At 60.4% G+C, this 41,165-nt stretch carries 33 protein-coding genes; 23 read left to right on the top strand and 10 right to left on the bottom strand.

Annotation, left to right across the window (positions count from 1 at the left end):
* Positions 1–64 precede the first annotated feature (64 nt).
* Both tnpB and tnpA read right to left on the bottom strand, forming a co-directional pair.
* Positions 65–421 (bottom strand): IS66 family insertion sequence element accessory protein TnpB, encoded by a 357-nt coding sequence (gene tnpB / locus NKG60_RS23800; RefSeq protein WP_023709031.1) that lies wholly within the window; start codon positions 419–421, stop codon positions 65–67.
* Complete coding sequence (gene tnpA / locus NKG60_RS23795) at positions 418–798, bottom strand: IS66-like element accessory protein TnpA (RefSeq protein ID WP_292644753.1); 381 nt, start codon at positions 796–798, stop codon at positions 418–420. Before tnpA ends, tnpB begins: the two co-directional genes overlap by 4 nt.
* 1,527 nt (positions 799–2,325) lie before the next feature.
* On the opposite strand from tnpA, the gene NKG60_RS23790 reads away from it, so the two are divergent.
* Together NKG60_RS23790 and NKG60_RS23785 are read left to right on the top strand one after the other, a co-directional pair.
* Positions 2,326–2,850, top strand: coding sequence for a helix-turn-helix transcriptional regulator (locus NKG60_RS23790; protein ID WP_352492790.1), 525 nt, complete (start codon positions 2,326–2,328; stop codon positions 2,848–2,850).
* Positions 2,851–3,294: 444 nt separating this feature from the next.
* Positions 3,295–3,507, top strand: a complete 213-nt coding sequence (locus tag NKG60_RS23785; RefSeq protein WP_352492789.1) for a hypothetical protein — start codon at positions 3,295–3,297, stop codon at positions 3,505–3,507.
* Between the two features lie 303 nt (positions 3,508–3,810).
* On the opposite strand, the gene NKG60_RS23780 is transcribed toward NKG60_RS23785, so the two are convergent.
* The 4 genes from NKG60_RS23780 to NKG60_RS23765 all read right to left on the bottom strand — a co-directional run bounded on the left by NKG60_RS23780 (position 3,811) and on the right by NKG60_RS23765 (position 6,204).
* Complete coding sequence (locus NKG60_RS23780; protein ID WP_352492788.1) at positions 3,811–4,068, bottom strand: hypothetical protein; 258 nt, start codon at positions 4,066–4,068, stop codon at positions 3,811–3,813.
* A gap of 158 nt (positions 4,069–4,226) precedes the next feature.
* Positions 4,227–4,679 carry an ATP-dependent DNA ligase gene (locus NKG60_RS23775; protein WP_352492787.1) on the bottom strand — a complete coding sequence of 151 codons (453 nt, stop codon included), beginning with the start codon at positions 4,677–4,679 and terminating at the stop codon, positions 4,227–4,229.
* 32 nt (positions 4,680–4,711) lie between these two features.
* A complete protein-coding gene (locus NKG60_RS23770) occupies positions 4,712–5,050 on the bottom strand; it encodes a hypothetical protein (protein ID WP_352492786.1) in 339 nt (112 codons plus the stop codon).
* A gap of 827 nt (positions 5,051–5,877) precedes the next feature.
* Complete coding sequence (locus NKG60_RS23765) at positions 5,878–6,204, bottom strand: hypothetical protein (RefSeq protein WP_352492785.1); 327 nt, start codon at positions 6,202–6,204, stop codon at positions 5,878–5,880.
* A gap of 1,040 nt (positions 6,205–7,244) precedes the next feature.
* On the opposite strand from NKG60_RS23765, the gene NKG60_RS23760 reads away from it, so the two are divergent.
* The 13 genes from NKG60_RS23760 (at position 7,245) to NKG60_RS23700 (ending at position 34,207) form a co-directional block, all read left to right on the top strand.
* Positions 7,245–7,670: a YidB family protein gene (locus NKG60_RS23760; RefSeq protein WP_352492784.1), complete on the top strand. Its 426-nt coding sequence runs from the start codon at positions 7,245–7,247 to the stop codon at positions 7,668–7,670.
* A gap of 1,898 nt (positions 7,671–9,568) precedes the next feature.
* A complete protein-coding gene (locus NKG60_RS23755; RefSeq protein ID WP_352566616.1) occupies positions 9,569–9,862 on the top strand; it encodes a DUF3606 domain-containing protein in 294 nt (97 codons plus the stop codon).
* Positions 9,863–10,385: 523 nt separating this feature from the next.
* Entirely contained in the window at positions 10,386–11,099 is a 714-nt protein-coding gene (locus NKG60_RS23750; protein WP_352975732.1) for an SOS response-associated peptidase, read from the top strand.
* A gap of 319 nt (positions 11,100–11,418) precedes the next feature.
* Positions 11,419–11,994, top strand: coding sequence for an Lcl C-terminal domain-containing protein (locus tag NKG60_RS23745; RefSeq protein WP_352975731.1), 576 nt, complete (start codon positions 11,419–11,421; stop codon positions 11,992–11,994).
* A 538-nt stretch (positions 11,995–12,532) separates the two neighbouring features.
* A complete protein-coding gene (locus NKG60_RS23740; RefSeq protein WP_352668138.1) occupies positions 12,533–13,606 on the top strand; it encodes a hypothetical protein in 1,074 nt (357 codons plus the stop codon).
* Positions 13,603–14,931: a hypothetical protein gene (locus NKG60_RS23735; protein ID WP_352975729.1), complete on the top strand. Its 1,329-nt coding sequence runs from the start codon at positions 13,603–13,605 to the stop codon at positions 14,929–14,931. Before NKG60_RS23740 ends, NKG60_RS23735 begins: the two co-directional genes overlap by 4 nt.
* Complete coding sequence (locus tag NKG60_RS23730; RefSeq protein ID WP_352975728.1) at positions 14,928–18,776, top strand: coiled-coil domain-containing protein; 3,849 nt, start codon at positions 14,928–14,930, stop codon at positions 18,774–18,776. The genes NKG60_RS23735 and NKG60_RS23730 overlap by 4 nt, the downstream gene beginning before the upstream one ends.
* Positions 18,773–20,113, top strand: coding sequence for a hypothetical protein (locus NKG60_RS23725; RefSeq protein WP_352975727.1), 1,341 nt, complete (start codon positions 18,773–18,775; stop codon positions 20,111–20,113). Before NKG60_RS23730 ends, NKG60_RS23725 begins: the two co-directional genes overlap by 4 nt.
* Positions 20,110–22,155, top strand: a complete 2,046-nt coding sequence (locus NKG60_RS23720) for a hypothetical protein (protein ID WP_352668131.1) — start codon at positions 20,110–20,112, stop codon at positions 22,153–22,155. The genes NKG60_RS23725 and NKG60_RS23720 overlap by 4 nt, the downstream gene beginning before the upstream one ends.
* 19 nt (positions 22,156–22,174) lie before the next feature.
* Positions 22,175–24,154, top strand: coding sequence for an RICIN domain-containing protein (locus tag NKG60_RS23715; RefSeq protein ID WP_352975725.1), 1,980 nt, complete (start codon positions 22,175–22,177; stop codon positions 24,152–24,154).
* A 52-nt stretch (positions 24,155–24,206) separates the two neighbouring features.
* Positions 24,207–27,044 (top strand): leucine-rich repeat domain-containing protein, encoded by a 2,838-nt coding sequence (locus NKG60_RS23710; RefSeq protein WP_352668129.1) that lies wholly within the window; start codon positions 24,207–24,209, stop codon positions 27,042–27,044.
* Between the two features lie 25 nt (positions 27,045–27,069).
* Positions 27,070–33,528, top strand: coding sequence for an RHS repeat-associated core domain-containing protein (locus tag NKG60_RS23705; protein WP_352975723.1), 6,459 nt, complete (start codon positions 27,070–27,072; stop codon positions 33,526–33,528).
* Between the two features lie 31 nt (positions 33,529–33,559).
* Positions 33,560–34,207 carry a hypothetical protein gene (locus tag NKG60_RS23700; RefSeq protein WP_352975720.1) on the top strand — a complete coding sequence of 216 codons (648 nt, stop codon included), beginning with the start codon at positions 33,560–33,562 and terminating at the stop codon, positions 34,205–34,207.
* 263 nt (positions 34,208–34,470) lie between these two features.
* Here NKG60_RS23700 and NKG60_RS23695 read toward each other — a convergent pair whose 3' ends face one another.
* Positions 34,471–34,731: a hypothetical protein gene (locus NKG60_RS23695; RefSeq protein WP_352493293.1), complete on the bottom strand. Its 261-nt coding sequence runs from the start codon at positions 34,729–34,731 to the stop codon at positions 34,471–34,473.
* Positions 34,732–34,852: 121 nt separating this feature from the next.
* On the opposite strand from NKG60_RS23695, the gene NKG60_RS23690 reads away from it, so the two are divergent.
* Complete coding sequence (locus tag NKG60_RS23690) at positions 34,853–35,800, top strand: IS1595 family transposase (RefSeq protein WP_352975718.1); 948 nt, start codon at positions 34,853–34,855, stop codon at positions 35,798–35,800.
* A gap of 153 nt (positions 35,801–35,953) precedes the next feature.
* On the opposite strand, the gene NKG60_RS23685 is transcribed toward NKG60_RS23690, so the two are convergent.
* On the bottom strand, positions 35,954–36,796 hold the full coding sequence (locus tag NKG60_RS23685; protein ID WP_352975716.1) for a DUF3800 domain-containing protein: 843 nt from the start codon (positions 36,794–36,796) through the stop codon (positions 35,954–35,956).
* A 128-nt stretch (positions 36,797–36,924) separates the two neighbouring features.
* On the opposite strand from NKG60_RS23685, the gene NKG60_RS23680 reads away from it, so the two are divergent.
* From NKG60_RS23680 to NKG60_RS23650, 7 genes are all read left to right on the top strand, one after another.
* Entirely contained in the window at positions 36,925–37,140 is a 216-nt protein-coding gene (locus NKG60_RS23680; protein ID WP_352493294.1) for a hypothetical protein, read from the top strand.
* Positions 37,115–37,324 carry a hypothetical protein gene (locus NKG60_RS23675; protein ID WP_352566596.1) on the top strand — a complete coding sequence of 70 codons (210 nt, stop codon included), beginning with the start codon at positions 37,115–37,117 and terminating at the stop codon, positions 37,322–37,324. Before NKG60_RS23680 ends, NKG60_RS23675 begins: the two co-directional genes overlap by 26 nt.
* 161 nt (positions 37,325–37,485) lie before the next feature.
* Positions 37,486–37,812 (top strand): hypothetical protein, encoded by a 327-nt coding sequence (locus NKG60_RS23670; protein ID WP_352566594.1) that lies wholly within the window; start codon positions 37,486–37,488, stop codon positions 37,810–37,812.
* Between the two features lie 151 nt (positions 37,813–37,963).
* Entirely contained in the window at positions 37,964–38,254 is a 291-nt protein-coding gene (locus NKG60_RS23665) for a hypothetical protein (protein WP_352566592.1), read from the top strand.
* 669 nt (positions 38,255–38,923) lie between these two features.
* Positions 38,924–39,112 carry a type II toxin-antitoxin system HicA family toxin gene (locus NKG60_RS23660; protein WP_352566590.1) on the top strand — a complete coding sequence of 63 codons (189 nt, stop codon included), beginning with the start codon at positions 38,924–38,926 and terminating at the stop codon, positions 39,110–39,112.
* 4 nt (positions 39,113–39,116) lie between these two features.
* The gene (locus NKG60_RS23655) at positions 39,117–39,518 is read left to right on the top strand and encodes a type II toxin-antitoxin system HicB family antitoxin (RefSeq protein WP_352493300.1); all 402 of its coding nucleotides are present in this window, start codon (positions 39,117–39,119) and stop codon (positions 39,516–39,518) included.
* 194 nt (positions 39,519–39,712) lie between these two features.
* Entirely contained in the window at positions 39,713–40,030 is a 318-nt protein-coding gene (locus tag NKG60_RS23650) for a YMGG-like glycine zipper-containing protein (protein ID WP_352566588.1), read from the top strand.
* A gap of 3 nt (positions 40,031–40,033) precedes the next feature.
* Here NKG60_RS23650 and NKG60_RS23645 read toward each other — a convergent pair whose 3' ends face one another.
* Complete coding sequence (locus NKG60_RS23645) at positions 40,034–40,222, bottom strand: hypothetical protein (RefSeq protein WP_352566586.1); 189 nt, start codon at positions 40,220–40,222, stop codon at positions 40,034–40,036.
* A 288-nt stretch (positions 40,223–40,510) separates the two neighbouring features.
* On the bottom strand, positions 40,511–41,017 hold the full coding sequence (locus NKG60_RS23640) for a hypothetical protein (RefSeq protein WP_352492871.1): 507 nt from the start codon (positions 41,015–41,017) through the stop codon (positions 40,511–40,513).
* Between the last annotated feature and the right edge of the window lie 148 nt (positions 41,018–41,165).

Below are 41,165 nucleotides of genomic sequence, written 5' to 3'. Positions count from 1 at the left end.
GATCAGACCATATTCGCCGACAGCCCGCGACAGCGGAATCCAGGCTGATTCACTTCGTCGCGGGTCAGCCCGCCTGGGCTGGAACACGGGTCCGGCGCGCCTCGTGGACTCGCCGCCAGTCGAGACCTTCGAGTAGCGCCGAGAGCTGCGCGGCCGTCAGCCGCATCATGCCGTCATGCACTTTCGGCCAGCGGAACTCCCCATCCTCCAAACGCTTGGCATAGAGGCAAACCCCGGTGCCATCCCAGAAGATCAGCTTGATCCGGTCAGTCCGCTTCGCCCGGAAGACGTAGACGGCCCCGCTGAACGGATCGGCCCCCATTGTCTCTCGCACCAGCGCCGCCAATCCCTCAGCACCCTTGCGGAAGTCGACGGGCTTCGTCGCCACCATGACCTTGACCGCACCCGTCGGCCCGATCACGACGTCGCCTTCAGCGCGCGGATCACTGCGGCCACCGTCTTGGTATCGGCGCCCCGGCCGACGCGCATCGCGATGCCGTCGATCTCAAGCTCGATCATGCCGGCATCTCGGGTGGCTTGCCGCTTCCGCTGCTTCGGTGAACGGCTGGCTACAGGTTCCGCCGCCGCCAAAACCGCCGGCACAAAGGCAGGAGAATCTTGCTGCACCGAAGCGGCCTGTTTGCGCGCTTCGCGGCGCCAGGCGAAGACCTGCTGCGGCCTAAGGCCATACCGACGGGCGACCTCGGAAATGATTGCGTTCGGCTCCAGCGTCTCCGCGATGATCCGCGCCTTGTCATCCACCGACCAGTGACGCCGACCGCCGGCACCGTTGATCACCTCGAAACGTCGAAGCTGCCGCTCCGGGTCAAGCGTAAGGTCAAGTCCAGACACAAGCCGATCTCCGATCCCAATACAGGATCGGCAACCTCACAGATCGCGACCACTCCCGAAAGGTGGTCCGGAAACACCGCTTACGATACATTCGCTCGATTTGGCGAATGTTTTTGTCGTCAAACTCACCGGGAAACCGGGGAGGTGGTCATGAGAATTATTACCACTCTAACATGTGTCGCGTTGCTTGCAGGTTGCGCAACGGCGGGCCCCCCAGGGCCCCAAGGGCCTGTCGGTCCACAAGGTCTGCCCGGCAAGCAGGGACCTAAAGGTGCAATGGGGGCTGAGGGTCCAGCGGGGAAGGACGGCGTCAGCGGTTGGGAAATCGCCCACTATGCAAGTGCGAGTGATACAAGCCCAGACAAATCCGCACAGGCTTGGTGTCCCAAGCCAAAAGTCGTGATAGGTGGCGGTGCCAGCGCGTCAAATTCAAATGCTCTAATTTCTAGGAGCTTGCCGGTTACTTCCCCAGCTCCGGGGTGGGTAGCACAAGCGCATGTAGCCACTACGCTCCCAACAGCTTGGACGCTGACAGCATATGCCATTTGCGCGCTTGTCAAATAGTCGGCGCTTGGCCGGGCCGGTGAACTTTGCGTTGTCGCGCCTCCGAAGGTGAAAACCTAGCGAGTTGCGTACCCGTGAGCGCGACAGGCGCGTCCCGGTGCTTAAGATCGGATCAATCTACCTGATCTGGTGGTCGAGCAAGCAACACCCCCACGACAATTAGCTGGCTTTCTAGCTGGCAGCGATGTCTACCCCCTGAGGGAGAAGCGCTTTCTAGGGAGGAAGCATGCGAGGCAAGCGTCGCACCGCTATGGTGGCGGGGGTTCTTGGGTCGTTCTTTGGGTTTTTTCTGTTGATGCTAGTCCTGCAGACCGTAGGCAGATTGCCCCCTGAGGTTGAGCTTTTCGGGAAATTGACATCCGCCGTCCGCGATAGGGCTTGGCTGACTCGGTGGTGCTCGTAACGCTCGTTGAGCGGGGCGTGGTGGCGGTGGTGGTCATGGGGATCTCCCATATTTATGGTCAGTTTTGAGATAAAAGAGCTGTACGAAGTTCCTAATCTTGCCCTTTCGTGGGAGGGCTGGGTGGTGTCGGAAACAGGGGAGCAGGAATACTATCGGCAGCTTGGCGGCATGAATAAATCTTAAGAAATGCATTCCGAGATAAGTTTCTGGATGCGAAGCTAACGACAATCTTCAATTTGGTTCGTATAGAAACACGTATTGTGGAAGCGTGGTTGAGAAATCCATTTGCTTCGGGCTGGTGAAACTTTGGGCAGGGGTAGAAAATGACTCTGATCGATAGACACCCTGAAGCTGCAGCTGGCAACCGATACATTGTGATGAGGACCAAGTATGACCGTGAGGCGCGTACGAAGGGGCCCTCTTATTCCTATTCAGATCGTCCATCAGATCGACTGGGCGCAGGGGTCGGGGAGCCAAGAGCACGCAGCCTGGAATCCATAACCGGCATGCTTGATCGCATCGGCTGCGGCTATCTCGTGCTGAACCGCGAGAGGAAGGTGGTCGAATGGAACGCTGCCGCTCAAACCACGCTGGAGCGCCAGGGCGAAGTGGCAGATACGGCCAGCGGGCTTTCCGTGGCCTTGAGGCGGCTGATCGCGAATGTTCCGGCCCATTTCCTGCCGGGCTCGTTATCTTGGGTGGTGATCCGCAGCGGCGGCGACAGGCCGGTGATATTGGACGAGAACGGGTTTATCGCTCCTGACGGAACGAGCATTGTGGCGTTGCTGGACCGCGAGAACAGGTCGGGGCCAAATCCTCAGACACTGCAAAAGATGTTTGGCTTGACGAGCGCGGAAACGCACCTCGCGTTGCGTTTGGCTCGGGGCGATGCACCTTTGGAAATTGCCCGCAGTTGGCGCCTCAGCCGCACCACGATCCGCTCCCAGCTTGCCTCGCTGTTCGCCAAGACCGAAACGAAACGTCAGGCGGAACTGGTGGCTCTTCTTGGGCGCATTTCAGTCTTGCCATAAGGGCGTCGTTTGGATCCATCTCAGCAACCAGCCAGTCCCGAAACGCTTTTGACTTCATGGGGCGTTCGCGGTGTCCCCTAACAAGCGAGAAGTTCGCAAACCCCGGATCCCAGTTGGCTCCCGGAGGGTACAGCCTATCTCCCGTTCGGGGCACCTTGGGAACTGGACCCGCATCCTTGGCCAGACCGAATTTGGTGTCCCCCATGTTTATCCATAGGCCCGCACCTAAGTCGATGGCGCATATTCGCCAAAGCGAAACAACGTGGTTTAAGGCCTCAAGGGGTACTTCTGGGAGGGAGGCCATGCGTCGAAAAGAACGCACCATTTTTTTGGCGGGAGGTTTGGGTCAGCCTTTGGATTTATCCTGCTGACGCTGATCCTGCAAATGGTCAGTTCCCTTGACTAGGTGCTTGACGGCCGCCGGAGTCGCACCAGAATCCGGGGATGGATGAAAACTACAAATATGGCGAGCGCAGCTGCCTGCAGCTCGTGCGCAGGGCGATCGAGCTGACCTGCCCGGCCGGCGTGTTGCCGAGCGAGGATGCCGTGTGGCTGCTTTACGGGCCTGAGCCGGTGCATGAGGGCGAGGCGCTTGCAAAGGCGATCATCGAAACGGTCGAGAGATTAACCGCGTGGCGAATTGACCGGGCGCGCTGATCAAGGCCGAATTACCACTCCCGTGCCGTACAGTTGCACACCAAGGCGATCGTTCTTCCGCCACCGGACCACCGCCTGATAGGTGGCTCCCTCCTCAGGGATGAACAGCACAAAACGATCCGGGACTGAGGCATCAGCAGCGACCCGCAGTTCGGCGCCTCTCTCATGCTGGTTGCAGATCGAGCAGCTTATATCCATGTCCCGACGCCCAGTGCTTATGGTCGCGTCCTTCAGCACAGGCGTTCTCTCCATAGATGCAGTCCTTGTCGTGGCGGATTAGCCATGTGGTTCACCGCCGAAACCTTACAGCGAAGCGCTGCGTATATATTTGTGCTCGCCGCGGAGGTGCTTGGGGCGCCGCTTGACCTCCTCCGGCTTTACCCACTGCGTCGCCGGTCGCTTCTTGATGCCCTGCGGAGGCGGGCCGGCATGGTCCTGGACCCGCTTCCACAGCCGTTCCTTCATGTCGCGACCCAGGCTGATGAAGGCTGACCCGACATATTTTCGGGTGCCCGGTTGCGCCAGCAAGGCAAATGCAGCCTTGCCAGGCTCGCTCGACACCCATCAGTTCATATTCCTGGACCGTGAAGCTCTTCGTCTTCAACCAGTTCGATGTCGGGCCGCTCCGATATGGGCTGTCCGCGAGCTTGGAAACGATCCCCTCGATCCCCGCCTGGTCGACGAGATAGAAGATCGCCTTCGGATCGCCGGGTATCGACTCACTGAACTGGATGCGGATGTTCGGCTTGATGATGCCGAACAGGATCTCGCGGCGGGCTTTGCAGCCGATATCCGTAGCCGTCGAGATGCATGATGTCGCAGGCGCCGAGGATCATGGCGTAGGGATCGCTGTGGACCGCCTTCTGCAGCGCGTCGAAGTCGGGCAGGCCGGCTGCGTTGGTGACCACCGCCTCGCCCTCGAAGATCGCGTTCTTGACGTCGAGCTCGCGTGCCGCTTCGACAAGGCCGGTGTATTTGCTCGTCCAGTCCGCGCCGCTTTTGGTGAAGGCACGAATATCGTCGGGGCTGTTGATGACGATCTGCGTGCGGTAGCCGTCGAGCTTGATCTCGTGAATCCAGTGCTCGCCCTCGGGTGGCTTTGGGACCAGCTTGGGCTCCATCGGCGGGATGAACTCGAGACGGCCGCCGCCGGTACTTACAATTTTACGCACCCAGTGAATACTAGGTACAAAGCTTATATTAGCTAGAGTGAACGGAACGTGATTCCGCGCGGCCTGCTTGCACATTGGTGCGGGTTGTATGGATTGATGAGAACGGTAATTTGCGATCCCGCCTTGGCCGTGCACACAGGCACTAACCAGGGGCTGGTTTCGACACGGTAGACGGTGCCATCAAACTCGTATTTGAGCAGGTAGCGATCGGGGCCGTCACCGCCTTCAATACGATCCAAAACTTCAGCGGCGCACCGCACCCAGTCTTTTGTATGCTCACGCAGCCATCTGCTGTGAATGAACACAAACGCAAAGAATATTCCGCCGCAAATCAGGCACGCTAGCAAAAAGCTTGGATCGAAGTTGCTCACTTTGGCTTGTGCCGCGTTTTCAAATCAAAGGGGTATGCGGAAAGGCGAGCACCGCTGAAAGACCGATTCCTGCAACAACAATCAGCGCGACGAGGCCGGACCACCGGGACCGGGGCTGTTTTGGGTTATCGGATGGCCCGCACCGCTGAGAGGATCAATTCGTCGTGATCGAACACTGAACTACTTGACCCGTTGCCTTGTCACGAACCTTTTTCGAAAACACGCGATGAAGGCCGATTGCGCGTGATTTAGCTTCACTGCTCGCAACGTAATCGGGAGTGCCGACATGCATTTGCCAGCGAATGTCTCTGGGGGGGGACAGGTTTCCACGTGACTTTTGATCCATAGGCCGCTTCGCCCGGACCTGTGCTATCGAACCGGCAGTCGATGGCTGCGGGCATCATGCCTTTCTTCCCCATTGCGGTGTTAATCGCGTCAAAATTTGACTTCGTAAGCCATCGATCCGCACCGCTAGTTGAAACTGTAGTGCACCCTGCCAGAGATATGCTCGATATCAAAAGCCAATGGCCAATTGTTTCATACCCGTCCCCCACAACTGAAAGTAGTCGGTTAGATAGGACGCCGGCGCGAAACAGGGCAAGGCCCTTCCTTCCTATTCTTCCCGAAATGTGTAGCGAAGGGGAGGTGGAACCATGGTCGCGGCGAGTGTTCCGCCGGACAACAAAAAAGTCCCGCCGCTCTTGCCCGGACGGCGGGACCCGATCAAGCGACTTGCACCAAGCTTAGGGAGTTCGGGGTTGCTCTGGTGCGCGCGATCATCTCAATTTTAGGCGCATGAGCTGTAACGCGTCCACCAACTGGCGGTTTTAGTTCAGCGCCGGCGTCCGTCCCGGCCTGAAACCCTTCAGCGCCGCGGCGATGCCCATCATCACTGATTGCTCCGGGTGATCGAGAACGCGCAGGGTGCCCGGCTCGTCGCCACCAACGCCGCAGATCGGCAGGGCCTGATAATCGCCCTCGAAAGGCTCCGTGTCACCATTCGCGAAGAAGTCGTATTCGGGGAAACACCTTTTCAGGAAGGCCTCGACTTCGCGCAAGACCGGTTCGGACCGATGTCCCAACGGTGGCAGGATGATGAAGCTGTCGACCTCATCGCCTGCCAGCACGCCCGAAACATCGATGCCAGAACGCATCCCAGATTCCCCGAATGATGGTCCATTTTCGTAGATTATCAGATGGCCAAGTCAAGCCAGGGCGAAGGCAAAATCGCCGCACCTTTCGGTGCGTCAATACCCCCTTCTTGCGATGGAATTCCCCAGGCGGTCTGGCAAGCTCGGTCCGAAAAGGAGTTCGCCATGACGTGTCTCACCTGCAGTCTTGCCGCCGATACTAATGGAACGTGGCGGGTCGTCTTCTTGCCTGAAGAGTTGCATCTCTATGTCGAATTCGGCCCCAAGTCAGTTCAGATCCGGTCGACTGGATGAGTGTGGACGACTTCCTTGTGAGACGCCCGAAAGGCGCGCTTCACGAAAGGCCGCTCGACCAGTTAGTCTCGATCCTTTGCCACGCAATGAGGGATCAATAAACGCAGAAAGAGGCCGGCCTTTTCAGCTGCAGCGCGCCCAGCCCGACGGCGGAGAAGCCTATTGCAGAGCCGGGGGAATGGCTACCCACAGAAGCAGTGCAACCCCGATCCCATAGGGCACCAGCACGACCGCCAGCGCTACCCAAAAGCCGAGGTCCCCCAGGACTGCCATTTCACTGCGAAGCTGTTCCATCGCGTGTTTCCAAGGAGGGTTTGTCTTCAGCGCTCAGCCGCTGCTCCCGGAGCCGAGCGGTCTTTGCGTCTCGGGCCGCGCGTTCAACATCGATTAATGACCGTGCAGCATCTGACGTGCGCTGCTGTCTCTCATCTCTCTGGGTCCAAGTGGCCAAGCGGCGTTCTCCTATGCGTGGCCTGATCTAGGTGGATACTGCTGATCGAACCATCGTCACAGGCGAGTGTTCCACCCCAGACAACAAAAAGCCCGCCGACCGAAGCCGACGGGCCAGTGTGACCCGACAGCTGAACACAATTGCTGTCTGGCCGGAGTACAAGGTTCCAACACCCGAAAGGGCCGAAAGTTCCGAGATGCTAATATACTGGTTCGCGGCTAGCCCGGAATTCCGGACCCAAACCGTGGAACCTTTCAAACGCGCATGACTTTTGCCTTCTTGTGGAAGGAGATACGAAATGAGCCTTGACATAGGAAAGGTCGCCATAGCCTTGCTTGGCCTGCTTGCCTACAAGAACAGGGACAAAATCGGCGAGTTGATCGCTGGCAGGAAATCGACAGACCCCAACGCTAGCGCGGGCTCCCCCGGCGGCTTCGGCGACATCCTGGACCGTCTCAGAAATGTGGGTGCGGGCGATCAGGTGGATTCTTGGATAGGAAAGGGATCCAACCGACCCGTTCAGCGCGAACAGGTTGAGAAAGCAATCGATCCGCAAACGTTGGACGATCTGGCCGAGCAAACCGGATTGTCTCATGACGAGCTTCTCGACCGGCTCACACGAGAACTCCCCGATGCAGTGGACAAGCTCACTCCCGACGGCCAGTTGCCAGCGAGCAAAGGTCCAAATCTCCTGGACGAAGTCCCAACGACTGCTCGTACTTAGCGCCACCTCGCCACGAGAGGTCAGGTCATCCCGCGTCGCTATCGCTCGCAACCAGGCGGTACGGGAAATGATTGCGAATGTGGTCGCTAAGTAGACTGCTCAGAACACTGGCGCGCTCGCCCTTAAGTCGGGTCGCTCCAGGCGCTCCACGACTGGGCGCGAGACGATATTGGAGCCGATATCGGCAATCGCCTCCTCGAGCGTACGCGCAGCTTCAGCTCAAATCGAGTGTCATGTGAGCTGGCCCGAGCACCCTGTTGGGCAAGCCTAACGTCCCGACCGATAGTTTCGGTCCTTGGCGGGCGCCCAGCTCGCCGCGTTGTGAGGCGGCTATTTCCCGATTTGGCACAATCGGATTGGCATCAGAGTTGCCTAGCAAGACTCGCTGGCGTTTAGCCGCAGCAACGCAGGAGATGAAAAATGGGTTTGGCCCAGGATTTGTCTGACGTTACGCTCACGTTCGAATGTCCGAATTGCTCGCATCCGATGGTAAGGAAGGGCTCTGCGATAAGAACGATCGCGCACTTTATATGCGACGGGTGCAAAGCCAAGGTGCGGCTCACCTATCCGCAGAAGCTAGCAATTTTCGAACGGCACAACGGATTGGCCAGGCAGCCGCGAAAGCGCGCGCGCAGAGACCGTACGCTACCCACCGGGGCTCGATTGCTGCAGACAAAATGACTCAGAAACGGGCAAAGTTAAGCTACAGACCTCACTCGCGCCACGATTTACGCCGATCCGGTGGGCGATATTTATACGACCTGTTCCGATGCGTTGTGGTCAGCTCAGGACGAATCCAGCCAATAGGACCGTAAGGACGGCCAGGAGACAGCACAGTTCAAAAGTGTTGTCTTGGCGCCCGTCCATCGTGCTGATCCCGCTTTTGTGCTTTGTCATGTGACAGCAACGGGCAGTGGCAGCCGGCGGTTCCATACCTGTCGGTTCATGAATCGCTTGCCCCGCTTATATTAGCAATACCTTGACTACTACCAAGGCCGCTCCACCCTCATTCCATGGCGCGGATCAGCATAGGAGATGAGGTGGCACTAACCGCTACAGTTCGGCGTCGGGTTTTGAAGGATCGCATAAGCGTCTCTATCCCGGGCTACAAATTCCCTCATTCCATCAAGGACAGCACCTCGAAGCTAAAGCGAGGCCAGCAAATCGAGCTTAAAGGAGAAAGTTACCCGGATTGATGAGGAGAAAGTGACGATCGATCTGGGACCGCTGGTGACAGTTGATCTGGACAATGTCCGCCTGGTGGAGAAATACCGTCCACAGCAGCGCAGAACGCACCTACACGACAAGACAGGCTAGGCCTGTTCGTCATCGACTGGCCCTTGCGTCCTTCATTCGCATGCTTCGCTTCAATTAGCGTGAGCTAATATTTCGATAGCCGGCGCTGCCCCTCTAACCCCGCCGGTCAGGCCCGGCATCTTGCTGACAGCCCCGCCGGGTGGGTGCCGGGCCGCACCGTTCCTCTAGCACGCAGCGTTTTGTCGAGCGTGGAGGCCGTGTTTGGGCCCCTATGTGCCTCGCCCATCCACGAGCTGCCAAAAGCCACCATTGCCGCAGGACAGCGCTCATGCGCTGACCAGGGCCGCAGGCCATTGCTGGATCTGGCACGCGGACCCTTGTTTGTGCACGCTTCAGATCGAAAGCGGGTAAGCTCAGGATCACTCGTCCGGCCAGAAATCCTGAACCGAGCTATGGGCGAATGTGGCTGCGATGGCCACGAAAGATACTTGACGCGCAGCCTTCTCACGCCAGGTTTGAACCAATGGATCACCGGCTGCATCTTTAGGGCGTCTAGCCGTGGCACAGAAGGCGATTCCGCGGCTCCCCGACGAAAGTAGTTGCCAGCGTTGCCGTTGATCCAAGGCTGAAGGGGGACCAGGATGGCTGACGGCTACAGCAAGCCGGATTTCCGAGATCGCACCCACGTATCGGCGCACGAAATCCATGAGGTGAAATATTTCGCCGAGCAGAATGGCCTGACGCCAGACCAGGTTCGGCAGCTCATCAGGACCCACGGCAATGACCCGAGCCCGCTGAGGGAAGCTGCCAAGGCGCAGATGGCGCGTGGGCTTCGGAGGGCAAGCTTGCGCGCCGCGTCCAGCTTTTCCACTGCAAATTTCGCCAGTTCTCAAAATTTTTCCTCCATTTTGCGCGACTCAATTAGCATCTACTGATGGAACGTCGTCACGCCCTGCGAAGAGTCACGAATGGGTTTTGGGAAGTCTATGATATAGACGACGACGAGGTTGTCTTCATAGACGGGGTAGCTCTGACAAATTTGCAGGGAGAAGAGGCACTCGACGCCCTGGAGCTGCTAAAGGGCGGATTCCTGATCCCGAGCAAGCGAAAGTATTCCCGATTCTGACCTGGCGGTGAACTGCTGTCCGACAAGGTGCGGCATGGAATTATCGCCCATTGCAGATGCGCGACAATTCCTGCCGGCGCTCAAGTGCCAAGGCGCACCTTAGATACGCGATATTCTTGCGCAGAGATCAGGCCGGGCGGAGCCGGCCCTCGTCGGAGGTCGCGACACCCAACACCGCTCGAATGCATTCTAACGCTGCTAGGAGGGGCACGCCTGAGCTTCACCGAGCCAAGTCTTGCTAAAGTTCTGCTAGTCATTTCAGGGGACTTGGAAGCCATGCTATTGCCCTGTGGACGTTGCGACACAGCAGCGATTGGGGCACATTCCAGGCCATGTGCAATCTCTACAACATCACGACCAGCCAGGAGGCCATTCGCCAGTGGACCCGCGCCTTGCGCGATATCCTCGGCAATCTCGAACCCTCCATAGACATCTATCCCAACCAGCCAGGCCCTGTGGTGCGCAACACGCCGGACGGCGAACGCGAATTGGCCAATCTGCTGTGGGGCATGCCGACGCCACTGGAGCGGGTGAAGGGCAAGGCCGACTATGGCACCACCAATATCCGCAATCCGCAATACGGCCACTGGCAGCAATATCTCGGCATCGAGAACCGCTGCGTTGTGCCCGTCACCAGCTTCGCCGAGCCCAGCCCGACGCCCGGTGACAAGGACCCCGAGACCGGCATTCAGCGCAACTACTGGTTTGCACTCGGCGAGGACCGCCCGCTGTTCTTCTTTGCCGGTCTGTGGACGCATTGGCATGGCACTCGCAAGGTCAAGGACGGCCCCGCCGATCATCAGGTCTATGGCTTCATGACGACCAGGCCCAACGCGCTGATCGCGCCGATCCACGACAAGGCAATGCCGGTGATCCTGACCACGCCGGAAGAAACCGAGACCTGGCTCACCGCGCCGTGGTCGGAGGCAAGGCACCTGCAGCGCACGACGCCCGATGACGCGCTGGTGATCGTCGAAAAACCGGCGACACAGATCAAGTTCGCGGCAGCGCCTGAACAGGCGCCGGCGCAACGTTCGCTGTTTTAGGTATAGATCAACACTCGCTCCGCACTTAAGCGAACGGGCCTTGTCGCGCCGTCGCGCTCGCGCTTTGGCGCCCCCGGTGTGGTCTAGTGAGTTAGCTGTGGTCGGCTGTTCGCCAATATGCTTCCAGGCTGTTGGCATACGCCACGCAACCAGTTCCCCGTGTATGGAAAACTCTTGCAGCAGATTTTCGGCCGAGCACCAACTGGGATGTCCGTCATGGTGGCAGTAGATTCAAGGAAGTTCCTGTCATCTTCGAAGTGCAGGAACTTTTAATTGTTCGCCGGTTCAAGTACGCTTGTTCGGATGGCACGCGGAACGCGTGTGCAGGGAGGAGGAAGGCATGCTTCGGATTGCTACCCTTGCGACTTTCAGCATTGGCTTTGCCGTTTTCGCAACCATGTCGGCGCCGCAGTCCCAAGCCGCACCTTGCGGTATTGTGCATAAGCAGGCCCGCCAGCCGCTGAATGACCAAAATTTCTGGCTGCTCGCTGAACATGGCGGCAGGGCCTTCGTTGACCAACGCACTTGCCTCGTTGCCAGGATAGACAGGCTTGATCAGCCCGCCACGCTGAGCGAAGCGATGGGCTATTGCGCTACGCTCGGACAAGGCGGGCCGTATGGCGATATGGGCTGGCAACTTCCGACGATGGCGGAATTGACGAGCCTCGATTCGGCGGACTGGCCAAGGCAGCGCGAGGCGTTCGCGCAATACAAGCTGCCACCGCTCGCGCGTAGCGAAACCGAATACTGGACGCGCACTGAATGGCCAGGGCTGGCAGGGTCCTTCGCGGTCGTCACATTCAGTGCACCCACGACGCTGGTGCGTCCGCTTGAAGCGACCAAGAAGGCAAGCGCATGGTGCGTCTTTGGGGTGACCGCCACGGGCGTTGACTAGCTGCTGGCGTCACCTATTGAGCACCATATCGCTCTTATGCGAGCTAATGTTTCGGCGATCGTGGAAGGCATCATAGAGTCGTTATGAAGTTGCCAAATTGGCGACCGCCAGGCGATTGCTGGACGTCTGCTCTTCCTCAGCGCAGTTTCTCAGGCCAGATCGTGACCTTCCGCACTCGAACGGTGGCGGAGCGACGCTTGGACGAGGCCAAGCCAGCGGAAAAGACAATTCTTTACGATGTGTTAACTGCCTCGACACTTAGGCCGGGTTTTCCGGGATGGAACGCAAAAAGCCAGGTGTGTTGACAGAGAAACTGTTTTAACTTACTTTATTGAGGCGTTTTATAGCGAATGTGAGGTTGAATTGGCCACGCCTTTGGCTGCCAATTTTCGCTGTAACGAGCAAATACCAAAAGTAGCCTGCTAGATATTGCCAGTAAAAAAGCAATGGGGCCGCCGCTTCGGCGGAAGGGGAGGCTTTTGTGCATTTTCCTTTGGTCGTTATGTTGAAGAGATGCGTCTTCAATACAGCGATCATCTTGGCCGCGGTTCTTGTGCTCGGCGGAGGGGTTGACCTCGCGGCAGCCCAGCAAATGTGCGGCTCCGCGCTATCGCAGTGCGACCTGCAGACCGACTCCGCATGTCTTGAACGCACCTATGCGTGCGGCGAATATGATACCGTTATCCAGTCGCTCTTCGTCGAGCGGTTCGAACCGACGCCCGACCAGAAATACTTTGTCGGTGCGTCGTTCTACGGACGCCATATTCGTGAACGCGCCGCCGGCGTGCAGTGCGAGATGGTGAAGTTCGCGCGCGAATACCTGACCGACTATCTGTCCGGCGTCGAGGCTGCGTTCACCACCAGCGGCTCCTTCGGCACCATGCGACAGATGGATCAAATCTATCATGCCGCGCAGATGCTGAATGACCTTGGCGGCGTCACCGGCTGTCCCGAATCGGCGCTGACACGCGCTACCGTCGAGGACATTGCCCGCAGCGAAGCCGTGCGCTATGCGCGCTCGGTGTTCCTGCAGCCGCCGGCGGAAGCCCGTTCCTCGTTCGACACGCTGCAACTGGCGCTGAGGAGCTTCGTCAGTCGAGCGTCCGATCTCGAGACAGGCATCGCTCTGCGCCGCGTCGAGATCAAATCGGCCGATACGCACTTGAAGGCGATCCGCGCCATTTTTGCAGAGATATTCGGACCGGTGAGCGGTGCGGGCGCTACGCTGGTCGCCAACACCTCGATCCTCGACGGGCTGGCGGCCAAGACAACGCAGATGCTGCGCTCCGTCGAAGTCTCGGAGGGGGAGTTCAAGCGCGCGCTCGGCGACGTCACACCTGAGCAATACGCCAATCTCAATCGCAACACTGTCGCAAGCGCAGAGGACTTTCTCAAAATCTCTGCGTTCCACATCAACATGATCGGGGTGCTGCTGCCGACCGATCCGGCAAAACCCTTCTGGCGACTGGACGCCGAGGTTCATGCCGACAATGCGGCACAGGGCGCATTCAACGATCTCGCCAAAATAAAGGCTGACTGGAAAGCGCATGGCGCCGCGACCGGAATTTGCGCCCAGGCTGGCGCGGCCGACAGGGTGTGGTACTGCCGATGACAAGCATCCGAGCCCTTGAGCTGTTCCTGATCGTCAGTTGCGTCCTGGCCGGCGAAGCCGGCGCCGCATCGATCCTGGAGCGCGCTTACACGTCGGAGAAGCTCGACAGTTTCTGGAACGCGACGCTCTCTGGCGCGACGCCCGAGACGACCCGGTTCAGCCTGCTCGCCCCTGGTCCCGCCGCCGTCGAACCAAGTCACGAGGCCACACAGCCCGATTTCGGCCTGCCCTTCGCCGGCGAGGTAATCGGCGAGGCATCGGCCCCTTCGGGCGGCAGCCGCGGCGTCGGTTTTCCGGTCATCCCGCTTTCGGCCGACGATGCTTCGGTACTGATGCGCCGCCTCGCATGGGCGGAGATTTATCTCAGCCGCTACCGCTTCTTCGCCCCAGTTTCGTCCGATAGTGCCGAAGAGCTCGCCGCCCTCGTCGGCCGACAATACGCAGCCGCCGTCGAGGCTTATCTGATCACCGGGCGACTCTACTTCTCGGGGGCCGACTTGCCGGAGAAATGCCGGCATCTGACGAGAATGAACGAGATCGATGTCGGGCCTTTGTCGGGCGCAAGCGCGGATGCGCTGCCTGCCGCCTGGCGTCCGCTATTCCCGATCGTCGAGGCCGTGCGGGCACGACTCGGCTCGGACGCCTTGGCGAAGCTGGTCTGTTCGGCCAAGCCAGTGCGCGGGCGCGCTGAGACGACCGCGCTGATCGAGACGCGGGTGCGCGGCCAGATCGTCAAGGCGGTCAGGACGAAGGTCGACGATACGCTCAACCTGATGAACACCGCTTCGACCGAATACCAGTCGCTGGTCAACGAGATGGACGTGTCGATCAAGTCGGCCGAGGTGATGGAGCTTGAGCGTGTGCTCGGCAACGCGCAGGCCAATATGGTGCTAGTCAAGGCGGATCAGCTGAAGGCAGCCGAGACGATCGCGACGCTGCAAGCCGTCGATCTCTCCAGCCTCAACCAGCCGGATTCGCTGAAGGAGTTCGAAGAGGGGAAGGCAAGGATGGCGCAGATCGTCGGGCAGATCGAAGGGGTGATGACGGCCCTGTCCGATCTCACGCATGTTGTCGACGATCCGGCGATCACAGCTGAGCTTTCTTCCTGCGCAGGACTGGGCGGAGCGTATTCAGCGCTCGACCTCACGCTCGACACTGGCGCGCTGACCGCGAAAATCAGCAGCCCCTACGAGGACTGTATCAACCATGCCCGCGCAGTGGTGGCACGGTTCCAGAATCCGTCGCTTTCCAAGGCCCAGATGGCCGAACTTGCCCGGCATGTGCGCCAGATTTCCGAGATCTTTCTGACGACGGGGCAGCCATGAGACAGTTCTTGCTGCTTTGCGGACTGGTTGCCGGCATCGTCTTCGGCACTGCGGGAATGGCGCGCGCGCAAGATTGCATGGCGCTCGACATCGACGCGGCCGCCGGCCATGCCGGCGAGCTGACGACGCTGCTCAAGATCGCCAATTTCCGAGCCGACGTAAAATATATGGGTGAAGTCGCAAGCGAACTTGAACAGTTCCTGACGACCTGCGGCGACGAGACGACCGGACGGCTGGCGATCGTGTGCGATTTCGACTGCCACCTGCAACTCGGACGCTATCGCCTGTTCCTCGCCGCCGACATGCCCTTCCTGTCGTCGGCGAGCGGCGTCAGCCGCAACGATACGCCGGTTTCGCCGCAGGCCGCGCAGGAATTCGGCCGGCAAGGCATCGAGATCGTCGACCGGGGCCTTCGCATTCTCGCCCGACAACAAGGCGGTGATCAGGGCACGGCGGCGGGAGAAGATGCGAGCTACCGCACCTTCGTGCGGCAGCTCACGGCGCTGTCTTCGCTGAAGATCCAACTGCTGATGAACACCGGCGACGTGTGGTATCAGACCGTCTCGGAGGCTCGCGTCAAGGCGCTCGACTTCCTGGTCAGCGATACACTGGGCGCCGTCGGAGGCGCTGGTCTCGACAGCCAACCCAACCTCTCCAAGGCCTACACCAACTACGAAGCCGCCATGTGGGTGCTGGTCGAGACGCAAATGGATATTCCGGGCGAGTCCACCTACGACGACCTTCGCGCCGACCTGCTGCTGCAGCAGAGCGACCTCGATGCGCGCATGGACAGCGTACGCAAGGGCTTCCTCTTCCTCAATATCGACCCGATGCAGTTCACGACGATCCCGTTCGAGGACCTGCAGCAGGCCCTAACCGAGAGCGAGCAGCGGTTGACCGAGGTCGAGCGCAATGTCGAGGCGCTGGTTGAACGGTGGTACGCCAACAAGGAAGGGGAAGCCACGCGCGCGCTCGACGAGGAGCGGACGATCCGTAGTCAGGAAGTCAACCTGATCGCCCACAAGATCGGCAAGCTGGAACACGAGGCGCAGACTTTCGCCACCACTGTCCAGCAGGAGATCAACGCGGTCGACGCCGAGAAGGACACGTTCGGCTATCGCCAGCAGATCAGGTCGCTGGAGATCGAGCTCGGCACGAAGATCGCCGAGTTCGAAAACCAGCGCCGTCAGATCAATGACAGGCAGGAACTCGACCTGATCGTCCTCTCCAAGGAGGCCGAAGTCGAGCGGCGCAACGAACTGCGCTGGCTGCTGAACTGGGAAATGACGCAGATGAACCTCGATCTGCAGATTTCCTCGCTCGAGAGCCAGATCACCGAATATGCCCGCCAGACCGAGCGCAACGCCAACCAGCTCGAACAGGCAGTTCGCCAGCGGCAGATCCTTCAAACCCAGATCGCCAACAACCAAGGCGCGATCGCCCGCGCCAACGACGCAATTACCGAACTGCAACTGCGCCAGACCGATCTCTATCAACGCCGCCGGGCCGTCGACCGCGAGCAGCTTTGCGGCATCGAGAATCAGCTCGCCCTGATCGGAGATACGGCCGACCATCCGTTCACGCCGTTGCTCGCGGGCGAACAGGCATGCCAGACCGTGACGCCAGCCTTCACGCGCAACCAATACGTTGCCCAGATGTGCGGCCCGGATGGTCAGTCGGGTCTCAGGGCCCAGCTCCTGAACTCGCAGACACAAGCGAAAGCATTCCTGATGAAGTGCGTTATCGGCAGCGCCGACTTCGCCGATGTCGAGCCGCTGATCGCCGACCAGCAGATGATCACATCGAACATCTCGCTGCCGCAGGAACTTGCGAACGTCGATTGCGGGTCTTTTTCCCAGACGGAAACGGACTTCGCCAAGAAACTCTACGAAGCTGAGCGGGACCTCTATGCGAGGAGAAAGGCGGACCTTGAGGAGGCGCGTGACCAGGTCGACGGCCAGTTGTCGGAAGTGATCGCTTGGTTCGTCGCGTTCAACGGCACCACACAGGCCGCGCAGGTCATCCTGACTTCGGTGCAAGGTGCATACTCGATCGGCGCTGCGGTGCCCGAGATCATCACCTGCGCCTGCGGCTTGGGCAGTGGTGTCGCGACTGTGGTGGACGTCGCCAAACCGATCAGGGCGGCCTTGGAAGCGGCCCAATCCATCCTGTCGACGATCATCAGCACCGGCCAGATCACTCAGGCGAATATAAATGAAATCAACGCGCTGAAGCAGCGCCTCACGCAGCTCCGCCAGGCGATCGCGCAACTCGATCTCGACAAGGCGCTCAAGGCAAGGGCGCTGGTCGACACCCATTTCCAATTGGCCGGCCGGCTGGCGCAAGGGGCACAGGACATCAAGGAATTGGCGCTGCAAGGCTCGATGGCGGCGGTCGATTGCCAGAGCCAAGATCTCAGCATCGACGAGCAAGTGGCGCGGCTCAAGTCCGACCACGAACGCATCCTCGCCGGACTCGATCTTCAGGCCCGCGAAAACGACATGCTCAGTTTCCAGGTCACCGACCAGCAACGCACGATCGACCGGCTGACCAACGAGATCGCCATCCTCAACCTCGAACTCGACAAGCTGTCCCTCTCGGAAGCTCAGCTCAACCAGGACAATGCGCGCGTGGCAGAACTGGTCGCGGCAACCAACGGCCGCATCGAGCGCGTGCGTGCTGCGCAGACGACCGTAACCGGCCTCGCCGAGGAATCGAATGCCTCGACCAACCTGATCAACGAACTGCGCGACCGGCAGAAGGACAAGATGCTGGCGCTGAGCGAAGCCGAGCTCGCCTTCGTCGAACAGCGCATCACACAGTCGCGCGGCAACACCGAGGAACTCGTCGCAGGCCTGAACCAGGCCAAGGACCTCGGTCTCAAAAGCCGCGCGCTGCAGGACAGCATCCTGAAGTTCCAGAGCAACGTTCAGGCCGAGGTGACAAAACAACAGGAGGACATGACGAAGCTCGTCACCCAGATTGACGATCCGGCGACGCGCAAGAATCTGTTCATCGCTACCCAGGAGACCGTCGCCGACCTGATGAAGGGCATCCCCGAATACCTGGTGACCAAGCGGCGCGTGCTCGAGACCGCCAACCGGCTGATGCACCTGATGCGCCGTCGCTTTGAAGTGGTGCAGGCCTTCACCGGCGAGGCGGCGACTGTGCCCGCGGTCTATGTGCGTAACGCAACCCAGCTCCAGGCGATGATCGACGACATCGTCGCCAAGCGCTTCTTCGACGAGCGACAGATCAATATCGATGTCGCCCAGATCGTTGTGCCCGCCAATTCCGGCTTCGCCCGCAAGCTCGCGCTTGACGAGAATGTCGAGTTCGAGGTTTCGCCCTTCGCGTCGACCGAGGCGCTGATGAAGGCAAACGGCTATTTCGCGCTGTGGGCGCCCAACAAATTCCGTGAACGCAAGAACCTGACCCTGATCGACGTCTTCGTCGGTACCGACTACCAGTGCACAGGGACGCAGTGGAACCGCTTCGCGTTGCAACACCGCGGCAGCGGCTTCGTCCTCAAGCCGCTGACCAAGGGGTCGAGCGAGGTCCGCGCCGACATTTCGGTCGGGCCGGAGCGGGTCGCTTTGCAGACCTTTTTCAACCAGGCCGACAGCGGCGACGAGATCACCCGGATCATCCGCTACTGGGTTCAGGATCGCTACCAGGCGCGCAAGTTCCCGCGGGCGCCCGGACCGTCGAACGACACGAGCCTGATCCTGCCCTATCTCGGCGCGCCGCTGATCGGTTCGTACCGATTGTCGCTCCAGCCGAGCGACTGCCCGTTCGATGGCGCTGTGTTCACCCTCTATTTCATCTTCGCGAGCGCGCCGTGAGAGCCGTCGTTGCCGCAGCAGCGCTTGCTCTGGCGCTTGGCGAGACGGGAGCAGTCGCGCGCGACCTGTTCGTCGACAATCTTGCCGGCTATACGATCGAATCGCGCGTTCTCGACGCTCCCAACTGCGAGGGGCCCGCCATTCTGGATGGCACGCTGAAGACCTTCGAGCAAGGCATCTGCGTCTTCCACCGCCCGGCCCGCAGTCCCGACGACAGCCGACGCGCGGCGAACCTGATGCGAGAGGCGCAGACACGCGGACTCCCGCCCGTTCACCAGCAGCTCGCCGGTCTGATTTCGGGCTTGGCCAACTGCGCCGAGGCGACGCGTCACCTCGACGCCTATCGCGCTTCGGGCAACCAGAGCCGGATGGAACAGACGCTGTTTTGTCGCGACCGGCGGCACAGCCAGGCTGACTTGAATGCGATTGAATGGAATCATGCGTTGTTCGAGTATGCCGAAAGGCTCGGTTCGAACCGAACGCTCGACCAGAGGCTGGCCGAGATGAGCGCTTGCGAGGCCGGCCCCTTGAGTGCCGATTTCGACGCCCAGTGCGGCCTGATCTCCAATCTGTCCGACACCGAGATCGATGCCTTCGCCGACGGGTCGGCGGGCAAGGTGATCGAGAGCTACTTCGCCAGCGTCGAGAGCCCGATCACGGCGATGTTTTCCCGAAAGCTTAAGCGCGCCGAGGGCCTGATGCAGAGTTCGCGCGCCGGCATCGACGACATCAAGGCCGGTGCCGACGCAGTGAACAAGGAGTATGCCGCGCTGAACCAGGTCTACGAGGCGGCGCGCGACACCAAGATGGGGCCGATCTACAGCGCCTACCGCGAGGCGATCCTCAGGGCGACCTCGATCCTTGACGAGTTCGACCGCTGGAAAGGCGGGCTGTTCATAACCTCGGAAAACATCAACCTGATGCCGAAGATCACGGAACGTTCGGGTGAGATCACCGGCGAGAAGACCCGCGTCGAAGGCCTCGCCTTCGAAGCCAAGGCGGGCGCGCTGGTCGCAGACATCAAGCGCATCATCAATGCTGACGCCGAGAACCGCGCCACTGTCGCCGCGCTCTGCCGGATCTACTTCTGCGAACTGACCAATCGCCGCGCGATGGCCGACGTCATCCGCACCTGCCGCCGGCCCGCGCTGGCCAACAATCCGCTGTGCGTCGGCCAAAACGGGCAGATCACCAGCGGAAACCTTACGGTCGACTTCCAGGGGCCGCACTCGATCTCGGTCAAGGAGTTGTGCCAGTCGGCTGGCCTCGATCCGTTGATGACCGAGGTCAACATGGATCCAGCCCGCGCAGCAAGCTGCCTGAGCGAATTGCGATGAAACAGGCGGCCGCCTTGCTCGCCCTGTTTCTCGCGGGCGCTTCGGTGGCCAGCGCCGAGCCGCAGCTTGCCGCTTTCGTGACCGACCAGAACAAGGACGTCTATGTCGCGCTTTTCGACGGCAAGGCGGTGGAACTCGCCGGCTGCGCCAGCCCAGGCCAGGCGAAGCGGCTGCTGCACCTGCCCGACACCGCCACCGTGTCGCAGACGACGCTCGCCAAGCTTCAAGCCGAAAGCGGCTTCGGGGCGCAGCCACGGCTGCCATGCCTTGGCACCGCATTCGATATTGACTGGCCGGCGACAACCGCGATCTGGGCCGATGTCGCGGCATCGGGCAATTATTATCTCCCCTCCCCCTCGGGCAGCGGCTATTTCGCCGTGCCTACCGCCTGCGCGGAGATCAAGGCGGCGCTCGCCATCCGCGAGCGACTGCAACTGCCGGGGGTGCTCCAGGGCTTCGTCGCGCCGCCAAGCGTGGGGACACCGTTCGTACTCGATTGCGGGCGCGGCGATCTCGGCGGCCCGTTGGACCTGGCACTGCCGAGCGCGGCCCGCTGGAGCCTGCACCGGTTTGAAACCTTCCTCAGCGCCGACAGCATCGGCGACACGGTCTATGTCGTGCGCTACACGCCGCCCGGCGAAGGGGTGCAGCCGTCCTATCTGCCCATTGTGCGCCTCGACGGCAGGGCGACGCGCGACATCATCGTCGATGCGGCTGCGGCGGAAGCGGTAGAGAAGAAATTACGGGCATTCTTCGGAATCGCCGAGGCCGAGGGCGTAACCCTACTCGGTGCCGACGCGGTCGCCGCGCTTCGTTCGGCGCCCTTCGTCGACCTGTGTCTGTCGAATTGCGAGGGCTATCAGCGCGAGCACGCGGCCTTCGCGCAACCGGGCATCGACCTCGGCCTGTCGCCGCTGCCAGCCGGCCCGTCCATCAGCTCGCTTGACTCCCTCGGCAATGCGCGGCTGGACTGGACCTTCGCGGACGGGCGAAGCCTGTCCTTCACGGGCTGCCCGCTTCTCACCTCGGCGCTCGGCCTGTCTGCCCCCGGCATTGGCGATTGGATGGGCGAGACCGATCGAGCGCTGACATCCGCTCCGGCGCCGGCTACCGGCTTCGACTGTCGCGGCTCGGCCAGCGATACGTGCATTCGCCGCATTAATGATGGTGGCACGCTGACGCTGACGCAATTCTCCGCCGAGGGCGATTGCGCCGGGCGGATCAATCTCAGGCTCGAACTGCCCGCAGCGGTCCAGGTGCCGCAGAGTCTGATCCTGAAAGGACTGCCGTTCAAGACGGTGCACATGGCGCCGGCCCCCGGCATCACCCGCACGCGGCTCGTCGGCACCGCCAACCGCGTGCCGGGCGGAACCTCGTCATGCATCCTGTCCGCGACGGGCGTCATCATCGTCGCGGATGGATTGCCGCGGCTCGAGCTCGAGCGGATCGATCTGGCACGGGCAGCCGATCAAACGACCGACGAGGTCGTCGCCGTGATCGCCCAGAACGGCACTGTCGCGCTCGACAATGTGACCATCGGTACCGTGGCGGATGGGTTGTCGCCGGTGGCGCGTGGCGTGTCTCTGTGCCTGGCCGATCTTTATGCGCGCGGCCTCAGGGTGGAAGCAGACATGCTGGCGATCCAAGGCGTAAGGGCACGGCTGCTGATCTCGGCCCAGACGCCCGCCCGCTCCAGCATTGTCCGCGCGCGCTTCGGCGCGGTGCTTACCTCCGACAGCCTGATGCGGGTGGAGTCTACCGACGTCTCCGCGGCCAATCCGCTGGTTCTGCGCGGGGCGATCGTGGCGGGCCGCTCGGTTGGCTTCGCACCCGCGGCCACTGGCCTTGCGGTCGGCTCTGCGATCCAGCTCGAGCGTGGTTCGTCGGCGAATTTCACCACCTCGACGGTATCCGGCTTCCGCTGTGCGGTCAGTTTCGCAGACAGCGGCTCAAGCGCCAGCTTCCTGCTGCCGGGCAACGACATCGCACGCGACAATACGAGCCGGGCTTGCGGGCCAGGCCGCTTCACCCTGGTCGAATAGAGCGGAAAGGAGAAACCAGATGAACCGCATCGCTGGCTCGCTGCTACTCCTGCTGACGCTGCTCCTGGCGATCGATGCCGGTCCGGCCCGCGCCGAGGAGCCGAAGGTCGTCCTGTTTGAGGACCCGACGCTGAACGCCAGCCGCTTGCACTATCCCCTGCTCATCACCGAGGGACGCGGCTACCGCATCCGCTGCAACGACCAGGCTGACGAAGAGGCGGTGATCCGTGGACTGGGCTTCGCCACCGTTCCGTCGCAAGTGCTGACGGCCGTCGACAATGCGGTCATCGCGGCCGACCCCGCCGCCAATCCGCTGTTGTGCCCGTCCGACGAGAACTACCCGATCAAGGTCTTTGCGCACGACGGCGGCAGTGGGCTCGTCTACTACCTTCAGTTCCCGACCGATTTCGGGTCAACATCCTTTTCCGATCAACTCTACATTCCCGGCTGCGCGGCCCTTGTCGCGGAACTCAGACTCAACCTCAGTCAGGCGATAAACGCCGATCCCACCCCATTCTTCGCCGGAAAGGTTCATACCATCGCATGCGTCGCCGGCGCGCCGCTTGTCGGCAGGCCGACGACCTTTGCCAGCTGGTGTATCAAGGATGACCTCGATCCGGCTCAGCAGACGACAGTCGAGGAATTGCTTGCCCTGACACCCGGCGGTGCCTCCGCGCTGGGCAATCCGGCGGCGTGCGCAAGCGCGCAGGATTTTCTCGCGTCTAGCACGACGCTCGACCTTGCCGGGCGACGGCTGACCAACCTTGAGCCGCTGGCGACACTCACCCATCTGACGAGCCTGACCTTGTCCGGCAATGAAATTGCCGACACGCGCGATCTCGAAAAGCTGACCGAGCTCACCTTCCTCGATCTGTCGCGAAACAGGATCGGCAACATCAACGTAGCGGCAGCAATGAAGAAGCTGACCGACGCCGACCTCAGTTCCAACCAGATCGCCGATCTGCGACCGCTCGCCTCGGCGCGGGCTTTGACGCGGCTGGTTCTGGCCAACAACAAGGTGACGGACGTGTCACCGCTGCGGTTTCTCCAAGAACTCACGGCGCTCGACCTGTCTAAGAACCGGATCGCAGATGCGCGCGCCTTGATGGGCCTGACGAAGCTTACCGCCCTTAACCTGCGAGCGAACCGCCTGGCCACTGTGCAGTCTGTCAGCGCTATCCTGCCATTCAATCCTTCGCTGGACGGCAATGCGGTCTGCATCAGTCGGCCCGAGCACCCAACCGCGGCCCCGGGCAAGATTTTCGAAGCCTGCATTACGGCAATCAAGGAGGCTGACGTGGTGCTGGCAAACATGCAGACCGGCAAATGCCTGGCTGTTGCCGAGGGGCGCCTCGACAACAACGCGCCGGCAGTACAGTTCGACTGCGACAGCGACCGGTGGCGCCGCTGGAAGCTGGTCGAGACGGACGACGGTTTTCAGTTGCAGAACGTGCGGACTGGAAAATGCCTGACGATTGCCGGCGGGGTCAGCACCGAAAACAATGTTCCGGCCCTCCAATTCAACTGCGACCGGGACGCTTCGAGACGCTGGAAGCTGACCGCGACCGGCGACGGCTTTCAGGCCGAAAACGTGCTGACGAAAAAATGCCTGACGATCGCCGGCGGGGTGAGCACCGACGACGACATCCCCGCCCTTCAGTTCAACTGCGACCGCGATCCGGCACGGTTCTGGAGCATACGGGCGGCCGACCCCGAGGTCGTACTGGTGAACAGGCAGACCGAAAAGTGCCTGTCGGTCGCGGAAGGAAGAACCGACAATAACGCGCCGACGGTGCAATTCGACTGCGACGGCAGTCAATGGCAGCGCTGGAGGCTGGTTGAAGCAGGCGACGGTTTCCGGGTGGCGAACGTGGAGACCGGCAAGTGCCTCACGATTGCCGGCGGGGTTAGCAACTTGAACAACATCCCGGCCCTCCAGTTCACCTGCGACCGCGATCCGTCTCGCTATTGGACCATCAAGCCGGCGGACGCGAGATAGCGTCGCTGGCGGCTCGCTTGATCCGCATCTGAGCCTCGAAAGGAGAAACCAGATGAACCGCATCGCCCGATCGCTGCTCCTTCTCCTCCCGGTCCTGCTCGTGACCGCCGCCGCCGGCCCGGCCCGCGCGGACGAACCGAAGGTTGTGTTGTTCGAGGATCCGGCCCTGGAGGCAAACCGGTTGCACTATCCGCTGCTTATCTCGGACGGGCGCGGCTACCGTATCCGCTGCAAGGACCAAGCGGACGAAGAAGCAGTGATCCGTGGACTTGGCTTCGCGACGGTTCCCTCGGAGGTGCTAACTGCCGTCGACAGCGCGATCGTCGCGGCTGATCCCGCCGCCAACCCGCTGCTGTGCCCATCGGGTGAGACATATCCGATCAAGGTGTTCGCGCACGATAATGGCAGCGGCCTCGTCTATTACCTGCAATTCCCCTCCGACTTCGGCGCGACGACGTTTTCTGACCGGCTCTACATTCCTGGCTGCTCGCTGCTGGTCACCGACTTGAAGCTCAACCTCGACCAGGCTCTGAACGCTGACCCGACGCCGTTCTTCGCCGGCAAGATCCACACCATCGCATGCCTCTCCGGCGCGCCGCCGGTCAACAAGCCAACGACCTTCGCCAACTGGTGCGTCAAGGGCGACCGCACGCCGGCAGAAACGGCGACCGTAATGGCGGTGCTCGATTCAACGCCCGGTGGGGTATCGGCGCTTGGCAATCCCGCCGCCTGCGACGCTGCACAGACCTTCCTGGAATCAATCACGACGCTAAATCTGAACGGCAAGGGCGTGCAGTCGCTCGATCCGATTGCGGTACTGACGAACCTCGCCAGCCTGTCGATTGCCGAGAACTCGATCGCCGACCTCGGGCCGCTAACCAAGCTCAAGGCGCTGACCTTCCTCGACATTTCCGGCAATCACATCAGCAACATCAACGCGCTGACGCCACTGACCGCGCTGACGCGAGCCGACCTCTCCGACAACGACATCACCGACATCCGCGCACTGTCAGCGCTGGCGTTACTCACGAACCTTACACTCGACAACAACAAGATCGGCAACCTTGAGCCGCTGCAATTCCTGCAGGCGCTCTCGACACTGTCCATCGGCAACAATGGCCTTGCAGGCGACATGCTCGAACCGCTCAGCGCGCTCGGCGGCCTGACCAGCCTCAACCTTGCCAACAACAAGATCGAGACCTTCGCCAATCTCGGAAGCTTTCCCTCGACGCTAGCCATCAATCTCAGCGGCAATCCAATCGTAGCGGACGGCGGGCAGAGCTTCGTTGACCTATGCGTGCTGCACCGCGACGCCGCGACCCCGCTTGGGCAGACCATTCGCGCCATGGTCGAATTGGAGGGCGGCGGAACATGTTCGGCGGTCGGCAACAAGCTGCTGGCGACCACGGCGCTCGACCTGTCGTCCAAGATCGTCAGCGACCTGCGTCCGCTCGCCACATTGCCGCAACTCACCTCGCTCAACCTCTCGAGCAATAACATCACCGACGTCGCGCCGCTCGCCGGCTTGACCAATCTCGGCATACTCAACCTGTCGAAGAATTCGATCGCCAATGTCCGACCGCTGGCGGCGCTGTCGGGCTTGATCAATCTCGATCTTTCCGACAATCCTGTACAGGCGACCGATTTCCTGTCGGCATGCCTGATGCGCAACCAGACCGACTTTCTGACGCCCGCGCAAGCCGCCGAAGTAAACGCGCTGCTGTCCATCTCAGGCAAGACTGTCTGCGGCAAAGCCTATGACGATCTCAGCTCACGCCAGTTCGCCGACGCGAAGAACCGTGGGTTGACCAGCGTCTCGCTGTTCCCGGTGATGGGCAATCTGACCTCCATCGACCTGTCCGACAACCAGCTGTCCGATGTCTCGCTGCTGTCGGCGATACCGGGACTGACAAAGCTTTGGATTCGCAACAACCAGATCACCTCCATCCAGGGAATATTGCAACTGCGCCGCCTCGAACAACTGAACGTCGACGGCAATCCAGTGTCGAACCTGATCGGCATCGGGGTACTCAACAAGCTGACCAAGCTCTATTTCTCGAACACGCACGTGCAATCAGTAACGCCGTTGGCGGACCTGCCGTTGCTCGACGATGCCGGCATGCGCAACCTACCGCTACAGTACGCCAGTTTCGCTGAATACTGCACCGTCTACCGCTTCGATTCGATCGCGCTCGGCGACGCGCGCGGTTTCATGGCGGCACTCGACAGCCGCATGCAGGCCGAGCATGTCGACAGCACCGATTGCAACGCAGCGCAGAACTGGGCGCAGTCACTGACCAGCCTGTCGCTGAACAAGAAGTCGATTATCGCCGTCAATCCTGTGGTCTATTTCCGGGCGCTGGGCGAACTCAACCTGTTCGACAACCTGATCACCGACGCCTCGCCGATCGCATCGCTTACGGAGCTTCAGAAACTGAACCTCGCCACCAATCGGCTGTCGGCGATTCCGCGCTTCGGCTCGAGCGGCCTCAAATACATCTACCTGAATGACAACCAGATCAGCAATGTCGGCAATCTATCGAACATGCAGGCGTTGACGGATGTCGATCTGCGCAACAATCGGGTCTTCGATGCGCTGCCGCTCGGCTCGCTTCCGGCGCTGTCGGTCGTCGATCTGAGGGGCAACCGGATTGAAAACTTCTCTCACGTCCATCCGGTGATCGGAAAATCCTATCTCGGTAACAATCCGATCTGCTCGTTCCCGCAGCCGCTCCTCCAGCAAGTCAGCGAAGCCTGCAAGCGCGAGCCGTTGCGCATCTTCGATGGAAACATTCACCTGCAAGACGCGATTGCCGTCCAGCCCTCGGTCATCTGTCCACGGCCGAACTGCTTACAACTCATCATCGTGAGCCCGCACATTCATCAGTAATGCCTGCATCCGAAGAGGTAGCCCCATGTTCGCAAAGACCTTTGCCATCCTCGCAGCCCTGACCGCCAGCGCCGCAGTGCTCGGTTCCCCGGCACACGCCGAAGACAAATCGGCGACGTCGATCGTCCAGTTACCTGCGGCCGGCGGCACCGTCATGCAGGAGGAAGGCAGCTTCACGCTGAACAACAACACCGGATCGGCGAACTTCACTTTGCCGCTACCCAACCTGCCGACGCGCGGCCAGTTCGGGCCGCAAATGAGTCTCACCTACAGCCAGTTCGCGGGTGACAGCGGCAACGGCCTCGGCATCGGCTGGCAGTTCAACACCCAGGCGATCGCCGTCAATGACGATCTCGGCACGGCCTTGCCCGGCACCAAACCCGGCGGCGACTTCTTCTCCCGCCTATCGTACATGGGCGCGCGGCTCGTCTTCGTCGGAAACCAGAACGGCGTCTGGGAGTACAAGCCGGAATACGCCGAGGATTTCGTTAAGATCCTCTACCACACTGGCACGTTCGACGTCGTTTCGCTCGACCTGACGGGTGGGCTGCACACCGATACCATCTCCTCAGGCTTCGAGGTGACAAACGCCGACGGAACGCGGCTGATCTTCAGCGGCGATCGCTCCGTGGCGGAGGGCAATTTCGACGTAGCCGCGCCCTACGTCACGAAATGGCCGCTGGTTCTGCAGCTCAACGCCAACCGCGAAGCCGTCCGCTATGAATACCAGCGTTTCGGTGGACGCAGCTATCTCACAAAGGCCAGCTTCGCCGGCGGCCAGAGCAGCTATCAGTTCGACCTGATCGAAACGCAATCCACGCTCGTCAGCCACACCAATGGCAGCAAACAGGAGAACGCCCGGCTCTACGGCAAGATGACGGCCAAGTTCAAGGACACCGTCTACGCCCAATGGTGCATGGGATATGTCGGCCGTGACACGAATGACACCTCCAAATTCGTCGTCCGGGCGCATCCGGACTGCCTCGCGAAGGCCCAGGCCGACCTGACACCGCTCATCGACACGCAGTCGGTCAACGTGCTCGACCAGCTGCGCGTGCTCTACCGATATGGCGATACCGGCGGCGAGGCGCTGGCGCAATCGACGCTGAAGTTCCCGGATATCCACTTCGGCTATTCGTCGTGGACGAGCGCCGAGCTGGCGTCGCGCTCCGTCGTATTCGAAGCCCCGAAGATGGCGTTCGCTGGCGACATCCCTCCGCAGAATTTCGAGTTGGCCGACCTCAATATGGATGCGCTGGTCGACATCGTGCAAAGCAAGGATGATGGCGCGACCGTGCATCTTGGCAGCGGCGACCTGAACAGCGCCTTCGGCGACACGACCCAGCTCGTCCTGTCGCGTCCGACCGAGGCTGGACTGATGCGCCAGATCGCGCCCCGGCTCACTGACAACCGCTTCGCTTTTGCCGACATCCTTGGTGACAGCTTCGTCGATATCGTCGAAATCGAAGATGGGTTGATGCACGTCTATGACGGCAGGGCCGACGGGACCTTCCCCTATCTCGGCCGGTCGATCCCGCTGCCCGGCGTCTCGCCGACGACATTCGCGGGCGGCAACGGCCGCTTCGCCGACGTCAATATGGACAGCCAGTCCGATATCGTCACGACGCGCCTCAACGCTGATGGGCGCACCGAATGGCGGATATTCCTCAATCTCACACGGCGCCAGGCCGATGGCGGTTACAGCGTCAATTTCGGCGCGCTGACCAAGGCGTTCCCATTCAACAGTCAGGACGGCCAGATACTCGGCCGCAACAATGTGCGGATGGTCGACATCAACGGCGACCGGCTGCCCGATCTCGTCGTCATCCGTCCAGCCGACCAGGGCTTCTGCCTCTACGAGAACGAGGGCAACATCTTCTCGACTGACCCGAATGCGCTGCTGTTCGGCGATGCCGCGATCAACGATCCGCTCTGCGGTCACGGCACCTTCTCAAAGATCGGGGGCATGCAGTCCGGCGATAGCCTCGCCACGATGTGGTACATCGACGCCAATGGCGACGGCATCATCGATTTCGCGTCGATGGGCGAGCGCACCGACCAGATGCGCATCTGGCTCGGCTTCGGCGATGGGACCTATCTGAAGGATCCGCTCAGCATCGCGCTCAATCTGCGCGTTCAACTCGGGACGTCGACGCAAACCTTCGCCTCGCGCGTCGCCGACATCGACGGCGACGGCCAGACCGAGATCATCGTATTCCAGAAGCCGTCCGGCGACGAGGTAAAGCCCGTCGTCGTCATCGACTTCAACCGCACCGCGACTATGCAACTCGTCAAGGCGAACCTGCTGACGGTCGTCGACTTCGATTCCGGCCGCCGGCACGACATTCGCTACGCGACCTCGATCGACGAGATGCTGCGCGACCGCGCCAACGGCCAGCCGACGCGCAACCTGCATTTCCCCGTTGTCGTCGCCAAGCAGCTCGTCACGTCGCAGGGCATACCAGGCCAGGTTCGCGCCCAGGTGCAGACGGACGAATATTTCTACCACAATCCCTTTTATGACGTGATCAATCGCCGCTTCATCGGCTTCTCGGAGGTCGAGAAGGTCGCTTACGGCGACGAGAACGCGGCCGGCCAGCGCGTCACGCAGCGTTCCAGCCTCGATCGCGAACAGTATTACACCTTCGCAGAAAGGGCGGCCGACCTGAACCTCGCCGGCAAACTGAAGATCCGCAAGACATACGAAGTAAAGCCGGAGGCGACGCTCGTCGCGAGCGCTGAGACAACCGAGACGCTCGATCCGTCAGCGGCAGCGCTGCACTCGCTGTCGACCGCTACACGCAGCCAGAAGCTGCCGACGACCGGCATGATGCTGAAATGCGAATCGTCGGTGTGGGAGGCATTTCCGCGTGGCGACGGTTCGTCCTATCTCAGGAAGGTCAAGGAGACGCTGACCGACTCCGCCGGCGAGGCCGAACAGCAGGATGCGGCCGATCCCGAATGCAAGGATCCGGTCAAGACCCAGACCTATGCCGGTTTTGACGAATTCAACATGCCTACGTCGGAGACGGTCGGGGTGCGCGACATTCCGGGACCGGAGCGCCTGACGGTTCCTGGCTTCAATCGTACAACCCAGACCGACTACACACAGTCGCGCGCCGATCTGGCGGCGCTCGGCATCGTCAACGCGGCGTCCGAGCAGCGTATTCTGGCCGGAACCCGGCTGCTCAGCCGCGAGAGTTTCACCTATCTGCCAAATTCCGGCGGTCGGATGGGGTCGCGAACGCTGGAAGTACTGTCGGGACTTGGCGCCCTGCCGCCCGCGCTCGAACAGTTCCGCAACGCCAGCCGAAAGCTGGTGAAGACTATGGGTTACGATGTCTTCGGTAACAGTATTTCGATCGCCGACGAACTCGGCATCACCGAGTCGGCGATCTACGACCCAACCGGTACCTTGACGCTCAGCTACACCAAGGCGTCGGGCGGTGCGGCCGAGCTCGATCAGATGACGAAAATGACCTATGACGGGCCGCGCCAGGGCACCATAGCGACGACGACAACGCCCTTGGGCATGGTCGTGACGAACAGCTACGACGCCCTCGGCCGCAAAACCCGGGAAACCGCCACGGACGGCGCCGAACGCTTCTACACTTACAAGATCGGCGAGCATGGGCTGCCGTCGCTAATCCTTACGGCGCGCCGCCGCTATGCGAGCGCTGCCGAGACACCGGAAGGCGAGAGCGAGTTCATCGCGGACCTCGCCGCCTATGACGCGCGCAGCGAAAAGGTCGCCGATCTGGAGAACGTCGCTGAGGGTGGAGTGCGGGTCAATAACTTCTCACTCTACAACCGCAATGCAAAGCAGATCTTCCGCTGGACGCCTTTTGTGGTGAAAAGCTTCGGCGGCGTTGACAATCTCAACCTGCAGAAGGTGTTCGATCTTGGCGATGTTCCGCGCCCCGATCACGAAATCGGCAATGCCTACACCTATGACCCAGCTGGCCGGATGGTCCGCGAAACCCATCCGTCGGGCAAGGTGTCCGCCATGACCTTCCAACCGTGGGGCACGCTGACGATCACGACCTACAACGACCAGTTCGACGGCACCGTTCAAAGCAGTGAATATTCGCTGAAGAACGAGAACGGCGTGACAGCATCCATCGCCAGCAATGGCGGCGGCACGATGCATATCTCCCGCTTCGTGCGCGATTCCTTCGGCTACCTGAGCGAAATCTGGCTGCCGGGCGAGACGACGCCGCGGCGGCTGATCTACAACTCCGTCGGCGACATCGAATTCCAGTCGATCCCGGGAATGGGCGACCGCTACGCCTTCTACGACGCGCGCGGTCGCCAATCGGTGATCGCGCGGGTCGGCAGCAATGGCGAAACGTCGGTCCAGACCTTCACCTACGACTTCCTCAACCGCAAGCTAACCGAGGTGAACGATGGCGTGGTTCACCTCGAATACCGCTATGACCGCGCCGTTCAAGTCGCCTCCGCGGCCGGGTTCGAAACGCCGATAGCGCTGCCCCTCGACAAGACGACCGAGGTGATCATTCACGATCCCAACGGGGCATTCGACGCCGTCCAGCGCTACGCCTACAATGCGAACGGCCGGATGGTTACCCATGAGGTGGAGATCGACGGCGCGAAATACGCCGATCATTTCCACCACACGCTGGATGGCCGCATAGATTCGTCCGAAGGTCCGCGCGGCTTGGCGTCGAAATTCGCGCTGGGGCCCGACAAGAACCTGCGGTCGGTGACAGTCACGCATCCCGATTTTTCAGGACCGGAGAAGATCATCGAGAATATCACCTACAATCCCGAATCACAGATCGAGCGGGTCGATTATCGTCTGGGCGCATTCACCCGGATGACCTACGATCCAGCCACCCTGTTCCTCACCCACATCGTTACGCAAGCCGGCGGCAAACCGCTGCAGGATTTGAGCATGACCTTCAACGCCAACGGCTCGATCACCCAGATCGTCGACGCGTTGGCGCAAGGCGCGGGCAGCGACGGACATGTCGACCGGTCGGGAACGTTCCACTACAATTTCAAGAACGAACTCGTGCGGATCGCTCGTTACGGCCAGCAGGCCGAATTCGGCTATTCGGCGGCGGGAACGTTTGCCCGCAACGACGAGCTCGAGCCCGGCGCGCGGATAGCGCCGTCCGCCGGCGCCGTGACCGGCCTCATCCCGGCCGGCAGCGCATCGAAGCCCTACTCCTTCGACGGATTCGCCCAACTTGCGAAATCGCCGACCTTGACCGGAACGGTGTTCGACATCAACGGACGCTTGATCCGCGCTCAGACTGCGACCAATGAAGTGCTCTACGGCTACGATCAGACGGGGCGTCGCCTCTACAAGAAGGTCATCCCGACCGACGGATCGGGTCCGGAGCAGCTTTACCTCTACCCGGTCGACACGTTCGAGATCGGTCCGAAAGGCGAGGAGAGCTATGTCAACATCGCCTCCAGCAAGCTCGTTCGTCTGGAACACGGCACCGGCAAATGGTTCTACTATCTAAAGGATCATCTCGAGAGCAGCGACTATGTCATCTCCTCCGACGGCGTTCCCGTCGAGCAGATGCTCTACCGGGCGTACGGCACCGAACATGGGCCGGAGACGCTGGCCCCTGCCTGGGCCCAACACCTGACGGATGTCGCCGCGGAGCTGCCGCGTGAGAAGACCCACCATCGTTTCACCGGCAAATATCTCGATGACGATACCGGGCTCTACTACTATGGCGCCCGCTACTACGATCCGGCATTGGGGCGGTTCATTTCGCCCGATCCGCTTTACGTCGGCGATCCGGAGAAGTGTACCGGCAATTCGACGTCCTGCAATCTCTTCGCCTACGCCAACAACAATCCGATGGCCTTCCTCGACCCGACCGGCCTGAAGGAGATCGTTGCCGGCGACGCGGCCTACCGACGGCAGGTCGAAGAGGACATCCAGCGAATTGATCCGACCGCACGGGTCGACAGTAAGAGTGGCGAGGTATCGCAAAATTGGCTGCATGGCGCCTGGCTGGACGTGAAGAACTTCTTTGTCGGATCCAACTCCTTCGACAGCGGCCGCGAGTTGATGCGCCGGGTCATCGCCGACCCACAAACCACGACGATCCAGAACGAGCCGGGCGTCACCGCGGCCCGCAACAAGGATCCGTTGGTGAACCCGGAATCGACAAAGGGCGACGTGATCATCGGCTATGACCCGGCTGCGTCGCGCACACGCACGTCTGTCGAGTTCGACAAGTCCTCGGGCACGACTGCGTCCAATCCGGCGGATCCTGGCATCGTGCTCGGTCACGAGCAAATCCACGCCACGCACCGCATGGCCGGCCAGCATTCGGGGTTCAAGGATGCGCCCTACGTAGGTCTCGATGGCAAGTCATATGCTTTCCGCAACGAGGAAGCACGTACCATCGGTGTCGGCGGCACACGCCGACCCGACGACATAACGGAGAACCAGTTGCGCGATATGCTCGGCATCAAGCCGCGCGTCCATTGGTGACCGAGACAGCGACCAAGGAGGAGACTTTGACATGCGACTCCCGAAGCTTACGTCGATCCTCGCCGGTTCCGTGCTCATGTTTGCGGCAACGGCAGCGGCGCAATCCATGAGCAAGCAACTCAAGGAACCGCAGGCCGTGCCGCTCGATTTCCTGACATGGATCCAGCGCGATCCGGCTTGGCTGCAGCAACAGATGGCTACGCTCGGCGCCGCCGGCGGGGTGAAAATCGGCAATGACATGCTCGAAACAATAGACGTGGAGGCGTTGAAGGCGGTTAACCGCATCCGCAGCTTCGCCTACCTGGCGGCGAAGGGATTGAATCCGCCCTATTTCGACCTGTCTGTCGCCGGCGCGGATAAGACCGTCCGATGCATCACCTCAAATCCCAGGAGCATCGCGCCCGACATCGGGCCGATGGACTTTGCGAGGACGTCATTTCCGGCGGAGGCCGCCGACCAAACCGAACTGAAATCCTGCACGGTCACAGGCAAGGGTGTAGACTATGCCGGCCTTGAACGGGCCGCCTTTCGAGACCGCTACTTCAACGCGTCAGGTACATTGAAGCCGGAATTCCGCGACCTCGGCGACGATCCAGCTTTCAAAGCCAAGGCGATTGACGAGGGCTTCTTCCTGACGACAGAGGACTATAGCGGCCTGTTGCAGCTGGACTTGCGGTAAGCAGCTACGAGTAGCAGCAACAGCCGCGAGCGTCTGGGCTGGCCCAGACGCTCGCGTCCTGCTGCCTTGAGTCAGGCTTCGCTGGCTCGGCAACCTGCGCACTCTACCGTCTAACAGATCACCAATATGGCGAGCTGGAGGTGCCGCCGGGGCATCGCGACTTAACGCGAATGATCGCAAGATAGCGCTTAAGACCAGCCACACTCGACGATGAGCAGCATGTTGGCTTGGCGCGCCCCAAGCTGTCCATCGGCCCGCTGTGGTCACTTCCGCGTGGAATATTCCTCCGGGAGTGGTAGAAGACCAAGGTTCGGCATGCGGTAGTCAGGCTCCTTCTCCGCGACAATGGCCAGCACCTCGTGCAATTTGTCGACCAGCCCACAAAGTTGCCAAAACAAGGGGCCGCTTGCTTTCAGGTTGCGTTGCGCAGAAAGCACCGCGTCGCGGAGGCCTAGTGCCTCCCTTATGATCTCCTCAGCGTCCCGAGCAAACAGTCTGTCATACCGGCCTTTTCGTCTGCCCATGCGTATCTCCTTGGCTATAAGCACCCGCCCAACACGCCGTCAAAATAGGAACATATTCAGCATATTATACTTGACGTACCCAAACAAACGGAATAGGTTGATTCCATAAGGAGTTACCCCAATGTCCGTCCTGTCCGACCGCCACTTTCACGATGAAGCCGCAGCCTACAAGTTTGTGGAAGCCAGGATTTGGCCGAACGGTCCCGTTTGCCCGCATTGCGGCGGCGTGGAGCGCATTTCCAAGATGGAAGGCAAGAGCACCCGGATTGGCACCTACAAGTGCTACCAGTGCCGCAAGCCCTTTACCGTCAAGATCGGCACCATCTTTGAAGCCAGCCACGTGAAGCTGAACCATTGGCTACAAGCGATCTTTCTTATCGCGTCGTCAAAGAAGGGCATTTCGAGCAACCAGCTTCATCGCACCCTTGGCGTGACCCTGAAAACCGCTTGGTTCATCTCGCATCGCATCCGTGAGGCCATGCGCGACGGCAAGCTTGGCCCGCTTGGCGGCAATGGTCAGATTGTCGAGGTCGATGAAACCTACTTCGGTTCGCGGGCTGAGAAGCGCACCACCCGCACCAGCGGCCAAGCCTTCATCAAGAAAGGCCGTAGTGGCCCGTCGAACAAGCGCGCCGTGCTTGGTCTTATCGAGCGCAACGGCTCGGTTCGCACCTTCCATGTCGCTTCCGCAACCAAGGAAAACGTTGCGGTCCTAGTCACCGAAAACATCACCGTTGAAAGCATGTTGTTCACCGACGAAAGCCGCCTCTATCCGGTTGTCGGCGCGACCTTCCTCGACCATATGACTGTCAAGCATTCGGCTGGCGAATACGTTCGTGGCGGCGTCCACACCAACACCATCGAAAGCTATTTCAGCATCTTCAAGCGCGGTATGCGCGGCACCTATCAGCATTGCGCTGAGAAGCACCTTCACCGCTATCTTGCTGAATTTGACTTCCGCCATAATTCGCGCGTAGCCCTTGGCGTGAACGATGAAGCGCGGGCCGGTCGCATCCTTGATGGTGTCGTCGGCAAGCGCCTGACTTATGAAACAACTAGTGCAAGGTGAGGCCCCCTATGGCGTCTGGCGACCGTCCAAGTACCGCCCGAAAGCCGCCCGGAAAAAAGGCGACAAAGCTTAGTCAGAAAGAGCAATCCGAGCGGTTCAAGGAAACCGCTCGGGAGCTGGAGGTTGATGAAACCGGGGGCGCATTCAACCGCACTATTGAGCAAGTTCTCCGTAAGCCCGCGTCAAAAACTCAGCGCTGAAATCGATCATCGGCCCAATTTCTGATTTGTCATATTTGAGATATCCGAACCGATTCCCCACAGGGTCTATTGCCTCTAAGGGCTTGCGCCGTGGCTTGTTGTAAAAGCCTCCGCGCATCTGTCGATTGCCTTCAAATGCCAAGACATCGGCGCACTGGAGAGGCGGATATCTCATCTTGGAACCGAACGCGAAGGTAGCCGATCGATCCGGATATTTTTCTTCAAGCCAGCCAAAAGTCTTAAGGGCTATGCTGCCAAAATCGTTGTTCTCATGAACGAATGCGATGTTCTTTTCACCCCTTGCGGCGAGTAGATCCCATGCCGCGCGGATCGCCCATGAAAGACATATCGAATAGTGGCCTTCCGCAATCCAGGCCGGCGGTATTGCTAGCTGATGGCGATCCTTTAGCTGCTTGGTAAACTCTCCCGAAGCGACAGCGGCGAAATGCCCCTCGATGAAATTATCCCGGATTACCGGCAGGATACGATTGACGACATAATCGTCGCGATGATCCTTGGACCATCCCTTAAATTCCCCATTGAAATTGTGGCAATCGGCCGAGTGGTGGATGCGAACTGGAGCTTTTGCTTTCAGCCATTCCAACGTCCAATTGGTCCATACTTCCTTCGTAGCCCACACAGCCGAGACGGAGGTTATTTCTGAATCATGGTGGATTCCCGATTCATCCAAATAAACCTCGATCACTACAATCACACCTTCCCGATGGGCAAGGAAGGTGTCGCTCATCTCAGCGACAATCGCGCCGGACACCTCTGCCGAATCATGGTGCATCATAGCACCTCTCGGCTAGGTTGGGTACGCAAAGTATAATATGCTGAACATATTCCTCGTCGAGTCAATTCGCTCTTGACATTTTTGTTCCCGTTTTGTTCAATTGAACAGAAACGATTGGAGGCATCGCCATGGACCACATCGTGACGCTGGACAGCCGCCAGGAGGCGGCCCTTCAGGCCATCGCCGACAAGTTCATTGCATTGCACAAGGGCGATGCGGTGAAGGCATTGAAGGAGATGATCGTGCTGAATGGACACTTGCATGAACGGCTTGATGAACTCTCGGCTCCGCGTCGGGCAAACATTAGGAGGAACGACAATGGGCATTATTCGCCTCGACGCTGAAGCCAAAGCTGAACTCCATTCTGAAGCGGTCAAGCTCATCGCCCGATACGAAAGCCCCCTTGAGACTGTAAAGGCGCTCATGGCGTATAACTGCGAGCTTGAGACTCAAATTCTGGCCCTCGCTCACCGGCACCCAGGATTGGTAGCGCTGGGTTACGACGACACGCCGCCAATCTTGGGATGAGCCATGGAATCGGAACGGCCGCCATGTCGCACGACGGGTATGGTGATGACGGCGAGTGACTCAGGATATTCGAGCCCGGAGGATTCGCGACAAATATGCCAACCCGGGCCAGCCGGTGACGACAGCTCGCTTGTTTGCGGCATGACGGGGTCAAGTTGACCATGCAGGATCTTATCAGCTTTTTGGAAGCCAACTCCGCGCTGATGCTGGCCAACCCGGCCGCCTTTGCCAGTTTTGCGGTTCTTTTAGGAGGAGGCGGATTTGCGGTCGGCCGCTATTTGTTGACCGAGCGTCTCGCCAATCTGGAAAGCCGCATTGCCAAGCGTGACGAGGAAATCGCTGAGTTAAAAACCGGGAAAGTACAAGATGACGAGCCGTCGATGGTGCCCATAGTCGGCACCGCTGCAATAGGCTCACTCAGTCGAAGCGACCCTGTAGCTCTGGCCATCGGACGAGCCCAATGCATCCGGCCCGGCAACAGCAAATGAAGGACGACGTACCGAAGGCCAGTTGTCCTCTGCAAAAAGGACGGAAAATGATTGTTTACTGCCTTCGACCCACGATAACTGCACCCTTGGCCAATCACGGTCCAGTTGGGCAGCAGAGCGAAGGCCGGATGCCATGCACCGGGTGACACCAATGACACGCCAGTCTGTTACTGAAGATCTCGAACACGCAGCTCAGCGCATAGGCGACATCTCCCGCGCGGATTTGCAGATCCTCCTGCGTCGCGCTGCTTTGATGCTTCGAAACGTCGGTGGTGTGCCGCTGGAGCCCGCGACCGCAGATGCACTCGATTCCGTAGCAGCCGAGATGAAAATCGGCAGGCCAGACCTTATTCAGATCATTTTGCGAGAATGGCTGGAAACCAATGCCTATTTGCCGGTTCGGACGATCGATGAGGAAAGCGAGACGGACGGGAGCGCGTAACTACCCTCAGCTAGGCTGCGGAACTCATAAAAGCGAAGCGACGGTCTGATGACCGCCAAGGTCATGCTCGACAAGAATGCGCCACTGGCACTTTCATCGGTATAAACGGGCTTTGGCGCCAACGGCCCGGTGGAGAAACTCTACAAACGGTTCAATATGCCGCAAAGCCGGTACCACATATCGACCGGCAGTCTGTATGCCCATTTCAGGAACACCGGCTCGATGATTCCCAGCACGCTCGAAGCACAACGCGAGCCTGCATCGCAGCACACACCCCCGACGACTTCAGGCCATGGCTGCGGCCCCCGTCGGCTATCTGGTGGACGAAACCCTATGGCATTCTGGTCCGACGGAACGCCATTGGGCGGCCTCAAGCACTGTCGCCCCAGTTCCCCAACAACTAACGGCACCGGCATGGCATTGAAGGAGAAGACGGTTCGGTAGGCGCCGCCTTGTCCGGTCGTTCCGGCTATCAGCCCTGCCTTGGGTGGGGCGAGGCTGGCTTCTCTGCGGCGGCACGCGAAAGCGTCCGGGGAAGGCCTCGGCTCATTTGGTTTTGGTTTCTCCGTTTTTGAGGATTTGAGGAACGGTTCAGCTTGAGGACTGCGGCATGTAACCTGCGGCAATTCTCATGGACATTTGGATCGGCTATGTGTATCTATACACAACATGAAGAGCGCCGATGTCATTCACAGGCTGTTGGCGGATGGCTGGTACGAAGTGGCTCGAAAAGGAAGTCAGGCCCAGTTCAAGCACAATGCCAAGCCGGGCCGAGTAACAGTACCGCACCCCAAGCGCGACATCCCGATCGGCACTCTCAAGAGCATCGAAAAACAATCCGGTGTGAAGCTGAGGTAGAGAAATGCGCAATTACATCGGACTGATCCACAAGGAACCGGACAGCGACTTCGGCGTCTCCTTTCCTGATTTTCCGGGGCTGGTCACAGCCGGCTTCAGCCTGGACGACGCCCGCGCCATGGCCGAGGAAGCACTGGCCTTTCATGTCGAGGGCTTGGTCGAGGACGGCGAGGCCATTCCCGAACCGTCGTCCCTCGAGGACGTGATGTCGGACAAGGACAATCTGAGCGGAGTCGCCATTCTAGTTCCCTTGAAGGCCGAAGCGGCGAAGGTCGTGCGTGTCAATGTCACCATTCCCGAAGATGTCCTCGACCAGATCGACCAATATGCGGTGCGCCACGGCTACAGCCGATCGGGATTTCTGACCGCTGCGGCAAAAAAGGTGATGCAGATCGAGGCAGCGTAACGCTTCGAAAGTCGACTTGGGATGAGGCTCTGTGGTCTTGTTCGGTTACGTTTCTTTCCAAACCGGAGTTGTCAGACAAAAACAACCATGTCTCATTTCGTGAGGCACGGTGCCTATGTTCCGCCGCAAATGCCACCGTACTTGGCAAAATCGGCCTGCGTATTAGTTCATAGGCTTCAAGGGAGTTCCAGACGATGACCATGTCCAAAGCGATTGCCGCCATGCTCGTAACCGCCGCGCTGGCGGGCTGCGCGCAGACCGAAGCACAGCAGAGAACCAGCACCGGTGCGCTGCTCGGCGCCGGCGCCGGCGCGCTTGCCGGCCAGGCGATCGGCGGCAACACCAAGAGCACGGTCATCGGTGCCGGAGCCGGCGCCTTGCTGGGCGCCGTCGTCGGCAACGCCACCACCCCGCAACCCCGCAGCGAACAGCTTTGCCGCTATCAGGACCGCACGAGCGGCCGCATCTACACCGCCCCCTGCGACGACCGGTACTACAACGGCGATTATTGACCGTTAACGCTTCTCCACGTCACTATTACGGGACAACGCCCCAACATGGGGGTGAGGGCAGTGCAGTTCTGAAATGCTCGCACCGCCCTCACCTGCCTGTCGGCAAATCTCTCTCTGGTCGAGGCTGTCGATCGGCGCCTCGTCGAGCACGGCGAGCGCCATGTTGGCGATGTCGAGCGGGGTGATGGCCATGGCTCAGGCCTCCGGCTGTGTGGTTGGTCGGGGAAAACGGGGCATGGTGCCTCCACGGCAAAAAGCCGCTTCAAGGCGGCTGCGGATTTCTTGTGATTTTTGGCCTGGGCGGAACGTTGCACGTCTCGTGCATGCGCCGTCACGACGCCAACCGCCCGTCAGGAAATGGCGCGGCAGACGCTTCGTAAGCCGTCTTTTTCCCATTCGAGCAAGGAAGACGGCAATGTTTGGGCTATTGCAGTTTCACAACACCGCCGCGCAACGCGGCGATGTCTTGCCTGGATAGGGTCAGCCGATGCGTGCGCTGGTCGAGATCCCTGTTTGGGCTGACTTGGCAAAGGCGGTTGGTTTCATCTTTCCGGCACCTCCCGCCATAGCCAAGCCCTTGTCCAGGGCATCCCGAAGGCTTGGCGTGTAGTAGGCGGTGTCTTCCAGACCGCTGAAGAAGTTTACGCGATGAACCTCCCCTTTCTTGCTCATGACGATGCCCGCTTTTCGGAGCACTTCCTGAACTGTTTTGTACTTCATATTCATAGTTACCTCCCTTGCCGAGGCAGGCAGCATCGTCCTTTCCTGTAACTGTTTGGTGCCGTCGATTGGCCAAAGGGCAACATGAATGTCGTAGCGAACGCCAAAATTCACATCACTCCGGCGCAGCGCAGCGGGTGAACTTGGGATTCGCCACAGTAGCCGACCTGGCGTCCCGAAAGGGCGCGGCGTCCGACGATCGCCCCTCGCCCGATCATGCCCGGTGGTCTTCAGCGCGATGAACGCCATGTGCTTGAGGCTCGACACGTGCGGTCTCATTTTGCCGCCAGTGCCAGTTCGGCATCGGTGGCGAATTCGCCGAGCCCAACGATTGGGACGCGCGGTTCAGCGAAGTGCTGGTGGCGGCGCTCGCCATCAAGATGGCGCATCCCTTGACCCACAAGGCCCGCATGAT

It is taken from the genome of Mesorhizobium sp. M1428 (assembly GCF_040317515.1).
In the GTDB taxonomy this organism is placed as follows: Bacteria; Pseudomonadota; Alphaproteobacteria; order Rhizobiales; family Rhizobiaceae; genus Mesorhizobium.
Note: the sequence above shows the minus strand (reverse complement) of the source record. Positions and strands in the feature narration are given on the sequence as shown.

Coding starts and splice junctions, on each gene's coding strand:
- NKG60_RS23790 (WP_352492790.1), top strand. CDS start 2,326: ATGCTTGATCGCATCGGCTGCGGCTATCTCGTGCTGAACCGCGAGAGG.
- NKG60_RS23785 (WP_352492789.1), top strand. CDS start 3,295: ATGGATGAAAACTACAAATATGGCGAGCGCAGCTGCCTGCAGCTCGTG.
- NKG60_RS23765 (WP_352492785.1), bottom strand. CDS start 6,204: ATGCGTTCTGGCATCGATGTTTCGGGCGTGCTGGCAGGCGATGAGGTC.
- NKG60_RS23760 (WP_352492784.1), top strand. CDS start 7,245: ATGAGCCTTGACATAGGAAAGGTCGCCATAGCCTTGCTTGGCCTGCTT.
- NKG60_RS23755 (WP_352566616.1), top strand. CDS start 9,569: ATGGCTGACGGCTACAGCAAGCCGGATTTCCGAGATCGCACCCACGTA.
- NKG60_RS23750 (WP_352975732.1), top strand. CDS start 10,386: ATGTGCAATCTCTACAACATCACGACCAGCCAGGAGGCCATTCGCCAG.
- NKG60_RS23735 (WP_352975729.1), top strand. CDS start 13,603: ATGACAAGCATCCGAGCCCTTGAGCTGTTCCTGATCGTCAGTTGCGTC.
- NKG60_RS23730 (WP_352975728.1), top strand. CDS start 14,928: ATGAGACAGTTCTTGCTGCTTTGCGGACTGGTTGCCGGCATCGTCTTC.
- NKG60_RS23720 (WP_352668131.1), top strand. CDS start 20,110: ATGAAACAGGCGGCCGCCTTGCTCGCCCTGTTTCTCGCGGGCGCTTCG.
- NKG60_RS23715 (WP_352975725.1), top strand. CDS start 22,175: ATGAACCGCATCGCTGGCTCGCTGCTACTCCTGCTGACGCTGCTCCTG.
- NKG60_RS23710 (WP_352668129.1), top strand. CDS start 24,207: ATGAACCGCATCGCCCGATCGCTGCTCCTTCTCCTCCCGGTCCTGCTC.
- NKG60_RS23705 (WP_352975723.1), top strand. CDS start 27,070: ATGTTCGCAAAGACCTTTGCCATCCTCGCAGCCCTGACCGCCAGCGCC.
- NKG60_RS23700 (WP_352975720.1), top strand. CDS start 33,560: ATGCGACTCCCGAAGCTTACGTCGATCCTCGCCGGTTCCGTGCTCATG.
- NKG60_RS23695 (WP_352493293.1), bottom strand. CDS start 34,731: ATGGGCAGACGAAAAGGCCGGTATGACAGACTGTTTGCTCGGGACGCT.
- NKG60_RS23690 (WP_352975718.1), top strand. CDS start 34,853: ATGTCCGTCCTGTCCGACCGCCACTTTCACGATGAAGCCGCAGCCTAC.
- NKG60_RS23685 (WP_352975716.1), bottom strand. CDS start 36,796: ATGATGCACCATGATTCGGCAGAGGTGTCCGGCGCGATTGTCGCTGAG.
- NKG60_RS23680 (WP_352493294.1), top strand. CDS start 36,925: ATGGACCACATCGTGACGCTGGACAGCCGCCAGGAGGCGGCCCTTCAG.
- NKG60_RS23675 (WP_352566596.1), top strand. CDS start 37,115: ATGGGCATTATTCGCCTCGACGCTGAAGCCAAAGCTGAACTCCATTCT.
- NKG60_RS23670 (WP_352566594.1), top strand. CDS start 37,486: ATGCAGGATCTTATCAGCTTTTTGGAAGCCAACTCCGCGCTGATGCTG.
- NKG60_RS23665 (WP_352566592.1), top strand. CDS start 37,964: ATGACACGCCAGTCTGTTACTGAAGATCTCGAACACGCAGCTCAGCGC.
- NKG60_RS23660 (WP_352566590.1), top strand. CDS start 38,924: ATGAAGAGCGCCGATGTCATTCACAGGCTGTTGGCGGATGGCTGGTAC.
- NKG60_RS23655 (WP_352493300.1), top strand. CDS start 39,117: ATGCGCAATTACATCGGACTGATCCACAAGGAACCGGACAGCGACTTC.
- NKG60_RS23650 (WP_352566588.1), top strand. CDS start 39,713: ATGACCATGTCCAAAGCGATTGCCGCCATGCTCGTAACCGCCGCGCTG.
- NKG60_RS23645 (WP_352566586.1), bottom strand. CDS start 40,222: ATGGCCATCACCCCGCTCGACATCGCCAACATGGCGCTCGCCGTGCTC.